At 69.7% G+C, this 55832-nt stretch carries 57 protein-coding genes, 1 pseudogene and 1 riboswitch; of the genes and pseudogenes, 30 read left to right on the forward strand and 28 right to left on the reverse strand.

Features of this window, described 5'->3' with window-relative positions:
• Positions 1–185: pseudogene (locus C4T78_RS35030) on the reverse strand (hypothetical protein); the annotation flags it as partial.
• Position 186: 1 nt separating this feature from the next.
• Entirely contained in the window at positions 187–438 is a 252-nt protein-coding gene (locus C4T78_RS35035; RefSeq protein WP_093358930.1) for an HC3 family zinc finger protein, read from the reverse strand.
• 131 nt (positions 439–569) lie between these two features.
• Between C4T78_RS35035 and C4T78_RS35040 the strand changes: the two genes are divergently transcribed.
• Positions 570–1424 (forward strand): helix-turn-helix domain-containing protein, encoded by an 855-nt coding sequence (locus C4T78_RS35040; protein WP_093358914.1) that lies wholly within the window; start codon positions 570–572, stop codon positions 1422–1424.
• Positions 1424–1615 carry a DUF397 domain-containing protein gene (locus C4T78_RS35045; protein WP_093358928.1) on the forward strand — a complete coding sequence of 64 codons (192 nt, stop codon included), beginning with the start codon at positions 1424–1426 and terminating at the stop codon, positions 1613–1615. Before C4T78_RS35040 ends, C4T78_RS35045 begins: the two co-directional genes overlap by 1 nt.
• 81 nt (positions 1616–1696) lie before the next feature.
• On the opposite strand, the gene C4T78_RS35050 is transcribed toward C4T78_RS35045, so the two are convergent.
• From C4T78_RS35050 to C4T78_RS35065, 4 genes are all read right to left on the reverse strand, one after another.
• Positions 1697–2695, reverse strand: coding sequence for an ABC transporter ATP-binding protein (locus C4T78_RS35050; protein WP_235863916.1), 999 nt, complete (start codon positions 2693–2695; stop codon positions 1697–1699).
• A 24-nt stretch (positions 2696–2719) separates the two neighbouring features.
• Complete coding sequence (locus tag C4T78_RS35055; protein WP_093358912.1) at positions 2720–3514, reverse strand: ABC transporter permease; 795 nt, start codon at positions 3512–3514, stop codon at positions 2720–2722.
• Positions 3511–4278: an ABC transporter permease gene (locus C4T78_RS35060; protein WP_093358910.1), complete on the reverse strand. Its 768-nt coding sequence runs from the start codon at positions 4276–4278 to the stop codon at positions 3511–3513. Before C4T78_RS35060 ends, C4T78_RS35055 begins: the two co-directional genes overlap by 4 nt.
• A 208-nt stretch (positions 4279–4486) precedes the next feature.
• Positions 4487–5494 carry an ABC transporter substrate-binding protein gene (locus C4T78_RS35065; RefSeq protein ID WP_093358908.1) on the reverse strand — a complete coding sequence of 336 codons (1008 nt, stop codon included), beginning with the start codon at positions 5492–5494 and terminating at the stop codon, positions 4487–4489.
• Between the two features lie 603 nt (positions 5495–6097).
• On the opposite strand from C4T78_RS35065, the gene C4T78_RS35070 reads away from it, so the two are divergent.
• The 4 genes from C4T78_RS35070 to C4T78_RS35085 are packed head-to-tail and all read left to right on the forward strand — an operon-like array spanning position 6098 to position 11010.
• Entirely contained in the window at positions 6098–9226 is a 3129-nt protein-coding gene (locus tag C4T78_RS35070) for a sensor histidine kinase (RefSeq protein WP_093358906.1), read from the forward strand.
• 20 nt (positions 9227–9246) lie between these two features.
• Entirely contained in the window at positions 9247–9654 is a 408-nt protein-coding gene (locus C4T78_RS35075) for a roadblock/LC7 domain-containing protein (RefSeq protein WP_175548002.1), read from the forward strand.
• Positions 9655–9686: 32 nt separating this feature from the next.
• Entirely contained in the window at positions 9687–10430 is a 744-nt protein-coding gene (locus C4T78_RS35080; protein WP_093158316.1) for a DUF742 domain-containing protein, read from the forward strand.
• Positions 10411–11010, forward strand: coding sequence for a GTP-binding protein (locus tag C4T78_RS35085; protein ID WP_093158312.1), 600 nt, complete (start codon positions 10411–10413; stop codon positions 11008–11010). The genes C4T78_RS35080 and C4T78_RS35085 overlap by 20 nt, the downstream gene beginning before the upstream one ends.
• A gap of 364 nt (positions 11011–11374) precedes the next feature.
• Here C4T78_RS35085 and C4T78_RS35090 read toward each other — a convergent pair whose 3' ends face one another.
• On the reverse strand, positions 11375–13633 hold the full coding sequence (locus C4T78_RS35090; RefSeq protein WP_177247852.1) for a helicase-associated domain-containing protein: 2259 nt from the start codon (positions 13631–13633) through the stop codon (positions 11375–11377).
• A gap of 303 nt (positions 13634–13936) precedes the next feature.
• Here C4T78_RS35090 and C4T78_RS35095 point away from each other — a divergent pair, with 303 nt between their 5' ends.
• The 4 genes from C4T78_RS35095 to C4T78_RS35110 all read left to right on the forward strand — a co-directional run bounded on the left by C4T78_RS35095 (position 13937) and on the right by C4T78_RS35110 (position 17294).
• Positions 13937–14122, forward strand: coding sequence for a hypothetical protein (locus C4T78_RS35095; RefSeq protein WP_093158309.1), 186 nt, complete (start codon positions 13937–13939; stop codon positions 14120–14122).
• Between the two features lie 213 nt (positions 14123–14335).
• Positions 14336–15790, forward strand: coding sequence for an NAD-dependent malic enzyme (locus tag C4T78_RS35100; RefSeq protein WP_093358904.1), 1455 nt, complete (start codon positions 14336–14338; stop codon positions 15788–15790).
• Positions 15791–15880: 90 nt separating this feature from the next.
• Positions 15881–16360, forward strand: coding sequence for a cyclic pyranopterin monophosphate synthase MoaC (gene moaC / locus C4T78_RS35105; RefSeq protein WP_093358902.1), 480 nt, complete (start codon positions 15881–15883; stop codon positions 16358–16360).
• 19 nt (positions 16361–16379) lie between these two features.
• A complete protein-coding gene (locus C4T78_RS35110; protein ID WP_093358900.1) occupies positions 16380–17294 on the forward strand; it encodes a molybdenum cofactor biosynthesis protein MoaE in 915 nt (304 codons plus the stop codon).
• Here C4T78_RS35110 and C4T78_RS35115 read toward each other — a convergent pair.
• The gene (locus tag C4T78_RS35115; protein WP_093358898.1) at positions 17281–17883 is read right to left on the reverse strand and encodes a TetR/AcrR family transcriptional regulator; all 603 of its coding nucleotides are present in this window, start codon (positions 17881–17883) and stop codon (positions 17281–17283) included. The two genes, C4T78_RS35110 and C4T78_RS35115, sit on opposite strands and share 14 nt — an antisense overlap.
• Positions 17884–17993: 110 nt before the next feature.
• On the opposite strand from C4T78_RS35115, the gene C4T78_RS35120 reads away from it, so the two are divergent.
• On the forward strand, positions 17994–18818 hold the full coding sequence (locus C4T78_RS35120; RefSeq protein ID WP_093358896.1) for an SDR family NAD(P)-dependent oxidoreductase: 825 nt from the start codon (positions 17994–17996) through the stop codon (positions 18816–18818).
• A gap of 254 nt (positions 18819–19072) precedes the next feature.
• Here C4T78_RS35120 and C4T78_RS35125 read toward each other — a convergent pair whose 3' ends face one another.
• From C4T78_RS35125 to moaA, 3 genes are all read right to left on the reverse strand, one after another.
• Positions 19073–19696 (reverse strand): transglycosylase family protein, encoded by a 624-nt coding sequence (locus C4T78_RS35125; protein ID WP_093358894.1) that lies wholly within the window; start codon positions 19694–19696, stop codon positions 19073–19075.
• Position 19697: 1 nt separating this feature from the next.
• A riboswitch (cyclic di-AMP (ydaO/yuaA leader) is annotated at positions 19698–19842 on the reverse strand.
• Between the two features lie 571 nt (positions 19843–20413).
• Entirely contained in the window at positions 20414–20692 is a 279-nt protein-coding gene (locus C4T78_RS35130) for a MoaD/ThiS family protein (RefSeq protein ID WP_093358892.1), read from the reverse strand.
• A 4-nt stretch (positions 20693–20696) separates the two neighbouring features.
• Positions 20697–21755 (reverse strand): GTP 3',8-cyclase MoaA, encoded by a 1059-nt coding sequence (gene moaA, locus C4T78_RS35135; RefSeq protein WP_374703926.1) that lies wholly within the window; start codon positions 21753–21755, stop codon positions 20697–20699.
• Between the two features lie 182 nt (positions 21756–21937).
• Between moaA and C4T78_RS35140 the strand changes: the two genes are divergently transcribed.
• The 5 genes from C4T78_RS35140 (at position 21938) to C4T78_RS35160 (ending at position 26046) form a co-directional block, all read left to right on the forward strand.
• Positions 21938–22339 carry a TOBE domain-containing protein gene (locus C4T78_RS35140; protein WP_093358923.1) on the forward strand — a complete coding sequence of 134 codons (402 nt, stop codon included), beginning with the start codon at positions 21938–21940 and terminating at the stop codon, positions 22337–22339.
• Positions 22340–22569: 230 nt separating this feature from the next.
• Entirely contained in the window at positions 22570–23313 is a 744-nt protein-coding gene (gene modA / locus C4T78_RS35145) for a molybdate ABC transporter substrate-binding protein (RefSeq protein ID WP_235863912.1), read from the forward strand.
• Positions 23314–23447: 134 nt separating this feature from the next.
• Complete coding sequence (locus C4T78_RS35150; protein ID WP_235863914.1) at positions 23448–24170, forward strand: ABC transporter permease; 723 nt, start codon at positions 23448–23450, stop codon at positions 24168–24170.
• Positions 24167–25255 carry a sulfate/molybdate ABC transporter ATP-binding protein gene (locus C4T78_RS35155; protein ID WP_093358885.1) on the forward strand — a complete coding sequence of 363 codons (1089 nt, stop codon included), beginning with the start codon at positions 24167–24169 and terminating at the stop codon, positions 25253–25255. Before C4T78_RS35150 ends, C4T78_RS35155 begins: the two co-directional genes overlap by 4 nt.
• Positions 25256–25281: 26 nt before the next feature.
• Positions 25282–26046, forward strand: coding sequence for an HAD-IIA family hydrolase (locus tag C4T78_RS35160; protein WP_177247854.1), 765 nt, complete (start codon positions 25282–25284; stop codon positions 26044–26046).
• A 106-nt stretch (positions 26047–26152) separates the two neighbouring features.
• Here the strand turns inward: C4T78_RS35160 and C4T78_RS35165 are convergent, their stop codons facing one another.
• The 4 genes from C4T78_RS35165 to C4T78_RS35180 all read right to left on the reverse strand — a co-directional run bounded on the left by C4T78_RS35165 (position 26153) and on the right by C4T78_RS35180 (position 28443).
• A complete protein-coding gene (locus C4T78_RS35165; RefSeq protein ID WP_177247851.1) occupies positions 26153–26425 on the reverse strand; it encodes a hypothetical protein in 273 nt (90 codons plus the stop codon).
• A 79-nt stretch (positions 26426–26504) separates the two neighbouring features.
• Positions 26505–26906, reverse strand: a complete 402-nt coding sequence (locus tag C4T78_RS35170; RefSeq protein ID WP_177247850.1) for a YccF domain-containing protein — start codon at positions 26904–26906, stop codon at positions 26505–26507.
• A 51-nt stretch (positions 26907–26957) separates the two neighbouring features.
• Entirely contained in the window at positions 26958–27578 is a 621-nt protein-coding gene (locus C4T78_RS35175) for a hypothetical protein (RefSeq protein WP_093358881.1), read from the reverse strand.
• Between the two features lie 76 nt (positions 27579–27654).
• A complete protein-coding gene (locus tag C4T78_RS35180; RefSeq protein WP_093358879.1) occupies positions 27655–28443 on the reverse strand; it encodes a PhzF family phenazine biosynthesis protein in 789 nt (262 codons plus the stop codon).
• Between the two features lie 205 nt (positions 28444–28648).
• On the opposite strand from C4T78_RS35180, the gene C4T78_RS35185 reads away from it, so the two are divergent.
• Positions 28649–30265, forward strand: coding sequence for an AMP-binding protein (locus C4T78_RS35185; RefSeq protein ID WP_177247849.1), 1617 nt, complete (start codon positions 28649–28651; stop codon positions 30263–30265).
• A gap of 145 nt (positions 30266–30410) precedes the next feature.
• Here C4T78_RS35185 and C4T78_RS35190 read toward each other — a convergent pair whose 3' ends face one another.
• Positions 30411–31370, reverse strand: a complete 960-nt coding sequence (locus C4T78_RS35190; protein ID WP_093358875.1) for a R2-like ligand-binding oxidase — start codon at positions 31368–31370, stop codon at positions 30411–30413.
• A 105-nt stretch (positions 31371–31475) separates the two neighbouring features.
• Here C4T78_RS35190 and C4T78_RS35195 point away from each other — a divergent pair, with 105 nt between their 5' ends.
• The gene (locus C4T78_RS35195; RefSeq protein ID WP_219915377.1) at positions 31476–32090 is read left to right on the forward strand and encodes an HAD family hydrolase; all 615 of its coding nucleotides are present in this window, start codon (positions 31476–31478) and stop codon (positions 32088–32090) included.
• Here C4T78_RS35195 and C4T78_RS35200 read toward each other — a convergent pair whose 3' ends face one another.
• Entirely contained in the window at positions 32091–32297 is a 207-nt protein-coding gene (locus C4T78_RS35200) for a hypothetical protein (RefSeq protein WP_093358873.1), read from the reverse strand.
• A 238-nt stretch (positions 32298–32535) separates the two neighbouring features.
• On the opposite strand from C4T78_RS35200, the gene C4T78_RS35205 reads away from it, so the two are divergent.
• The 4 genes from C4T78_RS35205 (at position 32536) to C4T78_RS35220 (ending at position 36289) form a co-directional block, all read left to right on the forward strand.
• On the forward strand, positions 32536–32928 hold the full coding sequence (locus tag C4T78_RS35205) for a cold-shock protein (protein ID WP_093358871.1): 393 nt from the start codon (positions 32536–32538) through the stop codon (positions 32926–32928).
• 133 nt (positions 32929–33061) lie between these two features.
• On the forward strand, positions 33062–34501 hold the full coding sequence (locus tag C4T78_RS35210) for a serine hydrolase domain-containing protein (protein WP_093358869.1): 1440 nt from the start codon (positions 33062–33064) through the stop codon (positions 34499–34501).
• 10 nt (positions 34502–34511) lie between these two features.
• A complete protein-coding gene (locus C4T78_RS35215) occupies positions 34512–35510 on the forward strand; it encodes a sensor histidine kinase (protein ID WP_093358867.1) in 999 nt (332 codons plus the stop codon).
• 134 nt (positions 35511–35644) lie between these two features.
• Positions 35645–36289 carry a response regulator gene (locus tag C4T78_RS35220; RefSeq protein WP_309599300.1) on the forward strand — a complete coding sequence of 215 codons (645 nt, stop codon included), beginning with the start codon at positions 35645–35647 and terminating at the stop codon, positions 36287–36289.
• A 7-nt stretch (positions 36290–36296) separates the two neighbouring features.
• Here C4T78_RS35220 and C4T78_RS35225 read toward each other — a convergent pair whose 3' ends face one another.
• The 4 genes from C4T78_RS35225 to C4T78_RS35240 form a co-directional block, all read right to left on the reverse strand.
• Complete coding sequence (locus C4T78_RS35225; RefSeq protein WP_093158263.1) at positions 36297–36773, reverse strand: DUF2771 family protein; 477 nt, start codon at positions 36771–36773, stop codon at positions 36297–36299.
• Positions 36774–36966: 193 nt separating this feature from the next.
• Positions 36967–38745 (reverse strand): MFS transporter, encoded by a 1779-nt coding sequence (locus tag C4T78_RS35230; RefSeq protein WP_093358865.1) that lies wholly within the window; start codon positions 38743–38745, stop codon positions 36967–36969.
• A 424-nt stretch (positions 38746–39169) separates the two neighbouring features.
• Positions 39170–39919, reverse strand: a complete 750-nt coding sequence (locus C4T78_RS35235) for a hypothetical protein (protein WP_143186088.1) — start codon at positions 39917–39919, stop codon at positions 39170–39172.
• Between the two features lie 21 nt (positions 39920–39940).
• Positions 39941–40771: a glutaminyl-peptide cyclotransferase gene (locus C4T78_RS35240; protein ID WP_235863913.1), complete on the reverse strand. Its 831-nt coding sequence runs from the start codon at positions 40769–40771 to the stop codon at positions 39941–39943.
• 84 nt (positions 40772–40855) lie between these two features.
• On the opposite strand from C4T78_RS35240, the gene C4T78_RS35245 reads away from it, so the two are divergent.
• Together C4T78_RS35245 and C4T78_RS35250 are read left to right on the forward strand one after the other, a co-directional pair.
• Positions 40856–41695, forward strand: coding sequence for a DUF3027 domain-containing protein (locus C4T78_RS35245; protein ID WP_093358861.1), 840 nt, complete (start codon positions 40856–40858; stop codon positions 41693–41695).
• The gene (locus C4T78_RS35250) at positions 41692–44670 is read left to right on the forward strand and encodes a sacsin N-terminal ATP-binding-like domain-containing protein (RefSeq protein ID WP_093358859.1); all 2979 of its coding nucleotides are present in this window, start codon (positions 41692–41694) and stop codon (positions 44668–44670) included. Before C4T78_RS35245 ends, C4T78_RS35250 begins: the two co-directional genes overlap by 4 nt.
• 5 nt (positions 44671–44675) lie before the next feature.
• Here the strand turns inward: C4T78_RS35250 and C4T78_RS35255 are convergent, their stop codons facing one another.
• The gene (locus C4T78_RS35255) at positions 44676–44915 is read right to left on the reverse strand and encodes a DUF397 domain-containing protein (RefSeq protein ID WP_093358857.1); all 240 of its coding nucleotides are present in this window, start codon (positions 44913–44915) and stop codon (positions 44676–44678) included.
• A complete protein-coding gene (locus C4T78_RS35260) occupies positions 44902–45750 on the reverse strand; it encodes a helix-turn-helix domain-containing protein (RefSeq protein ID WP_093358855.1) in 849 nt (282 codons plus the stop codon). The genes C4T78_RS35255 and C4T78_RS35260 overlap by 14 nt, the downstream gene beginning before the upstream one ends.
• Before the next feature lie 414 nt (positions 45751–46164).
• Here C4T78_RS35260 and C4T78_RS35270 point away from each other — a divergent pair, with 414 nt between their 5' ends.
• The gene (locus C4T78_RS35270) at positions 46165–46494 is read left to right on the forward strand and encodes a hypothetical protein (RefSeq protein WP_093358851.1); all 330 of its coding nucleotides are present in this window, start codon (positions 46165–46167) and stop codon (positions 46492–46494) included.
• A 604-nt stretch (positions 46495–47098) separates the two neighbouring features.
• A complete protein-coding gene (locus tag C4T78_RS36235; RefSeq protein ID WP_143186085.1) occupies positions 47099–47782 on the forward strand; it encodes a hypothetical protein in 684 nt (227 codons plus the stop codon).
• A gap of 58 nt (positions 47783–47840) precedes the next feature.
• Here C4T78_RS36235 and C4T78_RS35280 read toward each other — a convergent pair whose 3' ends face one another.
• The 4 genes from C4T78_RS35280 to C4T78_RS35295 all read right to left on the reverse strand — a co-directional run bounded on the left by C4T78_RS35280 (position 47841) and on the right by C4T78_RS35295 (position 51117).
• Positions 47841–49034, reverse strand: coding sequence for a PPE domain-containing protein (locus C4T78_RS35280; RefSeq protein ID WP_093358847.1), 1194 nt, complete (start codon positions 49032–49034; stop codon positions 47841–47843).
• A gap of 118 nt (positions 49035–49152) precedes the next feature.
• Positions 49153–49734: a DUF3558 domain-containing protein gene (locus C4T78_RS35285; RefSeq protein WP_093358845.1), complete on the reverse strand. Its 582-nt coding sequence runs from the start codon at positions 49732–49734 to the stop codon at positions 49153–49155.
• 12 nt (positions 49735–49746) lie between these two features.
• The gene (locus C4T78_RS35290; RefSeq protein ID WP_093358843.1) at positions 49747–50148 is read right to left on the reverse strand and encodes a hypothetical protein; all 402 of its coding nucleotides are present in this window, start codon (positions 50146–50148) and stop codon (positions 49747–49749) included.
• A gap of 171 nt (positions 50149–50319) precedes the next feature.
• The gene (locus tag C4T78_RS35295) at positions 50320–51117 is read right to left on the reverse strand and encodes an ESX secretion-associated protein EspG (RefSeq protein WP_093358840.1); all 798 of its coding nucleotides are present in this window, start codon (positions 51115–51117) and stop codon (positions 50320–50322) included.
• 392 nt (positions 51118–51509) lie between these two features.
• Between C4T78_RS35295 and C4T78_RS35300 the strand changes: the two genes are divergently transcribed.
• On the forward strand, positions 51510–51734 hold the full coding sequence (locus C4T78_RS35300; protein WP_093358838.1) for a hypothetical protein: 225 nt from the start codon (positions 51510–51512) through the stop codon (positions 51732–51734).
• A gap of 5 nt (positions 51735–51739) precedes the next feature.
• Here C4T78_RS35300 and C4T78_RS35305 read toward each other — a convergent pair whose 3' ends face one another.
• Complete coding sequence (locus C4T78_RS35305; RefSeq protein ID WP_093158232.1) at positions 51740–52027, reverse strand: DUF2530 domain-containing protein; 288 nt, start codon at positions 52025–52027, stop codon at positions 51740–51742.
• A 47-nt stretch (positions 52028–52074) separates the two neighbouring features.
• On the opposite strand from C4T78_RS35305, the gene C4T78_RS35310 reads away from it, so the two are divergent.
• The 3 genes from C4T78_RS35310 (at position 52075) to C4T78_RS35320 (ending at position 55458) form a co-directional block, all read left to right on the forward strand.
• On the forward strand, positions 52075–53553 hold the full coding sequence (locus tag C4T78_RS35310; RefSeq protein ID WP_374703927.1) for an NCS2 family permease: 1479 nt from the start codon (positions 52075–52077) through the stop codon (positions 53551–53553).
• 131 nt (positions 53554–53684) lie between these two features.
• A complete protein-coding gene (locus C4T78_RS35315; RefSeq protein ID WP_093158230.1) occupies positions 53685–54119 on the forward strand; it encodes a MarR family winged helix-turn-helix transcriptional regulator in 435 nt (144 codons plus the stop codon).
• Positions 54120–54150: 31 nt separating this feature from the next.
• Positions 54151–55458: an MFS transporter gene (locus C4T78_RS35320; RefSeq protein WP_374703928.1), complete on the forward strand. Its 1308-nt coding sequence runs from the start codon at positions 54151–54153 to the stop codon at positions 55456–55458.
• The last annotated feature ends 374 nt before the right edge of the window (positions 55459–55832 follow it).

The following is a 55832-nucleotide window of genomic DNA, read 5'->3' on the forward strand; positions in this document are numbered from 1 at the left end:
CGGTGGCGGCCGGTTCGTTCGCGTTGGCGGCGTTCGGCTTCGACGTGGGCGATGAGCTGGTGGACCGTGAGTGCGCCTTCGCCGCTGCCGGAGTGCTGAGGGCGGTGGGTGTTCCAGTAGATCGCGAGCAGGTAGAACGCGACGCCTGCGGTGATCATGATGATGCCGGGCAGTGCGGTGGCCATGTCAGTTGCTCCGTGCGGTCGTGGTGGTGGGCAGTTCCCGGGCGATTCGGTGCGCTTCGGTGTTGCAGCTGTCGCAGGTGGGCCACAGCCAGCCGATCTCGGAGTTGTCGGCGATGACCTGCTCCCGGCACAGCGTCGCCACGGAAGTCCCGCTGGGATAGGCCAAAGCTCCCTCGGGCCGCCGGTCAGTGCTCGCATGCCGCTGCCCAGCAGCAGGCACCCAGTGGAAGGGATATGGCTGGAAGACCTGCATGAACACCACTCCGGAATCGGATAGAAACTGGATCAATCAGGATCAGATCCAGCATGGTGGATCTGATCCAGTCGGCACAATCGCTCGTCCAGGCGATCATCGGCGCTCGATCGCGTACCTAGGATTGGTTCATGACCCGATCCAGGCCCGGCAACCCGAAGGCCCGCACGCTGGGCGCGGAACTGCGGAAAGCACGAGAAGAAGCCGGGATCGGCGTCCGGGAACTGGCGCGGATACTCGGCTGCGCGCATGCGTGGGTAACACGCAGTGAAGCGGGAACCCGCGTGGTTACAACAGAAGACGTAACGGCGATCGCGGTGGCGCTCGGTGTTCCGGGAGCAGAGCGGGAGAGGCTGGTCGAGCTCGCCCGCGAAGACGGCGGCCCGGACTGGCTGCGAACCGGAATCCCCGGCGTGCACCAAGACCTGGCGACGCTCATCCAGTACGAGCGCACTGCCAGTGCGATTGTTGAAGTTGCCCCGCTGGTCATTCCGGGCCTGCTGCAGACACCGGACTACACGCGGGCTGTCCTGGTCGACTGCTCACCCAGTGAGCTCGAAACACGTGCGGCTATGCGCGCCGCCCGGCGTGACATCCTCGGCAAGCGGAAGGCGCCGACTTTCGAGGCACTGATTCTGGAGAGTGTGCTGACGGCACCGCTCATCGCTGCCGAAGCGATGGTCGACCAGTACCGGCACCTGCAGAAGATCGCCGATCTCGACAATGTGACCATCCGAGTCATCCCGACGCAGCCGCCGCGTTGGATGCCTGCGCACAGCGGCCAGTTCATGCTGTTCGAGTTCCCGAAGGCGCCACCTCTGGTGCACTTGGAACATCTGGGATTCGCAGCGTTCCTCACCTCACCTGGTGTCGTAGCCACCTACGTGGATGCCGTAAGTACGCTCCGTGATGCATCGATGAGTCCGGAAGACTCGATGGAGTTCATCGCCGCCTGCATCGCCAGAGTTGAGGAGAACGCGCAGTGATGGAACAGCCAACTGGATGGCGCAAGTCTCGCTACTCAAGCAACAACACCGCATGCGTCGAGGTCGGTGCGTTAGCCGACGGTGCTGCGGTGCGCGATACCAAGGACCGTGCCGCCGGGTTCTTCGTGGCTGATCGTGGGCAGTGGTCGGCGTTCGTCTCGGCCGTGAAGGCCGGTCGGTTCGAGCGGTGATGTCGCCCCGACTCCGTCGGGGAAAGCGAAGGGCGCCTTCGATCCGGTTGTGCCGGTCGAAGGCGCCCTTCGGCTGTTTCGTCAGTTGCGCTTGGCGGTTTCGGCCGCTTCGGCCTGCTCCGCTTCAGCCCACTGCTTCGCCGTCGACTTCTCCGCGTCGTCCGCGGACTTCTCGTCGGCGTCCGACGTCTGCTCGTCCACATCGGACTCCGCCGCCGAGTCGGCTGCCGCCTCCGCAGGCTTCTCGTCGGCCTCCGCCTCCGGCGTCGCCGCCTCGGCCTCCGGCTCCGGTGCCTCCGCCGCCTCCGGCTTGGGGGCCGCTGCGGTGCGGACGTCGAGGAGGCGGGCCACCTCGCTGCGGAGGTGGACGAAGGTCTCCGACTCGCGGGTGGTGATCTGGTCGCGCTCGTCGCCGAGCGGGATCTCCAGGTCCGCCACCACGCTGGCCGGGGACTTCGACAGCACGAACACCCGGTCCGCCAGGTAGATGCTCTCGTCGATGTCGTGGGTGACCAGCAGGACCGTGCTGTCGAACTGCTTGCGCACCCGCAGCAGCAGGTCCTCCAGCTCGAAGCGGGTCTGGGCGTCCACCGAGGCGAACGGCTCGTCCATCAGCAGCAGGGCCGGGCGGCAGGCCAGCGCGCGGGCGATCGACACCCGCTGCTGCATGCCGCCGGAGAGCTGCCACGGGTACTTCTTCGCCGCCGCCGACAGCCCCACCCACTCGAGCACCTCGTCGGCGCGCTCGCGCCGCTCGGCCTTGCTCACGCCGCGGGAGCGCAGCGGGAACTCCACGTTGGATCGCACCGACAGCCAGGGGAACAGCGAGCGGCTGTAGTCCTGGAACACCACGGCCAGGTCCTCGGGCACGCCGTTGACCGGGGAGCCGTTGAGCTGCACCTTGCCGCTGGTCGGCTTGATCAGCCCGGAGATGGAGCGCAGCATGGTCGACTTGCCGCAGCCGGACGGGCCGACGATGCAGGCCAGCTCACCGGTGCGAACCTGGAAGGTCAGGTCGGCGATGGCCTGGTGGCCGTTCGCGCCCCCGTAGCGGTGGCCGAGCCCGGAGACTTCCAGCATGGTCTTGGTTTCGGTCTTCACGATTCAGCCTCCGACTACGTTCGCCGACGGTTGCCAGCTCAGCGCGCGGCGCTCCACCGCGAGCAGCAGGGTGTTCAGCAGGTATCCGAGCACGCCCAGCAGGACGATGCCCGCCCACATGGCGGGCAGGTCGAACGCCCGCTGGTCGAAGATCAGCCGGTAGCCGATGCCGTTGGTGGAGCCGACCAGCTCCGAGACGACCATCAGCACCAGCGCCAGCGACAGGCTCACCCGCAGCCCGGCGAAGATCTTCGGGGTCGCGGCGGGCAGCACCACGCCGAACACCCAGTGCGAGCGCGGGATCCGGAACGACCGGGCGGTGTCCACCTTGACCTGGTCGACCGAGCGCACGCCGTCCACCGTGTTGAGCAGGATCGGCCACATCACGCCGAAGACGATCACGGTGATCTGCATCTCGGTGCCGATGCCCAGCAGCACCAGGAACACCGGGACCAGCACCGGCGGCGGGATGGCCCGCATGAACGCCATCAGCGGTCCGAAGTAGTCCATCCCGGTGCGGGAGCGGCCGAGCAGCGTGCCCAGCCCGACGCCGACGACCACCGCGATCAGCCAGCCGGCGAACACCCGGCCGAGGCTGGCGAGCAGGTCGCTGAAGACCTCGTCGGTCAGGAACAGCGAGGACGCCGGTCCGCTGAACCACTTCTGGCCGGCGGCTTCCAGGATCCGCGTCGGCGGCGGGAAGAACGGGTTCTGCGCGAAGCGCGTCGCCAGCTCCCACAGCACGATCGCGATGATGAAGACCAGCCAGCGGCGCAAAAATCCCTGAACCTTGTTCACGCTGCCTCCCGATCGACCGTGCTCCAGCGCAGGCCGCGCTTGTGCAGCAGTTCCAGCGCCTCGTTGATCAGGTAGCCGATGATGCCCGCGACCAGCGTGCCCGCCATGACCAGGTCCATCCGGCCCGCGCCGGAGCTGGCGTCGAGCACGAAGTTGCCCAGGCCGCTGCTGCCGCCCGCCAGGAACTCGGTGCTGACCACCAGGATCAGCGCCACCGCGGCGGACATCCGGATGCCGGTGAGCACGAACGGCGCCGCGTTGGGCAGCGCCACGGTGAACATCACGCGACCGCGGCCGAGCCCGAACGAGCGGGCGGTGTCGACCATGACCGGGTCGATCTCGTCCAGCGCGTAGATGGTGTTGAACAGGATCGGCCACACCGCGGCGTACACCGCGAGCGTGATCTTGGTCTCCGGCCCCGCGCCGACCAGCACGATCGCCAGCGGGATCAGCGCCACCGACGGGATCGGGCGGAGGAACTCGATGATCGAGCGGGTGGCCACCCGGATGCTGCGGACGCTGCCCAGCAGCAGTCCGGCCGGGACGGCGATCGCGATGGCGATGCCCAGCGAGATCGCCCAGGCCAGCACGCTGGCGATCACGTCGAGCAGGAAGTTCCGGTCGCCGAGCAGCTCGACGAGCCTCATGAGCACTGTGGACGGTGGCGGAAAGTATTGCTGGGGAACGGTTCCGGACCAGCTGAAGGCTTCCCAGACGAGCAGGAAGCCCAGCAGCCCGAGCAGTCCCCGGAGTGTTTTCGTCATTTCCCGATATCAGCTCTGTGGTGGTGCGCCCGGCGGTTTTCGTCGGTGTGCGCGAATTGCAGCATTCGTGGTGGGAGGTGCGGTCCTCGGGGCGGACCTTGAACGGCGAACGGCAACGCGGTGCCAATTCCCGGGAAACCCCAGGAGAACCGGAGCGGGCGGGAGAGCGGAATCGCGCTCGGCGATTCCGCTCTCACCGCCGGTCGGTTCACGCCTTGGGGGTGACGATCATCTCTTCGACGTTGATGTCGGTGTTGATGAAGCCGAACTGCTTCATCAGGCGCGGCACGCGCTGCAGGCGGGTCGCGTCGGCGTGGGAGTTGAACTTCAGCAGCGTGATGATCGCCGCCGTCTCCTTGTCGATCTTCGCGAACTCCGGCAGCAGCGGCTCGATCTTGCTGCGGTCCTGCGCCTCGGCGACCGCGCGGTCCATCACCTTCTGGAACGCGGCGACGGTCTTGGGGTGCTCGTCGACGAACTTCGCGGTCGCGCCGTAGCCGGTCAGCGGCAGGTCCTCCAGCGGGCCGGTGGCGGTGTCGACCACCGGGATCGCGCCGTTGCGGGCGGCCATGGTGAGGAAGGGCTCGGTGACGATCGCGGCGTCGACGCGGCCCTGGTCCAGCGCGGCGGGCATGTTCATGAACGGCACCGGGGTGAGCTCGGCCTTGCTGAAGTCCACGCCGTGGGCGTCCAGGGTGGCCTTGACCAGCAGCTCGGTGATGGTGCCCGGACCGCTGATGGCGATCTTCTTGTCCGTCAGGTCCTGCGGCTTGCGGATGTTGGTCTTCGGCGAGGTCATGATCACCGTGCTGTTCGGCGTGGCCGAGGCGCAGTCGGCGACGATCCGCAGCGGCGCGGTGCCGCTGGCCTGAGCGGTGAAGAACGGCACGTAGCTGCTGTAGGTGATGTCGTAGTCGCCGCCGATGGTGCTGGCCAGCGCGGCGCTACCGTCGTTGGCGTTGACGATCTCGACGTTGAGGCCGACTTCCTGGAAGTAGCCGTTCTTCACGGCCAGGTGCAGCGGCGCCAGGTCGTTGATCGGCAGCGCGCCGACCCGCAGGTTCTGCTTCTCGACCAGGTCGTTCCCACCGCTGTCCCCTTGCGACCCGCCGAGGAGTCCGCAGCCGCTCGTACCCAGCAGCGCGCCGGCGGTGACGGCTCCGCCTGCGAGTTTCAGCAGGCTCCTGCGGGGGAGGGCGCGGTGGACGGGGCTCATGTGTTCCTCCTCGGATACGGGGTGCGACATGGTGCGAAAACCGCGCCGGGTTGTCCGGTGCGCGACAACCGAGCGCATGCATGCCCCTTGATGCGCTGTGTCCGGTTGGCGGTACCGATGATCACCGGCTGCTCAGATGCGGGTGAGGAGCAGTCGGCGCGCCCCCGGCGGTGCGGTGGCGGTGGCGGGGCACCCGAACTGTAGAACTTTCACTAAACGCCCACAACCAGCTGTAACTAGCTCGTTGTCACACTATTGGCCCAAATGTTGTTCATACCACTCGACCGTGTGATGAACGCCTGCGTTGGGGGCCTGACTTGTGACGCCCAGTTAAGTATAGTCTCGCCCGTCGAGGTGACTGGCCTCTTGCTTCGGGGGATGCACGTTGTGACCAGGGAGTGTGATGGCAAGCCCGGCTGACAGAGTCAGGGTCTGCGGCTGCTCGGCGCGAGCCGGGGAATCGTCGGCCCGCTCGTGGGTTCTCGGCGTGGCGACGCCGGTTCGCGGGCGCACTCCCAGCACGATGATCAACACCGCCGCGGAGCGGAGAGGTAGCCGTCCGTGGCGGTGACGCACATGTCCGCCGCAGCGCAGGAAACAGGGATGCTCAACAACGACCCCGACACCGGAGCCGATGCGCCCCCGGGAGCCACCCGCACCAAGAAGTGGTGGCTGCGCAACTGGCGCCTCCGGTACAAGATGGCCGCCGTCCTGCTCGTGCCGACGTTGGCCGCACTGGCTGTCGGTGGCATCCGCGTCTACGACGGCCTGACCACCCAGACCCGGCTGAGCACCATCGTCGAGCAGGTCGAACTCGCTCAGCAGGCCGCCGACCTCACCCACGAGCTCCAGCGCGAGCGCGACTTCGCGGTCGTGTTCACCACCGTCAAGGGCACCGCAGGCGGCCAGAAGGCGGCCGACGACTACGCGGCGCAGAGCCGCAAGGTCGACGAGGCCGTCTCGAAGCTGAGCGGTTTCGAGGCCCGCGTTGGCGAGTTCTCGCCAGAAGTTCGCGACTCGTACGAAAGCGCGATGCACCGCGTCGGCAGCCTCGGCGCCCTGCGCGGCACCATCAACGCGAACTTCACCAGCCCGCAGACGCTGGTCGTTTACAACTCGGTCGTCGACAACCTGCTGCAGATCAACCGCACGGTCGCCACGGCCGCGGTGAACACGCAGGTCAGCCAGACCGCGCGAGCCTCCGAGGCGCTGGGCCGGGCCAAGGAGCAGCTCGCCCAGCAGCGCTCGATCCTGCTCAGCGCCGCGCTGCGCGACCGGTTCCTCACCGGCCAGACCGAGGCGATGCGCGCCGCCGACGCCCGGTTCGAGGCCGCCTACAGCGAGTTCCTCAACTCCGCGAACCCCGAGCAGCAGGCCCTCTACGCGGCCCGCGTCGCCGGCGCCGCGGTCGACACCACCGAGCAGATCGAGCAGACCGCGCTGATCACCGCGGAACGCGACCAGTCCGCCTCGCTGGGCGTCCCCGCGCAGGACTGGGGCGCCGCCGCCGGCGAGCGGACCGACCTGGTGCGCTCGGTCGAGGAATCGGTGCTCACCGACTTCCACGAGGACGCCACCGAGCTGGCCGACTCCGCGTGGTGGGCGCTGATCCGCGACTCCGCCCTGCTGGCGCTGCTGCTGGTCGTCGCCTTCGGCGTGGCGGCGTTCATCGCCCGCTCGATGCTGCGCCCGCTGCGCACCCTGCGCTACAGCGCGCTGGAGATCGCCCAGCAGAGCCTGCCGGACGCGATCAGCCGGGTGAACGAGAACCCGAGCACGGCCAGCCAGGTCACCGTGCCGCCGGTTCCGGTGCACACCAACGAGGAGATCGGGCAGGTCGCCCGCACCTTCGACACGGTCAACCAGCAGGCGCTGCGACTGGCCTCCGAGCAGGCGCTGCTGCGGAACAACATCAACGACCTGTTCGTCAACCTCGCCCGCCGCAGCCAGACGCTGGTGCAGCGCCAGCTCTCGCTGATCGACCGGCTGGAGCAGGACGAGCAGGACCCGGACCAGCTGAGCAGCCTGTTCGAGCTGGACCACCTGGCCACCCGCATGCGGCGGAACAACGAGAACCTGCTGATCCTCGGCGGCACCGACCTCACCCGCCGGATGATGCGCCCGGTGCCGCTCAACGAGGTCCTCGGCGCCGCGGTGTCCGAGGTCGAGCAGTACGCCCGGATCGCCGTGGTGGACACGCTGGACCTGGCCATCCAGGGCCGCGTGGTCAACGACTTCGTGCACCTGGTCGCCGAGCTGCTGGAGAACGCCACGGTGTTCTCCAACCCGGACACCGAGGTCACCGTCCGCGCCGCCTACCGCAGGCAGGAACTCGTCATCGAGATCCGCGACCGCGGCGTGGGCATCGACGCCGAGGAGATCGACGACATCAACGAGCGGCTCACCCGGCCGCCGGAGATCGACGTCGCGGTGTCCCGCCGGATGGGTCTGTTCGTGGTCGGCCAGCTGTCCCGCCGCCACGACATCCGCGTCGAGCTGCAGAACAACGACGGCCTGGAGGGCGGCGCGACCGCCACGGTCCGGCTCTCCGGCGAATTCGTGGTGCAGATCACCCCGGACGGCCCGATGCCGATGCCCGACATGCCGCGCGGCCGGGGCGACGAGCGCCGCGACTCGCTCGGCGAGACCGGCACGCACCTCGGGCTGGCCGCCGCGTTCGGCGGTCGCTCCGAGCCGCCCACCGAGCGCGCCCCGCTGCCGCAGCTCAGCCTGGACCAGCCGACCGCCTTCACCCCGGAACCGGAACCGGAGCCCGAACCGGAGGAATCCGGCACCGAGCTGTCGACCCAGTACTCGGTGACGCTGTCCTCCGGCGATTCGTTCGGCGCCACCGACGTCCCCCGGTGGGAGGATGAACAGGCGCCCGCGGCCGACGACGTCCGCGCCGAGGAGTGGCCGAGCGCCGAGGTCCCCGACGGGCAGTGCGGGGTCCCCGCAAGCCCGGCCGATCTCTTCCACAGCCCGTTCGAGGCGGAGAAGACCGCGAAGTTCACCCCGACGGAGTTCCCGTCCGAGCTGGACGAACCGGCGCACAACGGCAGCGCGCTGAACGGGGCGACCCCCGAGCGCGCCGCCGACAACGGAACCCGGCAGGACGCGTTCCCGGACACCTTCGCCCGAGAAGGGAGCCCGGTCCAGGGCACCCCTGGCCCGTCGCCGGCGTTCGCCGACGACGAGCCGAGAGGGGCTTCCTGGGAGATGGACGACGCGCCGACGCAACGCCTGCCGATCTACGAAGCCGTGCTCTCGCAGTGGTTCCGCGAGTCCGACGGGGACGATTCGCCGCTGGGCGCCGAGGCCAAGCCGACGCCGCCCGCACCGTCCCCGGCCGCCGAGCCGGAGCCGGCCGCCGAACCGGTGGCCGAGCCCGTCGCGGAGGTCCCGCGCACCACCGCGCCCGACCCCGGCTGGGGCGGCGCCGACGTCGGCTGGAAGGCGGCCGAAGCGCTGCTGCAGTCGCCGGAGGTCCAGGAGACCACCGCGGCCGGGCTGCCCAAGCGGGTGCCCAAGACGAACCTGCTGCCGGGCTCGGTCACCCCGCGCTCGTCGCAGGCTCCGCGCCGCAAGCCAGCCGCCCCGCGCTCGGCGGACGCCGTGCGCGGCCGGATGGCCAACTTCCAGCAGGGTGTCAAACGGGGTAGGCACTCCAAGGCCGAACCGGTTTCCACCGAACCCCGCTCGAATCCGAGCCGTCCCGAGGAGCAGGAGTGAACGGGTCCGTGCAGCAACCGATGAGCAGCAACAGCTTCAGTTGGCTGATCACCGACTTCGTGCGTCGGGTTCCCGGCGTGGCGCACTCGGTGGTCGTGTCCGCGGACGGCCTGCTGCTCGCCGGATCACAAGGTTTGCCGCGGGACCGCGCCGAGCAGCTTTCCGCGGTCGCGTCCGGTCTGGTCAGCCTCACGCAGGGCGCCGCGCGCTGCTTCGAAGCCGGCGAGGTGACCCAGACCGTGGTGGAGATGGAGCAGGGCTACCTGTTCCTGATGTCCATCAGCGATGGTTCCTGCCTGGCCGTGCTCGCCGCGCCCAACGCCGACATCGGGCTGGTCGCCTACGAGATGACCCTGCTCGTGGAGCGGGTCGGGCGGCAGCTCACGCCGGAACTGCGCGCGCAGCTGCAGGGCATGGGCCGCCGGTGACTCCGGCTGGAGAACGCTGAGGGGAGCTCGCCATGACCACCGGTTCCGAGCCCAGCTGGGACGGTGACCTGTTCCGCCTCTACAACAAGAGGCTGAGCGCGGAGTCCTGGCAGGACGACTTCGTGGACGACGCGTCCGGCCAGAACTCCGATTCGCTCGGCGGCTACGACCGGGCGCTGTTCGGCGGCCCCGGAGCCGACCTGTTCGGCTCCGGCTACGACTCGTCCGCGGAGGTGCCGGCCCGGCCGCGCCCGACCGACGGCGGCGGCCCGCCTTCGGTGTCCATGCCGTCGATCTCGCAGTCGATGTCCCCGATCTCCCAGTCGATGCCGTCGATCTCGCAGCCGATGGCGCCGATTTCGCAGTCCATGCCGTCGATCTCGGGATCGATGCCGGCGATCCCGAGCATCGACGGGCCGGAGGACGACGGGCTCGACAGCGGTTCGCTCGTGCGGCCTTACGCCCGCACCAGGGGGCGGACCCGCACTGATTATGATCTTGCTATCGAAACGCTGGTCACCACCAGCGAACGCGGCCGCACCCAGGCGGCCCAGTCCAGGTCCGAGCACCGCTCGATCTCCGAGCTGTGCCTGGAAGCCCGCTCCGTCGCCGAGGTCGCCGCGCACCTGCGCCTGCCTCTGGGCGTGGTGCGCGTGCTGATCGGCGACATGGCCGACACCGGCCTGGTTCTGATTCACGACAGCGGCATGGTCGTCGGCGATCGGCCGTCCATGGAGTTCTTGGAGAGGGTGCTCAGTGGGCTTCGCAGGCTCTGATCCCCGCACGACGCCCGGCGGCCGGAAGACCTCGACGAAGATCGTGGTCGCCGGCGGGTTCGGCGTCGGGAAGACGACTTTCGTCGGCTCGGTCTCGGAAATCGTGCCGCTGACCACCGAAGCGGTGATGACCGAGGCCAGCGTCGGGGTCGACGACCTCAGCGCCACGCCGGGCAAGGTCACCACCACGGTGGCGATGGACTTCGGCCGCGTCTCGCTGGACTCGGAGCTGATCCTCTACCTGTTCGGCACCCCCGGCCAGCACCGGTTCTGGTTCATGTGGGACGACCTGGTGAAGGGCGCGATCGGCGCGGTGGTGTTGGTCGACACCCGCCGCCTGGCGGACGCCTTCGCATCGATCGACTTCTTCGACGACCGCGGCCTGCCGTACATCGTCGCGGTGAACACCTTCGACGGCGTCATGCACCACCGCATGGAGGACGTCCGAGAGGCGCTGACCATCGACCCGTCGGTGCCGATGATCAGCGTCGACGCCCGGAACCGCGAGAGCACCAAGCAGGCGCTGATCGCCCTGGTCACCCACGCCATGCGCCAGCGCATGGCCACCACGGCCCAGTAGCACCGTCGACCAGCCGGGCGCAGGCGGTCCGCAATTTCAATTGAAATCACACATCCGATTTCAATTGAAATTGCGGATCTACGGCGTGTCGGGACGCGACACGCCGGTGCCGGTGGACGACTTCGGCAATTTCAATTGAAATTTGACGTTAAATTTCAATTGAAGTTGCGTACCGACGGACCGCGCGGCCGGACGGCGCCGGTCCGGACAGACCTCACGACCGGACGGACCTCACGACCGGACGGGTCTCGTGACCGGACGGGTCTCGTGACCGGACGGGTCTCGTGACCGGACGGGTCTCGTGACCGGGTGGGGCTCGTGGTCGGGTGGGGCTCGTGACCGGACGGTCCGGGTGGTCGGGTGGTTAGTCCTCGACGACTGCGACGGTCATGATGCGGTGGAGCGGGTAGTGGCCGAGCTCCTCGCTCGTGGTGTCCACTCCTTGGAGCACTCCGCCGCCGACGCTGACCGGGCGGACCACGCGCTCGCTGCGCACGCCGCGCGTGTCCACGAAGCCCAGCCACACGCTCCGGCGCTGCCGCGCCGCGTCGCGCAGCAGCTGCAGCGTCGCTTCCGCGCTCGGACGCCCGCGCTCGGGGCTCACGGCGCTGCCGCGCCGCGCCGCTCCCGCGCGGTCTCCCGCGCGCAGCTGCGCCACGAGCTCCGCCAGCTGCTCCGCGCTCGGGCGCGCGATCGCCGCCGGCGCTGCCGGGCGGCTCTTGCCGCGCACTCGGCGGCCGCTCTCCCGGAGGTCGAGGACGTTGCCGTCGGGGCCTTCGGCCACCGGCGTGAATCCCGCCGCTCGCAGGGTTTCCACCACGTCGGCCAGCGGTAGCGGGCTGACCAGGACGGTGGGCGCGATGCGGCGCAGTTCGAGCTCCTCGCTCGCCGGTTTGGCCATGATCTCGGCCAGCAGCAGCGGATCGTCGCAGCGCAGGAAGGCCGCTGCGGTGCCCGCGCGGAGGCGGCCGTGGCGGCGGGCGACGTCGTCGATCAGGTAGGTCAGGGCCTGCGGGATCGGCGTCCGCGAGCGGTTGCGGAACAGCGCGTGCAGGTCGTCGGCGGTGTAGCCGGCGTCGAGCGCGCGGCGGACGCTGGCGTCGCTGATCCGGTAAACCGTTGCGCTGCCCGCGGATTCGACGTCGGCGACGAGCTTCATCTCGATGGCCAGGTCCGGTTCGAGGCGTCCCGGCGCGACCACCGTCAGGTCGGCCTGCACCAGCACGTGGTCCAGCGGTTCGGGCAGCGCGTCGGCGAGCAGCCGAGCGGCTCCGGCCGCGCCGTCGGCGAGCAGTGCGCGTCCGGCGCTGGTCAGCGCGTGCAGCGCGACGATGCCGAGCGCGGTCGCCTCGGCGAGGATCCAGCGCACCAGATCGTCGCGCAGTCGGCCGCCGCGGCGCGGGGCCCGCCAGGCGAGCACGGCTGCGACGTCGTCGGGCCGGGCGCCGTGACCACCGGGCAGCTCGTCCAGGTAGTCGAGGACGCGGCGGCGGTCCTTCGGGGCGAGCGGGCGGCGGAGGTCTTCGGACAGCGGCCCGAGCAGGCGGTCCTTCTCGTCGCGGGCGCCGATCAGGCCGGGCAGCCGCGGCAGGTCGAGCCAGGCCTGCGCGAGCGCGGCCCAGCGCTGCTCGGGCGGGGAGGCCAGCCAGGTGTCGGACTGGTAGGTCGGCACCCACTGCGGTTCGGCGGCTTCGCTGTTGGCGATGAGGTTGGCCGCGACGGCGAGTTCCACCAGCAGTCCGAGCCGCGCCTCGTCGACCTCGATGGTCTTGGCGGTGCGGCGCAGCTCGCGCACTCCGACGCCGCCGGAGCGCAGCACGTCCGGCGGATCCTCGCCCCAGGCGTTGAGCAGGTCTTCGACGTGCCGCAGCAGCTCCAGCACCTCGCCGCCGCCGGTGCTGTCCACCGTCGACCGGTCGGAACCGGTCAGGTCCGGGATCGGCTCGTCCGGCTCGACCTCGCCCATCGGGTGATCCCCGCGCACGGCGAGCGCGAGCTGCCGGGGCAGTTCGACGGTCTCGGCGTCGCGCCGCAGCAGCAGGCCCTTGGCCAGCAGGCGCTGCACCGGGTTCGTCGCCTGCTCGAGCGTGACGTGCTTGGCGGCGTCCTTGGTCTTGCCGACCGGCGAGCCGGCGGCGAGCTTGCCGACCAGCCGTCGCTCCTCCTCGTCGAGATCGGCGAGCGCGGCCTTCGCGGCGTCCTCGGTCAGGTGCTCGGCCCGGCGGCCGAGCCCGGCGGGGAAGTTGGGCAGCACCTCGCGCGCCGCCGACGAGATGGCCAGCTCGTCGTCATCGCCCCACGTCAGCGCCAGGCGGCGCAGCCGCTCGACGGCCCGCCGAGCCTGCTGCGGAGTGATCTCGCCGCCCAGCATCCCGGCGACCGCTTCCAGCGGAACCGGCTTGAGATCGGCGTCGAGCAGCACCAGCGCTTCGAGGGTGGAGAGCGCGAAGGAGTCCAGGTCTTCGCAGGCCCGCGCCACCGACGAGCGCACCCCGACGCGCGTGGCCAGCACCGAGGTGTCGGCGGGCGGCGGCGTCGCGAGGTCCGGGCGAGCGCGCAGCAGCGCCACGAGGGTCTCGTCGCCGCGTTCCCGCAGCCATTCCGCAAGCGAAGACATCCCCACCACGATACCCAGCACTACGCCGGTTCCGAGCCCTAGAAGCTGCACTGACGAACCCGTTCTGCGTGGCGGTGCGGGTTCAGCGCCCTGGACGCCGGGAGGTCCGCTACGCGGCGAGCGGGCTGTCCTCGTCAGGCGAGCGCCGAGAACCCGCAGCGGTGGCCTGAGCGGCTGCGCCGCTTTGAAGATCGAAAACAGGTCGTGGAGGTCCGCCGGACTATGGGCATGCACACCCTTGGATGAGGTTGACCACCACATCCGGCAAACTGGACCTGCACCGTTAGCCGGAATGCACAGGAGGACGACGTGGCCGGCAAGACCAACAAGGACCGCATCGACCCGACGTGGCCGCAGGTCACCGACGGGGAGCACGCGGTGAGCGAGTTCTGGGCCGACAAGCAGGGTGCGGAGTCGCCGTTCGGCAGCACCACCTTCCCGCTCGACCAGGACGTCGTGCCCTACGTCCACCCGGTCACGCGCATCAACAAGTAATCCGGGTTGTCAAGGGCAACTCAGGAGTAACCGGCCGGACGTCGCTCACACTCGGGAAAGTTTTAGGATTTTTCGTGCTGGGTGAAGTTCTGGTCGTTCAGCAGGCCCGCAGGGCTTGCATCCCGGATGAGCGATCCACTCCGGCGGTCGGCGGACCGCCGGAGAACGGCGCCCGACAAAGTCCATAGCCGTACCGCTCGACAGGGGTGTGCCATGCCGGTTCCAGGTCCGGGTTATTCGATCACCGTGCGCGTCGAGGCTCCGCCGTCGACGACCGCAGCGGGCGATCTGACCAGCGCGATCGGTCGCGCGGGCGGAGTCATCACGGCGTTCGACGTGGTCGAGTCGCACGCCGATCGCATCGTCGTCGACATCACCTGCAACGCGCGGTCCGCCGACCACGCCAACGACCTCGCCGAGGTCCTCGACGCGCTGCCCGGCGTCCGGATCCGCAAGATCTCGGACCGCACCTTCCTGATCCACCTCGGCGGCAAGATCGAGGTCAACTCCCGGGTCGCGCTGAACAACCGCGACGACCTCTCCCGCGCGTACACGCCGGGCGTCGCGCGGGTGTGCACCGCCATCGCGGAGAACCCGGAGGACGCCCGCCGCCTGACCGTGAAGCGCAACGCGGTCGCGGTGGTCACCGACGGTTCGGCCGTGCTCGGCCTCGGCAACATCGGCCCGGAGGCCGCGCTGCCGGTGATGGAGGGCAAGGCGGCGCTGTTCAAGAAGTTCGCCGGCGTCAACGCCTGGCCGGTGTGCCTGGACACCCAGGACACCGAGGAGATCATCCGCGCGGTCGAGCTGATCGCCCCGGTCTACGGCGGCATCAACCTGGAGGACATCGCGGCCCCGCGCTGCTTCGAGATCGAGGCCCGGCTGCGCGAGAAGCTGAACATCCCGGTCTTCCACGACGACCAGCACGGCACCGCGATCGTCGTGCTCGCCGCGCTGCGCAACGCCCTGCGCGTGGTGGACAAGGACATCGCCGACTGCCGCATCGTGGTGTGCGGCGTGGGCGCGGCCGGTTCGGCGATCATCCGCCTGCTGCAGCACAAGAAGCCCGCCGACATCATCGCGGTGGACATCGACGGCATCGTGCACACCGGGCGCGGCGACTCCGACCCGAACCTGCAGTCCATCGCCGCGGGCACCAACAAGGACGGCCGCACCGGCGCGCTCTCCGACGCGGTGCGCGGCGCGGACGTGTTCATCGGCGTCTCGGCGCCGAACCTGCTGACCGCCGACGACGTGTCGACGATGAACGCCGACTCGATCGTCTTCGCGCTGGCCAACCCGGACCCGGAGATCGACCCGCTCGAGGCGCAGAAGCACGCCAAGATCGTGGCGACCGGCCGCAGTGACTACCCGAACCAGATCAACAACGTGCTGGCGTTCCCGGGCGTCTTCCGCGGTCTGCTCGACGCGCACGCGCACCAGATCACCGACGACATGATGATCGCGGCGTCCAACGCGATCGCCGACGTGGTCGACGGCGAGCGCCTCAACGCCTCGTTCATCGTCCCGAGCGTCTTCGACTCGGCGGTCTCCCCGGCGGTCGCCGAGGCGGTCAAGAAGGCCGCGCTGGCAGCCAAGTCCGGCGAACCGTCCGCCGAGGGCGGCTCGTCCCTCCCGTGGAGCATGGCCGAGGACATCGACTTCTGACCGGTTCTCGTCGAAGGTCCCCTCCCGTCAACGGCGGTGGGGGACCTTCGCTTTTCCGGGCGGGTTTCCGGGTGCTCTAGGCTTCGGGGCATGGCGCAGGAAGAGCTCACGCACGTCGACGAGACCGGTGCTGCCCGGATGGTCGACGTGTCCGCGAAGGAGGCCACCGCCCGCCGGGCCGTCGCCACCGGGGTGGTGCGGACGACGGCCGAGGTGATCGCCCTGCTGCGCCGCGACGACCTGCCCAAGGGCGACGCGATCGCCACCGCCCGCATCGCGGGCATCATGGCGGCCAAGCGGACGCCGGACCTGATCCCGCTGTGCCACCCGATCGCCATCTCCGGCGCCAAGGTCGAGCTGGAGCCGGGCGAGGCGGAGGTCCGGATCACCGCGACGGTCAAGACCACCGACCGCACCGGGGTGGAAATGGAAGCCCTGACCGCGGTCGCGGTCGCGGGCCTCGCCCTGCACGACATGATCAAGGCGGTCGACCCGTCGGCGACGCTCGACGAGATCCGGGTGGAGCGCAAAGAGGGCGGCAAGACCGGCACCTGGACCCGCGAGTCCTGACCGCACACAGGAGGTCTCCATGACGAGGACGGCACGGGTGATCGCCGCGTCCAACCGCGCCGCGGCCGGGGTGTACCCGGATCGCACCGGGCCGGTGATCGTCGAGTGGCTGCGCGGTCGCGGGTACGAGGTGCCCGAGCCCGTCGTGGTGCCCGACGGCGACCCGGTGGGCGAGGAGCTGCGCCGCGCGGTCGCCGACGGCGCGGACGTCGTGATCACCACCGGTGGCACCGGGATCAACCCGAGCGACCGCACGCCGGAGGTCACCGCGGCGGTGCTGGACTACCCGATCCCCGGGCTCGCCGAGGCGATCCGCTCCGCCGGACTGCCGCAGGTGCCGACCGCGGTGCTCTCCCGCGGCTTGGCCGGCGTCGCCGGGCGCACGCTGATCGTGAACCTCCCGGGCTCGCGCGGCGGGGTCAAGGACGGCCTCGGTGTGCTGGACGGAGTGCTGGAGCACGCCGTCGACCAGCTGCACGGCGGCGACCACGCGGCACCGGCCCGAGCGGCGGCGGAGGTCCTGCGGGCCGACGTGACCGAGCAGGTGATCGACGTCGACGAACTGGCCCGCTCGGTCGAGCACCGCGCGGCGGGCGCGGTGGTGACCTTCGGCGGCGTGGTGCGCGACCACGACGGCGGCCGCGGCGTGCAGGAGCTGGAGTACACCGGGCACCCGAGCGCCTCCGAGGTGATCGCCGAGGTCGCCCAGGACATCGCGGCCCGCTTCGACGGCGTGCGCGCGCTCGCCGTCTCGCACCGCATCGGCCTGCTCAAGATCGGTGATGTCGCGCTGGGCTGCGCGGTGGCCGCCGAGCACCGCAAGCAGGCCTTCGCGGCCTGCTCCGAGCTGGTGGACGAGGTCAAGCGGCGGCTGCCGATCTGGAAGCGCCAGGTCTTCGACGACGGCGCCGAAGAGTGGGTCAACTGCCCCTGAAGGCGCGGAGGGTGGCGTCGACCAGGGCGTCGGCGAAGGCTTCGTCGAGCGCACCCGAGCGCGTCAGCCAGCGCTGGGTCAGCGGCGCGTAGAGGAAGTCCAGGACCAGGTCCAGGTCGGCGTTCGGGTCGAGCTGGCCCGAGTCCTGGGCGCTGCGCAAGCGCCGCTTCTTCGCCTCGCGCATCGGCGCTTCCATCTTCTCGCGGTAGGCCGCGGCCAGTTCCGGATCGCTGATGATCTCGGTGTGCAGCGCCCGGATCGGCGCTTCGAACCCGGGGTCGGCGAACTCGGCCACCGTCGCGCGCAGCACGGTCTTGAGGTCGGCTTCGAGGTCGCCGGTGTCGGGCAGCGCGATCTCGCCGTCGTCCGCGCCCTCGCTCAGCGACAGGATCGAGTCGAACACCACCGCGCCCTTCGACGGCCACCAGCGGTAGATCGTCTGCTTGCCGACGCCCGCGCGGGCGGCGATCGCCTCGATCGTCAGCTTGGCGTAGCCGACTTCGCTGACGAGTTCGCGCGCGGCGGTCAGGATCGCCGTCCGGGACCGCTCGCTGCGCCGGGTGGTGCTGGGGCTCTTCTCCTGGGCCATGGGCACACCCTAACCCAAAACGAGACGTTCCGTCTTGACACGATGCCGACCGCGGTGCATGCTCGTCCCAACAACGAGACGAACCGTATCGTCTCGGACGGGAGAAGATCATGCGCACCAGTTCACCCCGCACCTGGTTCATCACCGGCGCCGCTCGCGGCCTGGGTCGGGCCTTCGCCGAAGCGGCGCTGGACGCGGGTGACCGCGTCGTCGGCGTCGCCCGGGACGTCGCGCCGCTGGACGAGCTGGTCGCGGCCAGCGACGGCCGGTTGGTCGCGTTCTCGCTGGACGTCTCGGACCGCCCGGCGGTCTTCGCGGGCGTCGGGCGGGCGGTGGCCGCGTTCGGCGGGCTCGACGTGGTGATCAACAACGCCGGGGGAGCGATCCTCGGCATGCTCGAAGAGCTCACCGAGGAGCAGATCCGGACGCACCTTGACACCAACTTCTTCGGCGCGCTCTGGGTGAGCCAGGCGGTCGTGCCGCACATGCGGGAGCAGGGCTCCGGGCACATCCTCCAGGTCTCCTCGATGGGCTCGGTCGGCGGTTTCGCGTCGACCGGCATCTACAGCGCGGGCAAGGCGGCGCTCGACTCGATGAGCGCGGCGCTGGCGATGGAGGTGGAGCGCTTCGGGATCAAGGTGACGATCCTCGGGCCGGGCGGCTACCGGACCGACCTGTTCACCCGGGGTCTGACGATGGCCGAGGGGCACGAGGCGTACGCCCCGCTGCGCGAGTGGCTCCAGGGCATGTGGGCCGAGTCGGAGGACTTCGACCCGAAGCGGGCGGCCGAAGTGGTCGTGGAGGTGGTGAACATGCCCGAGCCCCCGAAGCACCTGATCCTCGGCTCGGCGGCCTACGACATGGTCGAGGGCATGAACAACGCCTACACCGCGGAGCTGGCGAAGTGGGAACACCTCAGCCGGAAAGCCGAGTGACGGCCGGGAATGACCAGGGGGAGAGGGCTCGACCTCTGCGCAGCAGTGCGCAGTGACTGCGGCGCATGCCCGGCACCGAATTCGAGGTGTCGCATGCGCCCCCAGGCGCACAGCCCACCCTCGGCGCTTGCCACAACATGACGGAACCCCCACCGCTGGGGGCGTGCGGTGGGGGTTCCGAGAGGGGTGGAGCACGTGCCGTGTCGGGGGTACGACACGTACTCCTCGCCGACCGGCTCAGCCGGCCGACCAGATCACTTGATGTCGAGCTGCTGGCCCGGGAAGATCAGGTTCGGGTCGCTGATGACGTCCGAGTTGCGCTCGGCGATCTGCTGGTAGCTGACGCCGAACTGCTGACCGATCTTGCTCAGCGTGTCGCCCAGCTGGACGGTGTAGTCCCCGCCGCCGGTCTTCACCGTGGTCTTCGGGGTCGTCGTCTTCTGCGTCTGGGTCTTGGTCTGGGTCTTGGCGGTGACCTTCTTCTGCGTCACCTTGGTGCTCGTCTTGGTGCTGCCGCTGGCCCAGTTGGTCTTCGCGGTGCAGCCCGGCCAGGCGTTGGCGCCCTGCGCGGCGAGAACCTTCTCCGCCACCGCGATCTGCTGCTCGCGGGTGGCCTGGTGGGCGCTGCTGGCGTACTGGGTACCACCGAAGGCGGCCCAGGTGGACTGGCTGAACTGCAGTCCGCCGTAGTAGCCGTTGCCGGTGTTGATGCTCCAGTTACCGCTGCTCTCGCACTGCGCGAGGGTGTCCCAGTCGGCGGCGTTGGCCATCGGGGCGATCGCGATCGGGGACGCGACCACCGCGCCGGCGACGGCGACGCGGGCAACGGTGCGGCTGGTATTGGAAGGCTTGCGGTGCTTGCCCTTGTAGCGAGCCATGATCCTCTCTCCTGCCGCGCCTGCGAGGTCAGCTGTCGGGTTCGGGCTGAGAGGCAGCCCGGCCGGCTCGGGGGAACCGGCTTCACCCCTAGGGCTTCGGGGAGCCCGGGATTGGGTCCCCCGCCCCTGTCCGGTGTTTCTCGTTTCGGGGGTCGGAAGCCCGCCGGACAGGGTTCGGCGCTGCGGGCTTCCCGCTCTTGCTGATCGGTTCGGGGCCGACCGAGGAGCGACACTACGTAACCGGCGGGGAGATCCCAAATCTTCTTGCCTGTGACGCTGGTCACGTAACAAGTGGGACGGGTGCTTCGATCCGAGCTCTTTTTGCTGATCAGAGCGTTGTTATCAAGTCGTTTCCTTGTCGAGATCGATCACCGTCGGTGAGGCGTGGGTCACCACATCGCTCTCCTACGGCCACCTCCGCCGCACTCGCTCGCGCCACCCGGAGGGGTGGCGTTCCGGCCCGGGCGGGCGTGCGCGGACGTGCGAAAGCGATCACGAACAAGGTTCGCGTCGGTGCGGAGGGTAGCGATCAGCGTCGCTGGATCAGGCTCGCTTAAGGCTGTCGAAGGACGCCGCTTCGGCAGCAAGATCGACATCGGCGGCGATGATGCCGAAATGTCACCTGAAAGGGAATGTACGACACGCCAGGCCATGTTGTATTCGCGCACGCGCGCGCCCGCACGCGTGCGCAGTAATAAGGTGTCGGATCGCCGCGGTTCAGCCGCCTGCGAACGGCGGCAGCACGTCCAGCGTCGCCTCCGCGGGCACCTCGGCGAGCCGGTCCCGGACGGCCACGCCGTCGAGCAGGAAGCTGCAGGCGGGCAGCACCTTCGACAGCCCGTCGCCGTGCAGCTCCAGGACGGCCGAGATGACGTCCGAGACGGTCGCCGGACCGGCCAGTCGCACCGTCTCCTCCGGAACTCCGGCAGCGGCGCGCGCGCCCGCGAAGTAGCGCACCTGCACCGCGGTCTCGACCTGTTCCGCCCACGTCGTCATCGGCTCAGCCTCCGATAGCGCTCATCGGCCGCGACGGCTGCGCGAACTCGCCCGAGTCCATGCCGTGCCCAGCGGCTTTCGCCCACATCTCGCCCTGCCACAACCGGATCAGCTCCGCGTCGTCGGCCCCGGCGCGCATCGGCCCGCGCAGGTCCGTCTCCATCGTGGAGAACAGGCAGGAGCGGAGCTGTCCGTCCGCGGTGAGCCGGGTCCGGTCGCAGGCGGCGCAGAACGGCCGGGTGACCGAGGCGATCACGCCCACGGTGGCCGGCCCGCCGTCGACCAGCCAGCGCTCCGCGGGCGCCGAGCCGCGCTCGGCGACGTCCGGGCTGAGGTCGAACTCGGCGCGGAGCCGCTCCAAGATCTCCTCGGCGGTGATCATCTGCGAGCGGTCCCACTCGTGCTGCGCGTCCAGCGGCATCTGCTCGATGAACCGCAGCTGGTAGCCGTGCTCGATGCAGTAGCGCAGCAGGTCGCCGGCCTCGTGCTCGTTGATCCCGCGCATCAGCACCGCGTTGACCTTGACCGGTTCCAGCCGCATCCGCTTGGCCGCGGCCAGCCCGGCCAGCACGTCGTCGAGCCGATCGCGCCTGGTCAGTTCCTTGAACACCGCGCGGTCGAGGGTGTCCAGCGAGACGTTGACCCGGTTCAGCCCGGCGCTGACCAGGGCTTCGGCGTGCTCGCCGAGGTTGATCCCGTTGGTGGTCAGCGAGGTCTTCGGGCGGCTGGGCAGCGCGGCGGTGGCGCCGATGATCTCCACCAGGTCCTGCCGCAGCAGCGGTTCGCCGCCGGTGAAGCGGACCGCGGTCACCCCGAGCTCCTCGACGGCGATGCGGATCAGCCGGTTCATCTCGGCGGTGTCGAGCAGTTCCGCGCGCTTGAGCCACGGCAGGCCCTCGGCGGGCATGCAGTAGGTGCAGCGGAGGTTGCACTTGTCGATGAGGGACACGCGCAGATCGGTGGCGATCCGGCCGAACCGGTCCACCAGCTGCGGGGTGTCCGGACGTGCGGACGTGTCCATCGTGCGGCGCACGAACGGGATTCCCAGCTCCACCGCGGTCACCCCACGACCCTAACGCGCCGGACCGACGAATTTCGAACTCGGGAACGCATTTGTGCGGACAGCCGAACGCGCTCTGCCCAGCGCGTTCCCGGCTCGGAGGAAGCCACGAAGCTGATCGAGAATCCGGATTCGCGGTGCGCTGCCCTGGATTGATCCGCAGCTGCGGAAGTATGGTCCTCCTCGTGCCGCACTATCGGATTGCCGAAGCAGCCGGGCTGCTCGGCGTCAGCGACGACACGGTGCGCCGGTGGGTCGACGGCGGACAGCTGCGGGCGCAGCGGGACTCCGCCGGGCGGCTCGTCGTCGACGGGGCCGAGCTCGCCGAGTTCGCCCGCGACCAGGCGCGCTCCACGCCCGACCCCTCCGGCGTCGGCCGGTCGGCCCGCAACCGGCTGGTCGGCCTGGTCACCGAGGTGCTCTCGGACCGGGTGATGTCCCAGGTGGAGATGCAGTGCGGGCCGCACCGGGTGGTGTCGCTGATGAGCACGGAGGCGGTGCACGAGCTCGGCCTGCGGCCGGGAGTGCTGGCGGTGGCCGTGGTCAAGTCGACCAACGTCGTGGTGGAGACGCCGGGAGAGGCATGATGCCGAAGCTCAAGTCCTGGAGAAGCAGGAGACCGCGGGGTTCAGCTGGCGCCGGTTGGAAGGCGCCGCAGGCGCATAACCCACCCTCGCAACCGGCACCGCCGCGGGTTCTCAGCGGTCGTCTGGCGAGGACAGCTCCGACGCCGTGCATTGGCCTGCAGCAGGAGGAGATCCCGCAGTCCAGGCGGGCGCTGAGGTTCCGCTATCCGCACCGCTACGCAGAACGAGTCGTGCATTCCTCAAAGGTCGTCGCCGGAGCGCTGCTGGCGCTGGTGCTGCTGGCCGGGTGCGGCCAAGCCGGTTCGGAGCAGCAGCGCACGTTGACCGTGCTGGCCGCGGCGTCGCTGACCGAGTCCTTCGACGAGCTCGGGGACCGGTTCACCGCGGAGCATCCGGACGTGCGGGTGCAGTTCGACTACCAGGGCTCCTCGACGCTGGCGGAGCAGATCGAGCAGGGCCGGCCGGCGGACGTCTTCGCCTCGGCGGACGAGAAGAACATGACCAAGGTGCGCGACCTCGTCGGCGCTCCGCAGACCTTCGCGACCAACCAGCTGACGATCGTGGTCCCGCCCGGCAACCCGGGGGGCATCACCTCGCCGGCCGACCTGGCCGGTGATCACGCCGTGGTGGTGTGCGCGCCGGAGGTGCCGTGCGGTTCGGCGACGCGGAAGGTGACGCAGGCGGCGGGCGTGCAGATCAAGCCGGTGAGCGAGGAGAACGACGTCAAGTCGGTGCTGCAGAAGGTCGTCGCGGGCGAGGCCGACGCCGGGCTGGTGTACGTCACCGATGCGACGGCGGCCGGGGAGAAGGTGCAGGTCATCGACTTCCCGGAGGCGCGGCAGGCGGTCAACGCCTACCCGATCGCGACGGTGAGCGGTGCTCCGGAGCCGGAGCTGGCGGCGCAGTTCGTCGAGTTCGCGCGCGGCCCGGTCGGCCGCGAGATCCTCACCCGCCACGGCTTCGGCACCCCATGACCGACCCGCAACTTCCATTGAAATCGAAGACGCAATTTCAATGGAAATCACCTCGTCGATTTCCATTGAAATTGCGCTCCACCCAGGTCCCGGTGGTGCTGTGGGTACCCGCGCTGCTGGCCCTGGCACTGGTGATGCTGCCCGTCCTCGGGCTGCTGACCAGGGTCGATCCGGCCGAGCTGCCGCGGCTGCTGCTCAGCCCGGCCGCGCTCGACGCGCTGCGGCTGTCGGTGGTCACCGGGCTGATCGCCACCGGACTGTCGCTGTTGCTCGGCGGCCCGCTCGCGCTGGTGCTGGCGAGATCCCGGATGCGCGGACTGCGGGTGCTGCGCGCCTTCGTGCTGCTGCCGCTGGTGCTTCCGCCGGTGGTCGGCGGTCTGGCCCTGCTCTACCTGCTCGGCCGCACCGGGCCGCTCGGGCAGCTGCTCGACGTCGTGGGCGTCCGCCTGCCGTACACCACGGCGGCCGTGGTGCTGGCCCAGACGTTCGTCGCGATGCCGTTCCTGGTGGTCGGGCTGGAAGGCGCGCTGCGCACCGCGGGCGGCCGCTACGAGCAGGTCGCCGCCACGCTGGGCGCCGGGCCGTGGCTGACCTTCCGGCGGGTGACCGTGCCGCTGGTGCTGCCCGCGCTCGGATCGAGCCTGGTGCTCACCTTCGCCCGCGCGCTGGGCGAATTCGGCGCGACGATCACCTTCGCCGGTAGCTTGCAGGGCACCACCCGGACCCTGCCGCTGGCCGTCTACACCACCGCCCAGTCCGATGTGGACGCCGCGGTGGCGATGTCGTTGTTGCTGGTGGTGGTGGCCCTGGTGGTGATCGTGGTGGCCCGGCCCAGAGCGGTGGAAGGACGGCTGTGAGCGGGTTGCGGACCGACGTCGAGCTCCGCCGGGCGGAGTTCGCGCTGCGCGCCGAGTTCGACGTCGCGCCCGGCGAGGTGCTGGCGGTGCTCGGCCCGAACGGAGCGGGCAAGTCGACGCTGCTGTCGGTGCTGGCCGGTCAGCTGGTGCCGGACCGGGGCCGGGTCGAGCTCGACGGCGTGCCGTGGCTGGACACCGAGCGCGGGATCGCGGTGCCGACCCATCGCCGGGGTGTCGGGCTGCTCGCGCAGAACGCGCTGCTGTTCCCGAACCTCACCGCGCTGGAGAACGTGGCCTTCGGCCCGCGCGCGGCCGGGACGAGCAAGGCGGAGGCGCGGGAGATCGCCGCGCGATGGCTGTCCGAAGTGGACGCCTCGGAACTCGCCGGGCGGCGGCCGGGCCAGCTCTCCGGCGGCCAGGCGCAGCGCGTAGCGCTGGCGCGAGCCCTGGCGGCCGAGCCGAAGCTGCTACTGCTGGACGAGCCGCTGGCTGCCCTCGACGTGGACGCCGCGCCCGCCATGCGCGGCCTGCTGCACCAGGTGCTGGGGCGTCAGGAGAAGCCGACCGTGCTGGTCACCCACGACGTGCTGGACGCGGTCGTGCTGGCCGACCGCCTCGTGGTGCTGCTCGACGGCTGCATCGTGGAGCAGGGGCCGACCCGCGAGGTGCTGTCCCGCCCGAAGGAGCCCTTCACCGCGCGCGTCGCCGGGCTCAACCTGGTGCCGGGAGTGGCCCGGGCGAACGGCGTCGAGTTCGGCGGCACCGTGCTCAGCGGCCGGATCGCAGAAGACGTCGACCAGGGACGACCGGCGGCGGCGGTGTTCGCGCCCGCCGCGGTGGCGGTGCACCGCGAGCCGCCGGGCGGCAGCCCGCGCAACGCGCTACGGGTGCGGCTGGCCGGGCTCGAGCCGCGCGGCGACGTCGTGCGGGTGCGCGGTGTGGTGCGGGACTGCTCGCTGGCCGCCGACATCACCCCGGCCGCCGTCGCGGACCTGCGGCTCAGCCCCGGTGACGAGGTATGGCTCGCCGTCAAGGCGGCTGAGGTAGCAATCCACCCGCTATCCGGAGGATCATCTGGGGCGTGACTGAGCCTTCCCCCTGGACCTACCTGATGGACATGGACGGCGTTCTCGTCCACGAGGAGCACATGGTGCCCGGCGCCGACGCCCTGCTGGCGGCGCTGCGCGAGAACGAGGTCCCGTTCCTGGTCTTCACCAACAACTCGATCTACACCCCGCGCGACCTGCGCGCCAGACTGCTGCGCACCGGGCTGGACGTGCCGGAGGAGGCGATCTGGACCTCCGCGCTGGCCACCGCGCAGTTCCTGGAGAATCAGCGCCCGGGCGGCTCGGCCTACGTCGTCGGCGAGTCGGGGCTGACCACGGCGCTGCACAACATCGGCTACGTGCTCACCGACCGCGACCCGGACTACGTCATCCTCGGCGAGACCCGCACCTACAGCTTCGAGGCGATCACCAAGGCGATCCGCCTGGTCGAGGCGGGTGCCCGGTTCATCGCCACGAACCCGGACGAGAAGGGCCCGAGCCGCGAGGGCACGCTGCCCGCCACCGGCGCGGTGGCCGCGCTGATCGAGCGGGTCACCGGGCGCGCGCCGTACTACGTCGGCAAGCCGAACCCGCTGATGATGCGCTCGGCGCTGCGGCACCTGCGGGTGCACTCGGAGAACACGCTGATGATCGGCGACCGGATGGACACCGACGTGCGGTCGGGCCTGGAATCGGGGCTGAAGACGATCCTGGTGCTCTCCGGGATCTCCGACGAGACGACCGCCGAGCTGTTCCCGTACCGCCCGACGAAGGTGGTCGGCTCGGTCGCCGAACTGGTCGACAACGTCCTGGACCCGTTCAGCTCCTGACCGGCTGTGGGGACTGTTCAGTCGTCCATGGTCCGTGAGTACTTTGTGGGGCTCTGGCGCCACAACGTACTCACGGCACTTGACCAGCGGAAACCGCGACGGACGGCTAGCGGTGGGTGGCGGCCTGGTGCGGCAGGTCGACGGCGATGGCGCTGGTGACGTGGTTGAGCTCGTCGGCCATCCGCTCGGCCGCGTCCCGCGCCAGCTCCGCGCGCCGGCTCAGCGAGCCGGACCAGTGGCGCTGCGCGGCGGCCAGCCGGTCGAGCAGGTCGGCGTGCAACCGGAGCCGCTCCACCGCCGCCCAGTCCGCCGTCCCGGGGTGCCGGAAAGCTCGGTCGATGGCTGCTGCGATGCGCTCCAGCTCGAGTTCGGTGATCACGGGCACCCCCAAATCGGTGTTGGGCTGACGTTGGAGAGAGGCGCTCGGACCAGTCCCTCGTACGCCGTTGTGCCGAAGGTCACCTGCTGCGCATGAACGCGTACGCGTCGTCGGCGTCCACGACCCGCTTGCCCAGCGGCATCAGCGAGACCGGGATCAGCTTGAAGTTGGCGATGCCCAGCGGGATCCCGATGATCGTGATGCACTGCGCGATGCCGGTGACGATGTGGCCGAGCGCCAGCCACCACCCGGCGAGGATCAGCCACAGGACGTTGCCGATCCCCGCCATCGCACCCGAGGCCGGTTCGTCCACCAGACGCCGGCCGAACGGCCACAGCGCGAAGTTCGCCATCCGGAACGAGGCGATCGCGAACGGGATGCCGATGACGGTGATCGCCAGCAGGATCCCGGCGACGGCGTATCCGAGGGCCATCCACAGGCCCCCGAACACCAGCCAGATGACGTTCAGCAGTAGGCGCATGCCCCCACCGTGCCAGTTCCCGGCGCGGAGCGAATCAGGGGAACCCCGGGATCACAGCGCCTCGGCGATCTCCGCGGGCAGCTCCGGCACCTCGGACAGCGGCGTGCAGTCCTCCGACTTGCGCTTCTCGCTGGAGCTGACCTTGGCGCAGATCGTCAGCTGCTCAGGCGTGATGGCCTCGTCGAATTCCCGGTGCATCAGCGCGTAGTAGGGCTCGCCCGGTTCCAGGTTCTGCACGCCGCCTCGGCTGCCGGTGAGCTTCCCCGGGCGTTCGAGGACGTCGGAGGCGTCCAGGAACACGACGTCCTTCCAGTTCTTGCTGGTCCGGCCGCAGTCCGGTCCGAGGAGCCGAGCGGGGCATTCCTTCACCGCTTCGTCCGCCGAGTTGTCGGTGAAGGTGGGTTGCCGCCACTTGCTCGCCTCCACCGGGCGGTCTTCGAAACCGTTGCGGACTTCCAGCAGGACCGCGATGTGGTGCTTGCCGAGCGGGGAGCCCTTTCCGCTGAGCTCCGGTTTGACGACGTAGCCGACGACCTGCGAAGTCATGAGGTACTTGCCCCCGTTGCTCTCGGACCGGAGCACGTTGCCGGTGGGGGACAGGCTGCTGCCGCACCCCGCCAGCAGCGTCGTCGCGGCCAGCACTGCGGCGATGGTCGTTGGGACCCGGCGCATGGAAACCTCCAAGATCACGTTCGTGCGACCTGGGACGCCGGTTTGGCCGGTTTGGTTCCATGTGTCTTTTTTGCCGCTAAACCAGGAGTTCGCCGCGGAGGGTGGTGACCGCCTGGCCGCGGAGGCCGACTCGGTCGCCGCGCAGCGCCATCCGGACCACGCCGCCGCGAGCCGAGGCCTGCTCGCCGACGAAGGTCGTCTCGCGCGGGTCGCGGTGGAGCCTCGCCGCCCACCACGTGGCCAGCGTGCAGTGCGCGGAACCGGTCACCGGGTCCTCGGCGATGCCGACCTGCGGGGAGAACACGCGGCTGACGAAGTCGACGCCCGGACGGTCGCCGGGAGCCGTGATGATCACACCGCGGGACGGAACGGTGGCCAGCGCCGCGAGATCCGGTCGCACAGCGCGGACCTCGGCCGCCGACGCGGCAAGCACGAGCACCTTGGTGGCGGCCTGCGCCGCGGCCTCGACGGTGACGCCGGGAAGCCCGGCGGCGAGCGCGTCGGGCGGCTCCACCGGCTCGGCCCGGTCGGCGGGGAAGTCCAGCTCGATCCAGCCGTCCGCCAGTGCGGTGCAGGTCAGAACGCCGCTGCGGGTGTCGAACCGCTGGTCGCCGCCGAGCACGTGCGCGGCCGCCAGCGTCCCGTGGCCGCACAGCGGAACCTCGGTGGTGGGCGTGAACCAGCGCAGCGGCTTCGGCTCGTCCGCCGGGCCGCCGACCACGACGAACGCGGTCTCGGAGTGCCGGAGCTCAGCGGCGACGGACTGCATCCACGCCGCATCGGCGGGGGAGTCCAACAGCACGACCCCGGCGGGATTCCCGGCGAAGGCGGAGTCGGCAAAGGCATCCACGACGAACACGCGCACCCCGGAACCCTACGTCGACCCTGGTCACCAACGCCCCGCGTGTCGGGGTCCCGACGCGCGGGGCGTTGGGACGAGTTCAACGGAAATCGGATCTTCGGTTTCCGTCGCACGGGCGCGCCGTACCCGCGTTCGGGGGTGGTCCGGTGGCCGAGCGCGGGACAAGATTGGTGATCCGTCTCACGTGTTCGTCGGGGAGGTAGTCGACGTGGATGCCGTCCAGCTGAGCTACGACTCGGGCGTTTCGGACGTGCCGCTGCTGGGGGAGACGATCGGGGCGAACCTCGACCGGCTCGCCGCGCGGTTCCCCGAGCGCGATGCCCTCGTGGAGTGCGCGACCGGCCGGCGCTGGACCTACCGGGAGTTCGTCGCCGACGTGGACGCGCTGGCGACCGGGCTGCTCGACGCCGGCATCGGCAAGGGCGACCGGGTCGGGATCTGGGCGCCGAACCGCTCGGAGTGGACGCTGGTCCAGTACGCGACCGCGAAGATCGGCGCGATCCTGGTCAACATCAACCCCGCCTACCGGGCGCACGAGCTGGAGTACGTGCTCAACCAGGCCGGGATCCGGATGCTGGTCTCGGCGAAGTCGTTCAAGACATCCGACTACGTGGATCTCGTCGAGCAGGTGCGGCCGAAGTGCGCCGACCTGGAGCAGGTGGTGTTCCTGGGCGATCCGGAGTGGGAGCGCCTGGCCGGGGCCAGCGCGGACGCGCAGCGGCTGGCCGCGATCGAGCTCTCCGCCGACGACCCGATCAACATCCAGTACACCTCGGGCACCACCGGTTTTCCCAAGGGCGCGACGCTGTCGCACCACAACATCCTGAACAACGGGTTCTTCGTCGGAGAGCTCTGCGGCTACACCGAGGTGGACCGGGTGGCGATCGTGCCGCCGTTCTACCACTGCTTCGGCATGGTGATGGGCAACCTGGCCTGCACCAGCCACGGTGCGGCGATGGTGATCCCGGCGGAGGGCTTCGACCCGGTCGCGGCGCTGTCCGCGGTGGCCGCCGAGCGGTGCACGTCGCTGTACGGGGTGCCGACGATGTTCATCGCCGAGCTGGAGCACCCGCGCTTCGCCGAGTTCGACCTGTCCTCGCTGCGCACCGGGATCATGGCGGGCTCGCCGTGCCCGGTGGAGGTGATGAAGCAGGTCATCGACCGGATGGGGATGCGGGAGGTGTCGATCTGCTACGGCATGACCGAGACCTCGCCGGTGTCCACGCAGACCCGCGCCGACGACTCGCTGGAGCGCCGGGTGTCCACGGTGGGGCGCGTCGGCCCGCACCTGGAGGTCAAGGTCGTCGACCCGGCCACCGGGCTGACCGTGCCGCGCGGCACGCCGGGTGAGCTGTGCACCCGCGGCTACTCGGTGATGCTGGGCTACTGGGAGCAGCCGGACCGGACGGCCGAGGTGATCGACGCGGCCCGCTGGATGCACACCGGCGACCTGGCGGTGATGGACGCCGACGGCTACGTCAGCATCACCGGCCGGATCAAGGACATGGTGATCCGCGGCGGCGAGAACATCTACCCGCGCGAGATCGAGGAGTTCCTCTACACCCACCCCGACGTGGTGGACGCGCAGGTCATCGGGGTTCCGGACGCGCGCTACGGCGAGGAGCTGATGGCCTGGGTGCGGCTGCGCGAGGGCGCGGAGCCGCTGACGGCCGAGGCGCTGCGGGAGTTCTGCACCGGCAAGCTGGCGCACTACAAGATCCCGCGCTACGTGCACCTGGTGGACGAGTTCCCGATGACGGTCACCGGCAAGATCCGCAAGGTGGAGATGCGCGAGCTCGCCAAGAACCTCCTCGACCAGGGCTGACGCAACTTCAATTGAAGTTGGATGTCCAATTTCAATTGAAGTTGCGCGCCGTCGGTGTGTCGGGACCCGACACACCGACGCGCGTCGGGATCGGCGCGATTTCAATGGAAATCTCACGTGCGATTTCCATTGAAATTGCGTGCCGTCAGCGGAGTTTGGCGAGTTCGGCAGCGTCCTCCTCGCCGAACTGGTCCTCCAGGCGTTCCGGGGAGGCGTCGACGTCGATCTGGCTCAGCGGCATGCCGCGCGCGCTGGAGATCGCGCCGAGGCGGCGGGTCGCGCGGTCCGTGGCGTAGGCGGTGAGCTCGTCCTTGTCGAGTTCGAACGGCAGGACCTCGGGCGCGTCGTCCGGGCGCCACTGGACCTGGGCGACGGCGTGCGGCAGCACCCGGGCCATCTGGTCCTCCACCACCTCCCAGTTGCGCTCGTCGGCCGCGACGTGGCGGCGGCAGGTGAAGGTGCCCCACGCCATGTGGCGGCGCTCGTCGTCGCCGATGTGCCGGACGACCTGCTGCATGCCGGGCAGGATGCCGCGGCTGACGCAGATCTTGTGCCAGGCGTAGTAGCCGGTCAGCGCGAGGGTTCCCTCGACGATGTGGTTGTAGGTGACCGACGCGCGCACCTGGTTCTCCGGGCTGGGGTCGGCGTGCAGCGCGTGCAGCGATTCCGGCAGCAGCTTGTAGAAGATCTCCCGGTAACCCGGGTTCTGCTCGACGTACCAGTGCAGGTCGTCGGTGAGGCCGACGGCGTCCATCCACAGCCGGAAGACCTGGGTGTGCTTGGCCTCCTCGAAGACGAACTGGGTGAGGTACATCTCGTCGCCGAAGCGTCCCTCGGCGGCCATCGCGGCCATGAACGGCTGGAGGTCCTGGGTGACGGCTTCCTCGCCGGCGATGAACTGCGCGCACAGGCCGGCCACGCTGCGCTGCTCGTCCTCATCGAGCCGCTGCCAGTCCTCGGCGTCCTGGGTGAAGTCGATGTCGGCGGGGTTCCAGAACTTCGCGTTGCCCTTGCTGAACAGCCGCAACGGCAGGGAGTCCCAGTTCAGACCGCTGGCTCGCAGGGAGTGGAAACCTTCGCGGTGGTGCGCGGACGTGCTCGTCATTGAACGACTCCAGCTCGCCGAGATGTGAGAAAGATTACGAATCGATTTTCGGTACTGGGTAGTTCCGCGTCAAGGGCGTGGCTGTCGCTCCGTAGGGTGGTTCGCGTGGCAGCTCAGCGCACCGGACCGATCGTCGGCTTCGACCTGGACATGACCCTGATCGACCCGCGCCCCGGCATGGTCCGCGCGATCGAGGAGCTCAACCGCGAGTTCGGCCTGAGCATCGACGGCGAGCACTTCGCGTCGAACCTCGGCCCGCCGCTGTACGACTCGATGCGCGGCTACGGCTTCGACGACGCCATGGCGCAGCGGCTGGTCCGCCACTTCCGGACCGTCTACCCGACGGTCGTGGTCGGGGCGACGACGGCGCTGCCGGGCGCGGCCGAGGCGCTGGCTGCGGTCCGCGAGCTGGGCGGCCGGACGATGGTGATCACCGGCAAGTACCAGCCGAACGCGGAACTGCACCTCAAGGCCCTCGGCTGGGAGGTGGACCGGCTGGCCGGGGACGTCTTCGCCGCCGCGAAGGGAGACGTGCTGCGCGAGGAGGGCGCGAGCTGCTACGTCGGCGACCACCTCGGTGACATCGTCGGCGCGCGGGCTGCGGGCGCCACCGCCGTCGCGGTCGCCACCGGGCCCTTCGACGTCGATCAGCTGGCCGACGCCGACGTCGTGCTGCGCGACCTCACCGAGTTCCCGGCCTGGCTCGCGCAGCGCTTCTGATCAGCGGCGGCGGTTGCGCAGGACGGTCGCGACGACGCCGTAGATGAAGCCCGCCGGGCACAGCAGTGTCGCCAGGTTCAGCCAAACGGGTAGGTTCTCGTAACCGACGGCGAACAGCGCGAAGATCGCGATGATGGCCAGCAGACCCAGCGCGAACATGGCGATCGAGACCGGGAGGATTGCGGACCTGCGCACGGAAGCTGCCATGTCCAGCAGCGTATTCAGGCACTGCGCCGGGTGCCGCAGCGACCCTTGCTCGATAAGGCCGGGTCTTCCCAGGCCGGTACGCGGTACGCTTGAATGACGCGTCCCGGCACGTCCCATTGCGAAGCGTAGTCGGGGCGCTTTCGTCGTGCCGGGGCTGTTCGGCTCCGCGCGACGGACGGAGACGCAACGACGGAGGCCTGCGAGCGGGCCAGTGCATCGACAGGGAACGGTGAGGACAGTGCCGACCGGCAGGGTCAAGTGGTTCGACGCGGACAAGGGCTTCGGCTTCCTGACCCAGGACGGTGGGGAGGACGTCTACGTGCGCGCCTCCGCACTGCCCTCCGACGTGGATGCGCTCAAGACCGGCCAGCGCGTCGACTTCGACATGGCGCAGGGCCGTCGCGGTCCGCAGGCGCTGAAGGTGAAGCTGCTGGACCCGCTGCCCTCGGTCGCCGAGGCGCGCCGACGTCCCGCCGACGAGCTGCACGGCATGGTCGAGGACATGATCAAGCTGCTGGAGCTGAAGGTGCAGCCGGACCTGCGCCGCGGCCGCTACCCGGACCGCAAGACCGCCAAGCGCATCGGTGAGGTCGTGCGCGCGGTCGCCCGCGAGCTGGACCCGGGCAGCTGACGAGAAGCACCGGAGGCCGGGCGGACCGCGTGGTGCGCCCGGCTTTTCTATGCCTTTCGACAGGGGTGGTCGTGGCCGGTCGGTCGATCCGCCGAGGGTGCCCGGATCCATAGCGTTTCCAGTCGTGAAAGCCATGATCATCGCACTCGCGGCGGCCATCGGGCTGGCCGCGACGCCGTCCGCGCAGGCCGATCCTGCCATCGACGACTACCTGACCAACGCGCTGGAAACCACCGGGCTGCCGGGGTTCTCGGTCGTGGTGACCAAGGACGACCAGGTGGTCCACGCCGCCGGTTACGGCCACGACTCCGAAGGTCGGCCGATGACCGCGGACACCCCGATGCGGGTGGCCTCGGTCAGCAAGTCGTTCACCGCGATGGCGGTCATGACGCTGGTGGACTCGGGCCGGATCGCGCTGGACCGACCGGTCGCCGAGCAGCTGCCCGGCTTCTCGATGGCCGATCCGCGCGCGGCGCAGGTCACCGTCCGGCAGCTGCTGAACCAGACCTCCGGATTCTCCGACACCACCATCGACATCAACTCGCTGGAAGAGGCCGGTTCGCTGGCCGACTACACCGCGCGCCTGAGCACCGGGTCGCTGGCCGCCGACCCGGGGACGCACTGGGAGTACTGCAACGTCAACTACGACCTCGCGGGCCGGCTGGTCGAGGTCGTCAGCGGTCAGCCGTTCGGCGACTACCTCCGCGAGCACGTGTTCGGCCCGCTCGGGATGCGCACCAGCGCGAGCCGCGTCGACGAAGTGCGTCCCGCTGACGGCTACGTCTCGCTGTTCGGCGCGTGGATTCCCCGTGCCGAGATGCCGGGCTTCCACGACGACAGCGGTGGTGGCGGCGTCATCACCACCGCCGCGGACATGGGCAAGTGGCTGATCTCGCAGAACGGCGCGGGTCAGCAGCTCGTCAGCCCGGAGAGCCTGCGGCTCATGCACAGCCCGTCGGCGGTGAACGACTACGGCATGGGCTGGGGAGTCGAGCGGCCCGAGGGCGGCCCGGAGATGCTGATGCACGCGGGCAACCTGTTCACCTACAACGTTTTGCAGGCGATCGTGCCGGAGACCGGCTACGGCTTCGCCGTGATGACCAACGGTGCTTCCCTGCACGAGAGCACCTACGACATCCTCATGGGCCTGGTCGCGCTGAGCGAGGGCAAGACGCCTCCAGAGGTGAGCAGCGGCAGGCAGCAGAACGAGCTGGTGCTGGGAGCGATTTCGCTGGTGGCGGTCGGGTTGGGCGTGCTCGGCGCGGTGCGATCCCGCCGGTGGGCGGCCAAGCACGCCGGGCGTTCCGGTCGGCGGATCGCCCTGCGCGTGGCGCCGTTGCTGATCCCGCTCGCCATCTTCGTCGCCTACCCGGACCTGGTCTCGTTCATCACCAACGGCCGCACCGTCACCTGGTCCCAGATGACGTACTTCCCGCTGCCGCTGACCGTCACGCTGCTGATCGCCGCGCTGGCCGGGGTGAGCACGGTGGCGTTCCGGTTGGTGCGGCTGCGCTCCGCGCGAGCTGCGATCTCGGTTCGGGGAGACGGCGGGCGAGTCGCAGATGCGCTCTAAGGTCGGCCAGGTGAGGAATGCCGCGGTGCTGCTGGTCATCGTCGGGGCGTGCGTGGCGAACTCGTTCGACCTCGACGTGGTTCCGCTGTGGCGGCAGGTGGTGTTCGTGGTGCTGGCCGTGGCGGGTTACCTGCACGGCCGGCACCTCCCGGTGCGGCACGGCTGGGCCGTGTTCGCGCTGGCCGCGGTGCCGGGAGTGGTCGACCTGGCCATCTACGCCGGGCGCGGGGTCGGCACCTTGGTGCTGCTGGCGGTGTTCGTGGGGCTGCCGTGGCTGGCCGGCCGGTTCCGCCGCCAGCAGGCCGAGCTGATCGAGTCCGGGCGCAAGCGCGTCGCGCAGATGGAGCGGGAGCAGGAGTTCATCGCCGAGCGCGCCCGCCTGCGCGAGCGCGCCCGGATCGCCTCGGACATGCACGACTCGCTCGGCAACGACCTGGCGCTGATCGCGCTGCGCGCCGGATCGCTGGAACTCGCGGCCGACACGACCGAGGCCAACCGGCAGGCGGCGGCCGAGCTGCGGGCAACCGCGGTGCAGGCCACCGACCGCCTGCGGCAGACGATCGGGATGCTGCGCGAGAAGACGTCGGAAACCCTGTCCCCGCCGGACGAACCGGTGGAGGCGCTGGTCGACCGGGCGCGCGGTGCGGGGATGGACGTGGCGCTGCGCCGCGGGGGCGAACCGCTCGGCGTTCCATCCACAGTGGATCGTGCTGCTTATCGGGTGGTGCAGGAGGCGCTGACCAACGCCGCCCGGTACGCGCGGGGCTCCCAGGTCGTGGTCCGGGTCGACCGCGAGCCGGAGGAGCTGGTGGTCGTCGTGCACAACACCGCCGTCGACGCCGCGCCGATGGTCTCGGGGAGCGGTACCGGGCTGTTGGCGCTGGCCGAGCGAGTCGGGCTGCTCGGCGGCACGTTCCGCGCGGAACGGGGGGAGGAGGGGTTCACGGTGACCGCGCGGCTGCCCTGTCCGGCAGAATCAGCGGGTCCGCTGAAGGAGGAGGAGTTGTGAGTGACTTCGTGCCAACCGCAGCACACCTCAACCGCAGCTCAGGGGACCGTGACGCAACTCAGCCACGAGAAACCCCGAAACGCGAGGCAGGCGCCGAACGCGACGGCCTGTGTGAATCGCGGAGAGCAGTCCGCGTGCTGCTGGCCGATGACGAGGCGATGATCCGCGCCGGTGTCCGCTCGATCCTGGCCACCGACCCGGAGATCGAGGTGGTCGCCGAAGCCGCGGACGGGCGTCAGGCCGTCGAGCTGGCCGCCCAGCACCAGCCGGACGTGGCGCTGCTGGACATCCGGATGCCGGTGCTCGACGGCTTGGCCGCCGCCGCGGAGTTGGCGCGGTCGCAGCCGGAGGTGGCGGTCGTGGTGCTCACGACCTTCGACGAGGACGAGTTCGTGGCGCGGGCGCTCGGCGACGGCGCCCGCGGGTTCCTGCTCAAAGCCGCCGACCCGCGCGAGCTGATCATCGGTGTCCGTGCGGTCGCCGACGGCGCGGCGTACCTGTCACCGCGGATCGCGCACCGGGTGATCGCCGAGGTCAACGGCGGTGCGCTGTCCCGGCGCGCTGCTGCCCGGGAGCGGGTGGCGGCGCTGACGCCGCGCGAGCGCGAGGTGCTGGGCCTGGTCGGTTCTGGGTTGTCGAACCAGGACATCGCGGGGCGGCTGTTCCTGGCCGAGGGCACGGTCAAGGCGCACGTCAGGGCGATCTTGCAGCGCCTGGGCGCGAACAACCGCGTCCAGGCCGCGATCACCGCTTACGAGGCCGGTCTGGTCGGGGACTGAGCAGGGCTCACTGCTGCTGGACGTTGAGCACCCAGCTGCCGCCGATGCCGAAGTCCACGCCGCCGTCGACGCCTTCGGTCAGCACCGCCGAGAACTGCTGGACCTCGACGTGCTCCAGGCGCGTGCCGTCCGGCGGCAGCTGGAGCGTGTAGGCGTGCCGCTCGTCCGGGGCGAAGACCGGGCTGCGCCCGTCCAGCTCCTCGCCGTTGGCCCCGCGGTAGAGGAACACCACCTGCCAGGGCGTTTCGGCGACCTTGCCGGGCACCGAGATCTGCAGCGGAGCGCGCTCCGGAACCCGCAGGTCGCCGACCGCGTCGGGTGAAGTCGTGCAGTTCTCCCCGGTCGGGTCGCAGTACTGCGCGGGCGCGACCTCCACCGACCTCCCGTGGGAGTAGAAGGTGACCTGCGGTTCGCTCGGCGCGGCGCAGCCGGCGACGAGCGCCACGCCCGCCACCGCCAGCAGCGGCTTCAGTCCACGATGCACGGTTCGAGCCTACAAGCCCGTTCCCGGGCCATCGTGCGTGGCAGCACGGGCGGCCCTCGCCGGACTTGTGCCGTTCGGGCGTTTCGGCTTCCTTCCGCTGGTGGGCTGTCGTGAGTGCTTTGGGGTGCTCTGGCGCCTCAAAGCGCTCACGGTCGCTGACCAGCGGAAACGTCTACACGGCACACGGGCTGCATCACGACCTGGCGGCTGCCCGCTCGGTGGCTGTTGCCGCCTTGCGCCTCAGCTGTGGCACCAGGGTTCCGCCCCGACCTGCGGTGATCGTCTGCGCCAGCAGCAGGGCGAGCAGCGCGGACACCACGGTGAAGCCGATCCAGTAGACGGGTGGCAGCAGGACGCCCAGCGCGCCGCCGAAGACCCAGCTGAGCTGCAAGATCGTCTCGGATTTGCCGAACGCCGATGCCCGCGACTCCTCCGGCATGTCGTGCTGAATCACCGCGTCGAGGCAGACCTTGGCCAGCGCGCTCGCCGTCGCCGCGATCAGGCCGACCACCACGGCCAGCGGCAACCCGGCCAGCACCGCGGCGCAGACCGCCACCACCAACGCACTGCCCAGGCAGGCGTTGATCACCCGGTCCGGCTTGCCGAAGTGCATCTTCGAGCCCAGCGCGTTGCCGAGGAAGCTGCCGATCCCGGCCGCGCCGCCGACCATCCCGAGCTGCACCAGCTGCATGAACGGCTCGTGCTGGGTGCTCTGCTTGATCACGAACGCGGCGAACAGGGTCAGGAACCCGGTCAGCACCCGGATGCCGCCGTTGCCCCACAGCGCGACCACGACGTGCCCGCTCAGCGGCACCTTCTTCGGCTGCGGCCGACCACCGATCGACGCTGGCACCTCGCCCTCGGTGCTCTCCACCCAGCCCGGCATCCGCAGGCACAGCCACACGCCACCGGCGGCCATCGCCGCCATGAACCACAGCGCGCCCTCGGAACCGAGCAGGTACGCGAAGCCCGACGCGATCGCGCCGAAGATCCCACCCGCCGCCATGCCGAACGCGGTCAACCGGGAATTGGCCTTGGTCAGCGTGATCTGCGAGGGCAGCACGCGCGGTGTCATCGCAGCCTTCAGCACGCCGAAGGACTTCGACAGCACCATGCAGCCCAGCGCGGCCGGATACAGCAGCCAGCTGTCGAAGTTCAGCGCCATCACGGCGGCGAGCACCACGCGGACCGCGAAGGAAGCGGCCAGCGCGTACCGGCGCCCCTGCTGCAACCGGTCCAGCGCGGGCCCGATGACCGGCGCGATCACCGCGAACGGTGCGACCGTGATCAGCAGGTAGAGCGCGACCTTGTCCTTGCTCTCACCGGTCGCGGCGGAGAAGAACAGCGTGTTGGCCAGCGCGACGGCCATAGCGGCGTCCACCGCGTAGTTGCCCATCACGGCATAGGTGAACTTCGCGAGCCCGGACCGGTCGGCACCGTCGGCGTGCGCGAGCGAGAAGAACATCCGCATCGCCCGCTGCGTCAGATCGCGACTCCGCCAGGCGGCGACCCGGGTGACCGTCAGCTTCTTCGGCGGCGCGGTCCCACGAGGCTTCTCGACCTCGGGTTCCTCGTCGTGCTCCTGGGACGAGTGGTCCTCGGGCAGCGGAGGAAGCCGCCGAGACCGGCTGCGCGGCTGCTCGTAGTCGGGATCCTCCTCCCACGGATACCGCCTCGCGCCCCTCCCGGGGCGCTCCGCGCCGCCCCGGTCGGCCGCCTCGAACCGGTGCTCCGCCCGCTCCGCGTGCTCGCCCCGGCTCCGCCTGCGCTCACCGCGCTCCGCGCGTTCGCGCCGCGGCTCCGCGGCCTCCCGCTCCACGGGCTCCGCGCTGTCGCGCTCCGCACCCTCCGGGGGCGCGCCCCAGCGCGCAGCGCCTCCGCCGTCGGCGTAGGAGCCGCGCTTGCCGCGGTGCCCGGCGCCCCAGCCTGCGCGCGGGGAGTCCGAGCGCTGGTCATGGCGTCGCAAACCCATGCTCGTCATCCTGCCTCACCCCGCTCCGGTCTCCATCGGACTCGGCCGCTTTTCACCGGCCCCACGGATAAAGAGGAGCGAACCGGCCCCGCAGATACACCGCTAACCCGATCCAGCGACTGTTACGACCAAGATCTCCACCCGACAGGGTGATCAAGAAGCGATTCGGCGCTCTGAGATCCACCGCAGGACCGTCATGATCTCCGTTTCCGCTGTTCAGGCCCCGTGAGCGTTTTGAGGGGCTATAGCACCACAAACCACTCACGGTCTCTCACCTGCGGAAACGGAGCGCCGGAAGGCGACCGGCACCCCGACCGGCGGCGCAGCGACCGGCCCAAACCCCAGACCCCAGCGATCCCAGTCCCCAGCGACCCCAGATCCCAGCGACTCCAGACCAGCGACTCCAGGTCACGGCCGGGCCCGGTCAGGCCGGGGTGAGCCGCCAGTAGCCGTAGGGGTTGAAGAAGATGTCGTCGTCCGGGTAGCGGTCGCAGGGCTGCTGGCGCAGCAGCCAGCGCGGCGCGTCCTCGGCCAGGCGGAATCCCTCCCCGTCGCGGATCTCCGCCGCGCGGGCCTCGGTGTGCAGGTAGCCCGCCAGGCCGTCGATGAGCTCCACCCACTCGCCCTGGCGGTCCATGTCGTGCAGGCCTTCGGCCTGCAGTTCCACGTCGGGCACGCCCAGCAGGTGCATGCCGCAGGTGTAGAGGACGTCCTCGTCGAGGATCGGCCGCTTGACCCACGCCTGCCGCAGCGCGTGCGGGGCGTCCGCGGAGTCGGCCAGCGCCAGCCAGGTCTCGCGGCTGTGCGCCAGGCCGCTGCTCTCGGACTTGATCGCCGTCGCGCCCCAACGCTCGAAGAGCTCCGAGGTCACCGCCAGCATCCGCTCGGAGATGTGGGCCGCGTCGTCCGGGCCGCCCTTGGCCAGCACGTAGGCCACCGAGTCGTGCTCGGCCACCGCGTCCCAGTCGGCGTCGGTGAAGGTCAGGCCGGCCAGGCACGCTTCGAAGGCGTCGGGCATGCGCGGGTCGTGCTCGGAGGCGGACTCGTCGCGGTCCAGCGCGAAGAACGGCCCGCCGACCGCGCGGACGGCCATCTCCACCTTGTCCAGGTCCATCCCGGAACCGAGCACGCAGAGCACGTGCAGCGGTAGCACGGAATCTTGTTGATCATCCATGCGCAAAGACCGTACTAACGATCAGGCCGGGACGAAGCGAACTCGGAAAAGAGCGGGCCAGTACTTCCCGGTCAGCAGGAACTCGTCGGTGCCCGGCACGGCCGCGATGCCGTTGAGCACGTCGGTGCCCGGCCGCTGCTCCGGGCTCAGCAGGCCGGAGGCGTCCACCACCGCCGTCACCTGGCCGGTCGCCGGGTCGATGCGCACGATCTCCTCGCTGCCCCAGATGTTCGCCCACACCTGGCCGCCGACGCACTCCAGCTCGTTGAGCTCCTCGACCGGCGCGCCCGCCGCCCGCACGTCCACCGAACCGGTCGGCGCGAAGGTCACCGGGTCGCGGAAGGTCAGCCGGTCGCTGCCGTCGCTCATCACCAGCCGCGCGCCGTCGGAGCACAGCCCCCAGCCCTCGCCCGGGTACTCCACTCGGCGCAATTCGGCCAGGGTTTCCCGGTCGCGCTCCAGCGCGACCCCTTCCTGCCAGGTGAGCTGCCAGATACGGTCACCCGTGACGGTGATGCCCTCACCGAAGAGATCGTCCGGGAGCTCGACCTCGCGGCGCAGTTCGCCGGTGGCGAGGTCGGTGGCGCGCAGCAGCGACTCGCCCTTCATCCCGGTGCCTTCGTAGAGGGTGCCACCAGCGATTTCCAGGCCCTGAGTGAACGAGGAGCGGTCGTGCGGGAGCACGCGGATCACCTCAGCTCGAAGGTGTGGCAGGCTTCCCGCGTGCCCAACGCCCTGATCGGTCTGCTCGCCGTCGTGCTGGCCGTTGTGCTGCGCTGGTACTACCGGCGCGCACGCAACCACCCCGAAGGTGAGCACCACGCCGCAGAGAACACGTCGAGCCAGGAGCAGTCGCACCCCGAAAGCTTGACACGGGCGACTGCACCGGCGACCGCGTACGGCACAATCGAGCATGTGACGCCTATGCCTGCTCCGATGACCAGCCCAGGCGCGGATGCCCCGTTCGAGGACGCCGGGCAGTACGAGCCGGAGCCCCTGAACCCGGAGCTCGCCGCGGCGGAGGACGTCGCGCGAGCTGCGGCGGAGGACGAGGCCAAGCCGGGGGACGACCCGATCGGCTCGCCCGTGCTGACCCTGGACACCGAGGCCGCGGCCCCGGTGGGGGCGCACGTCGGCGTCGAGCCGGAGGGTCCGCACGCGGCGACGCACTTCTTCGAGTCGAACTACCCGGGCTACGTCGGCTGGCGCTGGGCGGTCACCGTCGCCAGCGTCGGGCCGGGCGAGCCGGTGACCGTCAGCGAGGTCGTGCTGCTGCCGGGCCCGACGGCGCTGACCGCGCCCGACTGGGTGCCGTGGAGCGAGCGCGTGCAGCCGGGCGACCTGGGTCCCGGTGATCTGCTGCCGACCGGCCCGGACGACGCGCGGCTGGCACCCGGCTACCTGGCCAGCGACGACCCGGCTGTCGAGGACGTCGCGCAGGAAGTCGGCCTGGGCCGCAAGCGGGTGCTCAGCCACGAGGGCCGGCTGGAGGCCGCGGAGCGCTGGCACAACGGTGACTTCGGGCCGCGCGCCGACATCGCCCGCTCGGCCCCGGGGGCCTGCGGGACCTGCGGTTTCTTCCTGAAGCTGGCCGGTTCGATGGGCGGCGCCTTCGGCGTGTGCGCCAACGAGTTCTCGCCCGGCGACGGCCGGGTGGTCAGCGTCGAGTTCGGGTGCGGTGCGCACTCCGAGGTCGAGGTCGACACCTCCTCGACGGTGCCGGTGGCCGAGATCGTCTACGACGACGCCACCCTCGACTTCGAGCCGCGCGGGTGAACGAAACGGACGTTTTCGGCACGGCCGAGCTCCGGCGGGCCGTGCTGCAGTCCTGGGAGGCTTCGCCGACCAGGTTCCGCGAGGACGCGAACGCCGAGGAGGACCTGCGGCTCGGCGGCTACCGCGATCGACTGCTGGTGGAGCTCGCCCAGAACGCGGCCGACGCCGCGGGCACCGGCGGTGCGCTGCGCGTCGAGCTCAGCGGCGGTGAGCTGCGGGTCGCCAACACCGGCGCACCGCTGACCACTGACGGCGTCGCGGCGCTGGCCTCGCTGCGGGCTTCGGCCAAGCGCGAGGGCACCTCGATCGGCCGGTTCGGCGTCGGTTTCGCCGCCGTGCTGGCGTTCTCCGACGAGCCGAGCGTGGTGTCCACGACCGGCGGTGTCGCGTTCTCCGCCGCGCGGACCAGGCAGGCGGTGGCGCAGCTTCCCGGCGCGGCCGAGGAGCTGGCCAAGCGCTCCGGCGAGGTGCCGGTCCTGCGGCTGCCGTGGCCGGTGGTCGGTCAGCCGCCCGCGGGCTTCGACACCGAGGTTCGGCTGCCGCTGCGCGCGGACGTCGACGCGGACGCGCTGCTGGCCGAGTTCACCGATCAGGCGCCCGACCTGCTGCTCGCGCTGCCCGCGCTGAGCGAGATCAGCATCGGCGCGCAGACCTGGCGCCGCGAAGACCTGGACGCCGACCGGCTGGTCGTGCACGGCCCGGTCCGCAGCGACCGCTGGCTGGTGCACCGCGCCTCGGGCACGTTGGGCGAAGCCGCGCTGGCCGGTCTGGGCGTGGAGGCCCGGCACGCCGCTGAATGGCGCGTGACCTGGGCCGTTCCACTGGACGACGACGGCACTCCGATCCCGCTGGCCGAGGACGTGCTGCACGCGCCGACGCCGACCGAGGAGCGGCTGTCGTTGCCGGCCCGACTGCTGGCGAGCGTGCCGGTGGAGCCGGACCGGCGGCGGGTCGCGGCCTCTGCCGCCGCGGATTCGGTGCTGACCTTCGCCACCGAGTGCTATCCCGCGCTGGTCGAGAAGATCGAGCCCGAGCACCGGACTGCCCTGGTGCCGCTCGCCGGATTCCCGCTGTCCGATGTGGACGACAAGCTGCGGCAGGGCGTGACCGACCGGCTGCGGGTATCGGCGTGGCTGCCCGCGGCGAACGGGAAGCCGGTCGCGCCGCTGGAGTCGCGGGTCCTCGAATACGTCTCCCCGGAGCTGGTGGAGCTGCTCGCGGACGTGGTGCCCGGCCTGCTGGAAGCCGACTTCGCCGATGCGAGCCACCGCAGGTCGCTGCTCGTGCTGGAGGTCCGGCGGCTGGCCGCCGCGGAGATCGTCGAAGCGGTCACCGGCCTGCAGCGCCCGCCGCACTGGTGGTACCGCCTCTACGCCGCGCTGGCGCCGATCGAGGGCGCGGATCCGGTGGCTCGCGAGGAGTTCACCGCGCTGCCCGTACCGCTGGCCGACGGCCGCACGGTCAGCGGCGTGCGCGACGTGCTGCTCAGCCAGCGCGACGCCGACCCGGACCCGGCGGCTGTGCTGTCCACACTGGACATCTCCGGCCTGCGCATCGCCCACCCCGACGCCACGCACCCGCTGCTGGAGAAGCTGGGCGCGCACCCGGCCGGACCGGCGGAGCTGCTGGACGCGCCGTCGTTGGAAGACGCCGTGCGCAGCAGCGTTTCCGACGCGCGCGCCGGTGTCGACGTGCGCCCGCTGGCCGAAGCGGTGCTGCAGCTCGTCTCGAACACCTACCCGCGCGAGTGGCTCGGCGCGCTCGCGCTGCCCGACGAAACCGGTGACTTCCGCCGCGCCGACGAGCTGCTGCTGCCGGAAGCGGCGCTGCTGGAAGTGCTGGACGAGCAGTACATCGGCGAGGACGGGCCGCTGGCGGTGCTCGACGAGGAGTTCGCGGCCGAGTGGTCGACCGAGCTGCTGCGCTCGATCGGCGTGCTGGACACCTTCGCGGTGCAGGTCGAGGAAGACCCGCTGGAGCCCGACGAGGACTTCCCGGACATCCACCTGTGGTGGGCGGAGCAGGAAGCGGCGCAGCCGGAGAGCTGGCCGCCACCGAGGTTCGTCGGCATCCGCGATCTGGACCTGGTCGCCGACGAAGCGTGGCCCGCCGCGCTGCGCCTGTTGGCACAGCACCCGGAAACCCTGCGTGCGCTGCGAGAACCGCGCAGCTACTCGGTCTGGTGGATCGAGCGCTACGCGCTGCTCGCCGGCGCCCCGCCGCGCACCTGGCGGCTTCCGGAAGCCGAAGATCTGGCGGGCCTCTACGACCCGGTGCCGGACGTGGGCCTGGATGCCGAGCACCTGCGGCTGGCGGGTGTCCGAGACGAGCTCAACGTCGAGGACACCGACGACGCAGCGGACCTCTTGGAGCGCCTAGGCGACCCGGAGCGCACAGTGCGCGCCGGAACCGCGCTGCGCGCTCACCAGGCGCTGGCGGAGGCCGTGGCGTGCCGGACGATCGACCCGTCCGAGATCGACCCGCCGGAGATGGTGCGTTCGGTGTCGGGCGCGGTGGTCAGCACCGGCCGAGCGGTGGTGCTCGACGAGCCGTGGATGCTCAGCGTCGTGGAAGCGCCGCTGGTGATCGCCGGAGGCAGCCCGGACCAGTTCGACGCCGAAGCCCTCGCGGAGCTCCTGGACCTCCCGCTGGCCTCGGAGGAGAACACGATGCAGGTGGTCGGCGAGGGCCGAACCCAGCGCTGGCCGGAGGTGGCCCGCGTCCCGGCGTCCTGCGAACTCCTCGGAATCCCGCTGCCGACCGGCCAGATCACCCTCCACGACAGCCTCCGCGTCCGCTCCTCGGCAGGGGAGCAGCGAGTCCACTGGTGGGTGGAGAACACGGGCGGAGTCCACGCGGAGCGAACCCCGGACGGCCTGGCCAGAGCCCTGGCCTGGGCGGCAGGCGCCTGGCACGAGCGCTTCGCCCTGACGGCCCTCCTAGCGGACCCGGAAGCGACAACCCTGCTGCGCTGAGCGGTTCACCCGAACCGCTCAGCCTTCAGGCTGCGTAAGAACCCGCCCCAAACCGGCACCGAGAACACCAACATGCCGCCATCGCGGTCCTTGGTGTCCCGGACACCGACAACCTCGGAGCTGGCCCCGACCTCGACGCAGTTCCCCTCTTCACCGCTGTAGCTGGACTTCCGCCAGCCGACTTCGACGCAGTTGGTTTCTTCGCCGCTGTAGCTGGACTTCCGCCAGTTGCTAACCGACTGCATGCTGCCCCTCCATCGCTTCCGCATGGCTCGTGATCAGCTCCGCTGACTCGGTTGGCGTCAATGCCACATCGCTCAGACTACGTACGGCTTCCAAGAACGGGGAAGTCTCCGTGGGAGCATCGAGAAAGACGCTGGAACGCCGATGCTCCAGGTGGACGATCGGTCGTTGCCTCTGGAACTCGAGGATCAGGTGGCTCCCGTTGAGGCCAACGTGCGCACCAGCGGAGAAGGGGAGGACCTGCACGCTGACGTGCGGGCGACGGGACACCCGCACAATCTGTCTCAGCTGCTCGGCCATCACGTCGTAGCCGCCGATCGGGCGGTGCAGGACAGATTCATCGATCAGCGCGTTGAACGCTACCGGATTCTGGCGCGTCAGGACGCTCTGCCTACCGAGTCGCAAAGATACCCTGGACTCGAGTTGATCGTCCTTCACATTTCCTGCGCCGATGACTGCCCGCGCGTAGTCGGCGGTTTGCAGCAAGCCCGGAACGAAACCGAGAGCTACGTCGGTGATCTGCGTGGCTATGCGTTCGAACTCCAGCAGGCCGACGAGGAGTTCGGGCAGATCGGAATGCCCGACCTCCCACCAGTGCGGTTGATGAGCGTCGCGCGCGAGTTCGAGCAGCCGTTTGCGCTCACTCCCTTTAATGCCAAGGGTTCCGAGGATGATGGCTGTCTCGGTGCCAGTGAGGACCTTGTCGCCGGACTCGATGCGGCCGAACGTCGCACGCGACCAACCGCAAAGCTCTGCCAACTCTTCGAGCTTCAGTCCGGCGTCCTTCCGCAATTTGCGCACTTCGGCGCCAAGTCCACGAGAACGTGCAGTTGTCATATGCCCACGCTATTCCGGGGCATGAGACGGGGCTATTACACAAAGCGGTGAACAAGATTGCGTGAAAGTTTTTTGGACTGTCTCATCGACGTCAGAAACCGGAAGGAGTCGGGATGTCTGGCTACTTGAGGTACGTGTGGCGTCCGGTCACCGGTGGACGTCACGCTTTCCCTATCGCAGCAACGAAAGTTCCTCAGATTGAGGATGTCGAGGCCTACTGCGGAGCGAAAGCTCCGGCGTCCGAGCTGCACGATCGGTCCGAAGTGGACTGGGTCCGTGAGCGCTCCTGCATGAAGTGCTGGCGTCACCTCGCCGACAAGGACCCCTGACACCACGGTCCTCCCACGAGGGCCAGGCCACACACGCCGCCGCGCGACATCGCGCCACCCCCGCCTGCGGAAGGGACACCCCGTCATGTTCTGGATCCAGCTCAGCACGTTCGTCCTGTTCAACGTTCTCCTGGTCGCGTTGATCGCCACGCAGGTTCCGTTCGGAGGCTTGAGATTCGCGACAGGTCAGCATGCCGGGACAGGAGACGGCGAGTACACGGTGTGGCATCTCATCGCCGACGTCGAAGCCGAACGCCATCGCGACGCCGCCGACGCCGGTGCTCCTGCGCGCCGCCGCGAGCAACCACCCATAGCGCTAGACCCTCCAGCACAGCCCGAAACCGGACCTGAACTGCGGTTCCCCGAACGTGACCCCGACGACCAGCCCACCGGACGCCACCACCTCCGCAGGTAGAGCGTCGTAAGAACCCGACCCCCGAAGCCGGGTCGGTGCGGCACGACATCCCCCGGCCACCGCCGCACCGACCCACGCCGGTGGCCGGGCGCGAACCCCTCCCCGCGCCCGGCCACCGACTACCTGTCAAGGAGGCATCGATGGCGCAGTCATCAGCGGATGACTCCGGCGAGCCGATGAAGTCCGCCTGCTGGACAGCATTTGGTTACCAGAACCACGTAATCCCCGAAGAAGACGTGAGAACCGAAGGACAAACCCTCGTCGCGCTGTGCGGAGTCATGGCGGAACCCGAAGATCTCAGCCCCGTGGACGACCGCCCTACCTGCTCCGTGTGTGCCGCTGAAGCTCGAAGCGGACGGATCGCCCTGGTTTTCCGTGATGTTCGATAGAACGCTGCGTCGTTGCGCTCGGGCTCCGAGATACTGCTGATCGGCCTGGTCAACAAGGCCACTGGGGAGTGCTTCGAACCACGTGGAGCACAGTGTGCTTGAGGGGAGCATCAGAAGTGACGTACCAGGGCTGGTCGCCTAACCAACCCCACCAGTACCCACCACAAGCCTCGCAGCGGCCGCCGCAGCGGAGGAAGTCACGAGCGTGGATTCCGGTGCTGATCATCGGGGTGATCGCTTCGATCGGGATCGTCGTTGCGGGCGCGTGGTTCTTGTTGACCCCGATCGATGCGCCCAGGAAGCAGTCGGAGGCGCTCGTGCTGCCGCCAGCTCCTACTGCGACGACGAATACCTGCACCTCGGTGGATCGAATGGGTGCTACCTGCACCGAGTGGGCGCGACCAGAACCACGGCCGTTCAAGGACGTTCTGCAGCTCAATCGTCTGCCACAGCAGCCCGCCACGGGGAACTGGGGAGCGCTCTACCTCTGCTCCTACCCGCCGGATGAGGTGATCGCCCGGTACCTGGGAGCGGACTTCCGGCGTGTGGTGATCAACGGCTTCACCTGCTCGTACGAGTCCCCGGAACGGGACATGCAGATTCTGTTCGATGTCTACATCGGCTCGGGCACCTTCGAGAGCTGGACGGACATCAGTCCGGAAGCCGAGGTCGTCGACTTCAACGGCAGGCGGGTGATCGTCGACCACGGCGTCGAGGACCCCAAGTCCGCCTTCCGCAGCTGGATCATGGAGATCCCAGGAGCGCCGAACGAGGTGCTAGTGATGGATTACAAGGGGATGGCGGGGATCGGTGACGTGGACATGATCCCAGCGGACGCGGGCAAAGCTGATCAAGCGATGGCGGAGCTGGGCGAGATCTACCGGAAAGCCACCGAATAAAGCGCTGGCCGCGCACCGGATTCGGTGCGCGGCCAGGTTGTTCTGCTGGAGCGTCAGGTCACTCGCCGAAGACCGGCGGGGCGACCTTGGGCAGGCCCAGGTCGTCCCAGGCCTCGTCGGTGTCGACCCAGTACTTGTTCTCGTGCTCCATGTCTTCCTCGCCCTCCTTGCCCTGGCCGCGGCCGGCCGCACCGGCGCCCATGCCGCCCGCGCCACCACGACCACCAGCAGCGCCGCTACCAGAGGTACCGCCCGCGCCACCGGCACCCAAGCCGCCAGCACCAGCACGGCCACCAGCGCCCGGACCACCGGAGCCGCTACCGGCACCGAGCCCGCCGAGGCCACGGCCACCCGCACCGCCACCGGGGCCGCCCATGCCGCGACCGGTGCCGGTACCGCCACCGCCGCCGCCCGGACCGGTCGGAGGCATCATGCCCAAGCCGAGACCGGGGCCGTTGAGGTTGGGGCCGCCAGGAGTCGTGCTCGGGATGTTGGGCACGCCGGTGCCGCCCGGCGTCGGCGAGGTCCACTGCGAGGAGCTGCCGTTCGGCGAGGTGTACCCGCCACCGGGCAGCTCGTTCCCGCCGCTGCCGGAACCGAAACCGCCGCCGGTGGAGCCGGTGCCGCCACCGCCGGTGCTGCCGCTGTAGCCGCTGCCACCGGGAATCCCGGAGGCGTTCGGCATGCTGCCCACCGTCGGGTTGGTGCCGTAGCTTCCCGAGCCCTGGTCGAGCGCCATCTCCGGCGCCTTCGGGTAGAACGCCAGGTTCTGCGAGACGTTCTGGGCGCTCCGGTTGTAGTTGTCGTAGTACTGCTTGGCTTCCTGGGCCTTCTCGGAGGCCTCTCGTTCCTGCTTCTGCAGGTCAGTCTCGCCGCCGACGAGCCAGGCGCCGCCCTTTTCGAGCAGGTTGTCGGTCGCGTCGACCTTCACCGGCTCGGGCATGCTGTTCTTGACCTGGCCGAAGTTCTGAACCTGCTGCTCAGCGGAGTCGCCGACCGAGGTCGAGACTTCCTTGGCGTCCAGGACGAATTGCGACATCGGCTTCAGCGAGCTGCCGTGCTCTTCTGCCGCTTGTCCGGTCCAGGCGACCCCGGCCTTGGAGTTGGCTTCGTCGAGGATCCGTGCGATCTCTTCGAAATCCGCGCCGATTCCGGACTTCCAGCCCTGCACCGCGGCAACGAGATGGCCCGTGCCCTGGCCGCCCTGGATCTGGCCGTACTTCTCCGGGTGGTTGAAGCCCACCTGCTGCATGATCTCGTCCGTGTTACCACGGTCAGACTCACGTGTGAGCAGGTAGCCACCAACGATCATCGGGAGAACCATGGTCACACCCCCTTTTCGTGTTTCGTCGTGGTAAGTGCGGACGCGATCAGGCGCCCGGAGTGTTCTTCAGCGCTTCGCCGGTGATCTTCTCGGCAAAACCGCACGGGTCGTCCATCTCCGGCGTTCCACCGGCGTTCTTGTAGTAGTTGACCTCAAGCGACTGGTCATCGGCCACAGCCAGCTCGATCCGGCACAGCGTGGATTCCGCGTCGACCCGCGCTCCGGTGTACCCCTCGAACTGGATGAGTTCGTAGTTGTCGCGGGTTCCGGCGTTCGACTTGATCTTCTCCGCGCCGCCGAACTGCGTGTTGATGGTGACCGTCGCGGAGAAGGCGTCGGTCGTCCACTGGCACTTCGTTTCGCCGTACGTGGACTTGGATTCTTCCGGCGGCTTTCGCTCGTCGGTCCCGCCAAGAGCCTTGACCTGCTCATCGGTCAGCAGATCGCAGGCGTTGGTGATCGCCTTGAGGTTCTTCGGGTTCTCGACCTTGGGTGCTTCAGAGGTGGCGGCCGATTCGCTCGGGTTGCTGGTCGGTTCCGGAGAGGGGCCGGACCCACCCGGCGAACATGCCGAAGCGCCGAGTACGGCGAGGAGTGAGACAGCAGTCAAGGTTGCGCGGCGTAGCACGTTAGATCGTCCTTAGACCTGGCGGATCGAAGCGTCTTCGTCGGTGTTCTGGTAGGTGCTTTGAGCAGCCTTGAGCTGGTCGATCTGCGACTGGATGCGCATGCGCGCGTCGTTGATCGCCCAGACGAGGCATCCCTCGTTGTTGCCGGCCATCTCGCTCAGCGAGCTGGCGAGCTTCTGGCTGACCTCATCGTCGCCGGGAGGAGCGATGTTCTTCAGCTCCTGCGCCTTCTCCAGGATGTCCATGAACTTGTCCTGGGCCTCTTCGTACTTGGCGATCAGCCCCGGGATCTGCTCGATGTCGACGGAGAACGACGCCGCCTGTGCTGAGCCCCCAGCGTTGATCGCGGTGTGGATCGTCGCCTTCCGCACCATCTGCTGCTGGGCGTCAACGATCCCGTCCCAGAATCCCACCTTGTCCTACCCCCTTGTCCCCTAGAACAGGTACACGTTGCGCTTAGCTTGCCAGGTCGTTGCTCGCTCGCGCACCGGTGTGACGGAGCTTGGTCCGTTTCCGGTTCCCTGTTGTTGTCAGATTGATCCGTTTGGTCCAGTGATCCTGCACACGTTGCGCCGGATGGCGGGTCACCAGCGTGCTGCTTCTGCCGCTGCTCGGCGGGTGTGCGTCGCCAGCTCGCCGAGGACGCGGGTGAAGGTGCTCAGGTCCGCGCCCGCGAACATGCGCTGGTTGCTGCTGTTGTAGACCGCCGTCCGCCCGAGCTGCAGGTCGATGATCCGGATCGTCTGGTCGCCGCGGTGCTCCTTGCCCCGGTCGTCCCAGATCGTCACGCCGACTTCGCCGAGGCCGAGTCGCGGACCTTCGAGCAGCTGCGTCATCTTGCGGAAGTTCGCCGGGTTCACGCCGCGCGCCCGCAGGGCCTGCTCGATCGCTCGCGGGTCCTCGCCCTGGCGGCTCGCTTCGGCCATGGCCGCGCGCACGTCCTGCAGGTCGATCGACAGCGGCGGGCGGATCTTGGCGGGCTGGTGCTCGGGGAGCACCGAGATGAGCGACGGGATCAGGTCGTTCGGGTGGACCGGTTCCAGGATGATCCGGTCGCCGCTGACGACGGTGCGCACCGCGGTCTTGCTGGCCTTCGTGACCGCCGCGCGGAGCTCGGAGCCCTTCTTCGAGGAGAAGCGGAGGTCGTACTCGACGCTGGCGTGCGAGTAGATGCCCAGCAGCTCCATGACCCGGTCGTTCACGCCGCTCGGGTTGACCAGGCCGCGGTCGCGGACGCGCTGCTCGGCCGCGTTGAACTCGCTCGGTATGTCCTGGACCTGCGTCCCGTAGTGGCTGTACGCGGCGACCATCGGGATGCGAGTGAGGCCGGCGCGTTCGGCCAGGATTGCGTATTCGAGTCGGTCGACGTCGAGCTTGGGCACTTCCGCTGCGCTCCCCGCGTTTCTGGTCAAGTCTCCGAACTGGTGACGATCTCGCAGGTTAGCCGGTTGCCAAGATCCATGGGTGAATTCGGCATCTTGCGACCCGCGAAGGTGATCTACTGCCCGAAACGCACTTATCGTGCAATCCGCGGTTCGGCGAGCTGACGGCGGTGTACTCGCTCAGCTGCCCTCGCGGCGACGAGCTGCTCGTCCTCCGACCGGAGCTGCCCGCGGGCGTGCGGAGTCGGACCGGCGGCTGGAGGTGTTCGCCGCCGAACCTCCGATCGCGCTGATCGATTCGGAGCGCCTGGTCGTCTTCGTCCAAGCGGACCGCCGAGATTCCGACGCGGCTGCCTGCCGGGCAGCTGGAGTCGGGATGGATCAGCAACGGCGTGAGCTGGGATTCCCGCAGCCGGAGCCCGCACCTGATCGTCGACGGCCTGCTGATCGGCTCGACCGAACCCGTTGTTCGTCACCACGCCCGCGTGGTGACGAACAACATCGTCGCGGTCGTTCTGAACACCGGTCAGCAGCGCTGGGCGGTCTCCCCGGGGTGCACTGGAACGGCGGAACCCCCTACGGCGTGCGGATGGCGGCCGGTGTTCGCCGTGCCGTGATCGCCTCAGTCGTCGAGGCCGGAAAGGCCTTGCCAGGCTCCTCGGGAGCCTCGGCGGGCGGCCGAGCGCTGCCAGCGGAACACTCCGTAGCCGATGACGCCGAGCGTCACGCCGGCCACGCAGGTCCAGAACTCGATGTGCAGGTTGCCGCTCAGCGCGAACGCCACCGTTCCGACGAGCCACAGCGCGGTGCCGGTGAGCACCACCGGCGTCGGGTCCGCCAGCCTGCGGGGCAGGTGGGGAACAGGCCGGTGACCTGCTGCGGTGGGGGTGGGTTCGCTGTCCTGTGCCACGTCAGGCAGGCTACCTCCGGTAGGTCGACGCGCGCTCAGGCGCGGTGATGGGAAGCACGATGGTGGACGAGACCAAGAGCAAGAAATCATTGCTGGACCAGTACTTCAAGATCACAGAGCGTGGTTCCAGCATCTCCCGCGAGGTGCGCGGTGGCATCGTCACCTTCGTCGCGGTCGCCTACATCATCGTGCTGAACCCGCTGATCCTGGGCAGCTACTCCGCCGACGACGCCGGTGCCAAGCGCGACGTGCTGGGCAACATCCTGCCCGTGTCGCAGGTCGCCGCGGCGACCGCGCTGGTCGCGGGCGTGATGACCATCCTGTTCGGGCTCATCGCCAACTACCCGTTCGCGATCGCCGCCGGGCTCGGCATCAACACGCTGCTGGCGGTGACCATCGCGCCGCAGGTGACCTGGCCGGAAGCGATGGGCCTGGTGGTCATCGACGGCGTCGTCATCCTGATCCTGGTCGCCACCGGGTTCCGCACCGCCGTGTTCAACGCGGTGCCACCCGAGCTGAAGGCCGCCATCGCGGTCGGCGTCGGCGTGTTCATCTCCTTCGTCGGCCTGGTCGACGCCGGGTTCGTGCGGCGGCTGCCGGACGAGGCCAACACCACCGTGCCGGTGGGGCTGGGCATCGAGGGCTCGATCGCCTCGTGGCCGACCGCGGTGTTCGTCTTCGGCCTGGTGCTGACCTCGGTGCTGGTGGCGCGCAAGGTGCGCGGCGGCATCCTGATCAGCGTCGCGGTCACCACGGTGCTGTCGATCATCATCGAGTCGGTGTTCCACGCCGGGCCGTCCAAGGGCACCAACCCCTACGGCTGGAACCTGGGCTACCCGGCGGTGCCGGAGCAGATCGCCGGGCTGCCGGACCTGTCGCTGGTCGGCGACATCTCCTTCGGCGCCTGGACCCGGCTGCCCGCGCTGGCCGCCGCTCTGCTGGTGTTCACGCTGGTGCTGGCGAACTTCTTCGACGCCATGGGCACCATGACCGGGCTGGGCAAGGAAGCCGGGCTGGCCGACAAGGACGGCAACCTGCCGGGCATCGGCAAGGCGCTGGCCGTCGAGGGCGTCGGCGCGGTCGCAGGCGGTGTCGGTTCGGCCAGCTCGAACACCGTGTTCGTGGAGTCGGCGTCGGGCATCGCGGAGGGCGCGCGGACCGGCCTGGCGAACGTGGTCACCGGCCTGCTGTTCCTGGCGGCGATGTTCTTCACCCCGCTCTACCAGGTCATCCCGGTGGAGGCGGCTGCTCCGGCGCTGATCGTGGTCGGGGCGATGATGATCGGCCAGATCAAGCAGATTGACCTCTCGGACTTCAGCATCGCGCTGCCCGCGTTCCTGACGATCGTGGTCATGCCGTTCACCTACTCGATCGCCAACGGCATCGGCGCGGGCTTCGTCAGCTACGTGCTGCTGCGGGTGTTCACCGGCAAGATCCGCACCATCCACCCCCTGATGTGGGTGGTGGCGGCGGCCTTCGTGCTGTACTTCGCGGCCGCGCCGATCAGCGCCGTCTTCGGCATCTGAGCACGGGGGCTCGTGATGCGTCGTTTCGGGTGTGAACAGGAGACGTCGGGCGGCTGGATCATTAGGGTGGACGGCCACTGAGTGGATCAGTTCGTCCGTTTTCCCCCGATATAGTTTGGTAGACTAACGACGTGTCCGATATTGCGGAACGCGAGCGCACCCTGGCGAGCCGGCTGCGGCTCGCAGTGGTTCGCCTGAACCGCCGCCTGCGCGCGCAGAGCGGCGATTCGAAGATCACGCTCTCCCAGCTCTCCGCGCTGTCCTGCCTGCACAAGGCGGGCGCGCTGACGCCGGGCGAGCTGGCCGCGCGGGAAGGCGTCCAGCCGCCGTCGATGACCAGGGTGATCGCCGCCCTGGAAGACGCCGGCCTGGTCGTCCGCCGCGCCCACCCGACCGACGGCCGCCAGGCCATCGTCGAGGTGACCGACGCGGGGCGGGCCCGCATCGAAGAAGAGGTCTCCGCTCGCGAGCGCTGGCTGGACCAGCAGCTGGTGGACCTCACCGACGAGGAGCGCGCGGTGCTGTTCCGGGCCGCGGAGATCATCGACCGGCTGGCGGGCCGATGAGCGCACACACCGAGAGGCGGTAAGCACCAGAGTGGTTGACCAACCCGGGTCACGCGTCGGAACGGATACCGGCGAAGATCAGGTCAACCGCACTCAGGTGTCCACATCGGACACGAGCGCGGGCATGTTCCGCTCGCTGCGCGAGCGCAACTACCGCTACTACGCATCGGGCCAGGTCGTCTCGCTGACCGGCACCTGGATGCAGCGCGCCGCGCAGGACTGGCTGGTCCTGGAGCTCTCCGGCGGCAGCCCGGCCGCGCTCGGCGTGGCGGTCGCGCTCCAGTTCCTCCCGACGCTGCTGTTCACGCTGTGGGCGGGTGTGCTCGCCGACCGCTTCGACAAGCGGCGCGTGCTGATCGCCACCCAGACGGCCCTCGGCGTGTGCGGGCTCGTGCTCGGGCTGCTCGACGTCAGTGGCGTCGCGGTGCTCTGGCACGTCTACGTGCTGTGCTTCGTGCTCGGCTGCTTCGCGGCCGTCGACGCGCCGGTGCGGCAGTCGTTCGTCGTCGAGATGGTCGGCCCCGCGCAGCTCACCAACGCCGTCGCGCTCAACTCGATGACCTTCAACCTGGCCCGCATCGTCGGACCTGCCATCGCCGGGGTGCTGATCACCGCGATCGGCACCGGCTGGGTCTTCCTGCTCAACGGGGCCAGCTCGGCCGCGGTGGTCGCCGGGCTGCTGCTGATGGACGTCGCGGCGCTGCACCGCGCCGATCGCGCGCCGAAGGAGCGCGGGCAGCTGCGCGCCGGCGTGCGGTACGTGCTCGGCCGACCGGACCTGACCGTGGTCATGGTGCTGGTGTTCTTCATCGGTACCTTCGGCATGAACTTCGAGAACACCTTCGCCGTGATGGCGCGCAACGTGTTCCACCGCGACGCCGACGGCTACGGGCTGCTGATCACGATGCTGGCCGTGGGCACCTTGACCGGTGCGGCGCTGGCGGCGCGGCGCAGCGGTCGCGGAGGGCCGCGGATGCGGCTGCTGCTGTTGGGCGCCGCGGTGTTCGGCGCGCTGGAGGCCGGTGCGGCGCTGATGCCGAGCTACCAGCTTTTCGCGGGGGCGCTGGTCCCGGTCGGGATCGCGGTCATGACCTTCACGACGACCGCGAACGCGACCGTGCAGCTGGGCGTGGACCCGACCATGCGCGGTCGCGTGATGGGCCTCTACATGCTGCTGTTCATGGGCGGCAAGCCGCTTGGCGGGCTGGCCTCCGGGTGGCTGGCCGAGCTGCTGGGGCCGCGCTGGCCGATCCTGCTCGGCGGGCTGGTCTCGCTGGTCGCGGCGCTGGTCGGAGCCGGTGTGCTGGCTTTCTGGCGCCGAGGGGTTGCGCGCTCATGACAGGGTAGGCTAACCTAAGTCTCGTCCGCTTCGTGGTGGGAGCGGCAGTCAGTTCGGGAACAGATCGAGCCCCGGTCGCCTTCGGGCGGCCGGGGCTCGATCGTTCTCGGCAGCTGGCTTGTCGGAGCACTCACTGCCGAGACCTGGGTGCGCACCCCGCCGGAGATCCGCGCGTAGATCCCCGGCGAAGCCGCACGATCAGGAGGTCCTCCGTGCGATTTCAATGGAAATCAGACGTCTGATTTCCATTGAAATCGCGTCAACCCCGACCCACCGCCGGCGTGTCGGACACCAACACACCGACGACGACCGCAAGTTCCATTGAAATCGACGACTCAATTTCCATTGAAATTGCACCCATCCCGGGTGCCCGC

Origin of the sequence: Saccharopolyspora kobensis (genome assembly GCF_900108315.1) — a bacterium.
In the GTDB taxonomy this organism is placed as follows: Bacteria; Actinomycetota; Actinomycetes; order Mycobacteriales; family Pseudonocardiaceae; genus Saccharopolyspora; species Saccharopolyspora kobensis.

Excerpts from the sequence above, each read along its gene's own strand:
- C4T78_RS35150 (WP_235863914.1), top strand. The coding sequence starts at position 23,448 with ATGCTGCCCGTCCTCGGGCTGCTGACCAGGGTCGATCCGGCCGAGCTG.
- C4T78_RS35050 (WP_235863916.1), bottom strand. The coding sequence starts at position 2,695 with ATGCTGGAAGTCTCCGGGCTCGGCCACCGCTACGGGGGCGCGAACGGC.
- C4T78_RS35235 (WP_143186088.1), bottom strand. The coding sequence starts at position 39,919 with ATGGATGATCAACAAGATTCCGTGCTACCGCTGCACGTGCTCTGCGTG.
- C4T78_RS35040 (WP_093358914.1), top strand. The coding sequence starts at position 570 with ATGACCCGATCCAGGCCCGGCAACCCGAAGGCCCGCACGCTGGGCGCG.
- C4T78_RS35060 (WP_093358910.1), bottom strand. The coding sequence starts at position 4,278 with ATGACGAAAACACTCCGGGGACTGCTCGGGCTGCTGGGCTTCCTGCTC.
- C4T78_RS35080 (WP_093158316.1), top strand. The coding sequence starts at position 9,687 with ATGACCACCGGTTCCGAGCCCAGCTGGGACGGTGACCTGTTCCGCCTC.
- C4T78_RS35190 (WP_093358875.1), bottom strand. The coding sequence starts at position 31,370 with ATGACGAGCACGTCCGCGCACCACCGCGAAGGTTTCCACTCCCTGCGA.
- C4T78_RS35280 (WP_093358847.1), bottom strand. The coding sequence starts at position 49,034 with ATGCAGCAGGTGGGCTTCAACCACCCGGAGAAGTACGGCCAGATCCAG.
- C4T78_RS35170 (WP_177247850.1), bottom strand. The coding sequence starts at position 26,906 with ATGCGCCTACTGCTGAACGTCATCTGGCTGGTGTTCGGGGGCCTGTGG.
- C4T78_RS35115 (WP_093358898.1), bottom strand. The coding sequence starts at position 17,883 with ATGGCCCAGGAGAAGAGCCCCAGCACCACCCGGCGCAGCGAGCGGTCC.
- C4T78_RS35120 (WP_093358896.1), top strand. The coding sequence starts at position 17,994 with ATGCGCACCAGTTCACCCCGCACCTGGTTCATCACCGGCGCCGCTCGC.
- C4T78_RS35245 (WP_093358861.1), top strand. The coding sequence starts at position 40,856 with ATGACCAGCCCAGGCGCGGATGCCCCGTTCGAGGACGCCGGGCAGTAC.
- moaC (WP_093358902.1), top strand. The coding sequence starts at position 15,881 with ATGGCGCAGGAAGAGCTCACGCACGTCGACGAGACCGGTGCTGCCCGG.
- C4T78_RS35065 (WP_093358908.1), bottom strand. The coding sequence starts at position 5,494 with ATGAGCCCCGTCCACCGCGCCCTCCCCCGCAGGAGCCTGCTGAAACTC.
- C4T78_RS35100 (WP_093358904.1), top strand. The coding sequence starts at position 14,336 with ATGCCGGTTCCAGGTCCGGGTTATTCGATCACCGTGCGCGTCGAGGCT.
- C4T78_RS35175 (WP_093358881.1), bottom strand. The coding sequence starts at position 27,578 with ATGCGCCGGGTCCCAACGACCATCGCCGCAGTGCTGGCCGCGACGACG.
- C4T78_RS35210 (WP_093358869.1), top strand. The coding sequence starts at position 33,062 with ATGATCATCGCACTCGCGGCGGCCATCGGGCTGGCCGCGACGCCGTCC.
- C4T78_RS35310 (WP_374703927.1), top strand. The coding sequence starts at position 52,075 with ATGGGAAGCACGATGGTGGACGAGACCAAGAGCAAGAAATCATTGCTG.
- C4T78_RS35035 (WP_093358930.1), bottom strand. The coding sequence starts at position 438 with ATGCAGGTCTTCCAGCCATATCCCTTCCACTGGGTGCCTGCTGCTGGG.
- C4T78_RS35125 (WP_093358894.1), bottom strand. The coding sequence starts at position 19,696 with ATGGCTCGCTACAAGGGCAAGCACCGCAAGCCTTCCAATACCAGCCGC.
- C4T78_RS35260 (WP_093358855.1), bottom strand. The coding sequence starts at position 45,750 with ATGACAACTGCACGTTCTCGTGGACTTGGCGCCGAAGTGCGCAAATTG.
- C4T78_RS35110 (WP_093358900.1), top strand. The coding sequence starts at position 16,380 with ATGACGAGGACGGCACGGGTGATCGCCGCGTCCAACCGCGCCGCGGCC.
- C4T78_RS35045 (WP_093358928.1), top strand. The coding sequence starts at position 1,424 with ATGGAACAGCCAACTGGATGGCGCAAGTCTCGCTACTCAAGCAACAAC.
- C4T78_RS35200 (WP_093358873.1), bottom strand. The coding sequence starts at position 32,297 with ATGGCAGCTTCCGTGCGCAGGTCCGCAATCCTCCCGGTCTCGATCGCC.
- C4T78_RS35070 (WP_093358906.1), top strand. The coding sequence starts at position 6,098 with ATGCTCAACAACGACCCCGACACCGGAGCCGATGCGCCCCCGGGAGCC.
- C4T78_RS35230 (WP_093358865.1), bottom strand. The coding sequence starts at position 38,745 with ATGGGTTTGCGACGCCATGACCAGCGCTCGGACTCCCCGCGCGCAGGC.
- C4T78_RS35160 (WP_177247854.1), top strand. The coding sequence starts at position 25,282 with ATGGACATGGACGGCGTTCTCGTCCACGAGGAGCACATGGTGCCCGGC.
- C4T78_RS35130 (WP_093358892.1), bottom strand. The coding sequence starts at position 20,692 with ATGACGACGTGGGCGGAACAGGTCGAGACCGCGGTGCAGGTGCGCTAC.
- C4T78_RS35075 (WP_175548002.1), top strand. The coding sequence starts at position 9,247 with ATGAGCAGCAACAGCTTCAGTTGGCTGATCACCGACTTCGTGCGTCGG.
- C4T78_RS35270 (WP_093358851.1), top strand. The coding sequence starts at position 46,165 with ATGTTCTGGATCCAGCTCAGCACGTTCGTCCTGTTCAACGTTCTCCTG.
- C4T78_RS35255 (WP_093358857.1), bottom strand. The coding sequence starts at position 44,915 with ATGCAGTCGGTTAGCAACTGGCGGAAGTCCAGCTACAGCGGCGAAGAA.